General features: G+C 32.1%; 52 protein-coding genes (2 of these 52 cut by a window edge). 41 read left to right on the plus strand and 11 right to left on the minus strand.

Annotated features, from left to right (window positions below):
* The 5 genes from ACRHNM_RS08905 to ACRHNM_RS08925 all read left to right on the plus strand — a co-directional run.
* Positions 1–682, plus strand: partial view of a toxin-antitoxin system YwqK family antitoxin gene (locus ACRHNM_RS08905; RefSeq protein ID WP_431135750.1) — the 3' portion only. The gene continues 41 nt to the left of window position 1, outside the view; the window shows 682 of its 723 coding nt (coding positions 42–723); its start codon lies off the left edge, out of view; the stop codon is at positions 680–682.
* A 138-nt stretch (positions 683–820) separates the two neighbouring features.
* Positions 821–2,008 (plus strand): tRNA 2-thiouridine(34) synthase MnmA, encoded by a 1,188-nt coding sequence (mnmA, locus tag ACRHNM_RS08910; protein WP_431135752.1) that lies wholly within the window; start codon positions 821–823, stop codon positions 2,006–2,008.
* Between the two features lie 32 nt (positions 2,009–2,040).
* Positions 2,041–3,654 carry a S8 family serine peptidase gene (locus tag ACRHNM_RS08915; RefSeq protein ID WP_431135754.1) on the plus strand — a complete coding sequence of 538 codons (1,614 nt, stop codon included), beginning with the start codon at positions 2,041–2,043 and terminating at the stop codon, positions 3,652–3,654.
* A complete protein-coding gene (locus tag ACRHNM_RS08920) occupies positions 3,655–4,602 on the plus strand; it encodes an NAD(P)H-dependent flavin oxidoreductase (protein WP_431135756.1) in 948 nt (315 codons plus the stop codon).
* A gap of 44 nt (positions 4,603–4,646) precedes the next feature.
* Entirely contained in the window at positions 4,647–5,810 is a 1,164-nt protein-coding gene (locus ACRHNM_RS08925) for an ATP-grasp domain-containing protein (RefSeq protein ID WP_431135758.1), read from the plus strand.
* Here ACRHNM_RS08925 and ACRHNM_RS08930 read toward each other — a convergent pair.
* A complete protein-coding gene (locus tag ACRHNM_RS08930; protein WP_431135760.1) occupies positions 5,761–6,723 on the minus strand; it encodes a TolB family protein in 963 nt (320 codons plus the stop codon). The two genes, ACRHNM_RS08925 and ACRHNM_RS08930, sit on opposite strands and share 50 nt — an antisense overlap.
* A gap of 390 nt (positions 6,724–7,113) precedes the next feature.
* Between ACRHNM_RS08930 and ACRHNM_RS08935 the strand changes: the two genes are divergently transcribed.
* The 3 genes from ACRHNM_RS08935 to ACRHNM_RS08945 are packed head-to-tail and all read left to right on the plus strand — an operon-like array spanning position 7,114 to position 9,299.
* Complete coding sequence (locus ACRHNM_RS08935; RefSeq protein ID WP_431135761.1) at positions 7,114–8,490, plus strand: MATE family efflux transporter; 1,377 nt, start codon at positions 7,114–7,116, stop codon at positions 8,488–8,490.
* Between the two features lie 9 nt (positions 8,491–8,499).
* Entirely contained in the window at positions 8,500–8,727 is a 228-nt protein-coding gene (locus tag ACRHNM_RS08940; protein ID WP_431135763.1) for a hypothetical protein, read from the plus strand.
* The gene (locus tag ACRHNM_RS08945) at positions 8,727–9,299 is read left to right on the plus strand and encodes a phosphatase PAP2 family protein (protein ID WP_431135765.1); all 573 of its coding nucleotides are present in this window, start codon (positions 8,727–8,729) and stop codon (positions 9,297–9,299) included. The genes ACRHNM_RS08940 and ACRHNM_RS08945 overlap by 1 nt, the downstream gene beginning before the upstream one ends.
* A 3-nt stretch (positions 9,300–9,302) precedes the next feature.
* On the opposite strand, the gene ACRHNM_RS08950 is transcribed toward ACRHNM_RS08945, so the two are convergent.
* Positions 9,303–10,019, minus strand: coding sequence for a glycosyltransferase family 2 protein (locus ACRHNM_RS08950; RefSeq protein ID WP_431135767.1), 717 nt, complete (start codon positions 10,017–10,019; stop codon positions 9,303–9,305).
* 101 nt (positions 10,020–10,120) lie between these two features.
* Here ACRHNM_RS08950 and ACRHNM_RS08955 point away from each other — a divergent pair, with 101 nt between their 5' ends.
* Positions 10,121–11,065, plus strand: a complete 945-nt coding sequence (locus ACRHNM_RS08955; protein ID WP_431135769.1) for an NAD-dependent epimerase/dehydratase family protein — start codon at positions 10,121–10,123, stop codon at positions 11,063–11,065.
* Here the strand turns inward: ACRHNM_RS08955 and meaB are convergent.
* Positions 11,049–12,128, minus strand: coding sequence for a methylmalonyl Co-A mutase-associated GTPase MeaB (gene meaB / locus ACRHNM_RS08960; protein WP_431135771.1), 1,080 nt, complete (start codon positions 12,126–12,128; stop codon positions 11,049–11,051). The two genes, ACRHNM_RS08955 and meaB, sit on opposite strands and share 17 nt — an antisense overlap.
* Positions 12,129–12,134: 6 nt before the next feature.
* Entirely contained in the window at positions 12,135–12,710 is a 576-nt protein-coding gene (locus ACRHNM_RS08965) for a DUF2911 domain-containing protein (protein WP_431135773.1), read from the minus strand.
* Positions 12,711–12,924: 214 nt separating this feature from the next.
* Between ACRHNM_RS08965 and ACRHNM_RS08970 the strand changes: the two genes are divergently transcribed.
* The 5 genes from ACRHNM_RS08970 (at position 12,925) to ACRHNM_RS08990 (ending at position 18,961) form a co-directional block, all read left to right on the plus strand.
* The gene (locus ACRHNM_RS08970; RefSeq protein ID WP_431135775.1) at positions 12,925–13,476 is read left to right on the plus strand and encodes an RNA polymerase sigma factor; all 552 of its coding nucleotides are present in this window, start codon (positions 12,925–12,927) and stop codon (positions 13,474–13,476) included.
* Complete coding sequence (locus ACRHNM_RS08975; protein WP_431135777.1) at positions 13,460–14,044, plus strand: hypothetical protein; 585 nt, start codon at positions 13,460–13,462, stop codon at positions 14,042–14,044. Before ACRHNM_RS08970 ends, ACRHNM_RS08975 begins: the two co-directional genes overlap by 17 nt.
* Before the next feature lie 40 nt (positions 14,045–14,084).
* Positions 14,085–15,602, plus strand: coding sequence for a hypothetical protein (locus tag ACRHNM_RS08980; protein WP_431135779.1), 1,518 nt, complete (start codon positions 14,085–14,087; stop codon positions 15,600–15,602).
* Between the two features lie 94 nt (positions 15,603–15,696).
* Positions 15,697–16,386 (plus strand): peptidoglycan DD-metalloendopeptidase family protein, encoded by a 690-nt coding sequence (locus tag ACRHNM_RS08985; RefSeq protein WP_431135781.1) that lies wholly within the window; start codon positions 15,697–15,699, stop codon positions 16,384–16,386.
* Between the two features lie 88 nt (positions 16,387–16,474).
* Positions 16,475–18,961, plus strand: coding sequence for a DUF7619 domain-containing protein (locus ACRHNM_RS08990; RefSeq protein ID WP_431135782.1), 2,487 nt, complete (start codon positions 16,475–16,477; stop codon positions 18,959–18,961).
* Between the two features lie 13 nt (positions 18,962–18,974).
* Here ACRHNM_RS08990 and ACRHNM_RS08995 read toward each other — a convergent pair whose 3' ends face one another.
* The 7 genes from ACRHNM_RS08995 to abc-f form a co-directional block, all read right to left on the minus strand.
* The gene (locus tag ACRHNM_RS08995; RefSeq protein ID WP_431135784.1) at positions 18,975–19,382 is read right to left on the minus strand and encodes a hypothetical protein; all 408 of its coding nucleotides are present in this window, start codon (positions 19,380–19,382) and stop codon (positions 18,975–18,977) included.
* A gap of 177 nt (positions 19,383–19,559) precedes the next feature.
* Complete coding sequence (gene secA / locus ACRHNM_RS09000; RefSeq protein ID WP_431135786.1) at positions 19,560–22,913, minus strand: preprotein translocase subunit SecA; 3,354 nt, start codon at positions 22,911–22,913, stop codon at positions 19,560–19,562.
* Positions 22,914–23,141: 228 nt separating this feature from the next.
* Complete coding sequence (locus ACRHNM_RS09005; RefSeq protein WP_010177336.1) at positions 23,142–23,363, minus strand: DUF2795 domain-containing protein; 222 nt, start codon at positions 23,361–23,363, stop codon at positions 23,142–23,144.
* Between the two features lie 150 nt (positions 23,364–23,513).
* Complete coding sequence (locus tag ACRHNM_RS09010; RefSeq protein WP_431135787.1) at positions 23,514–24,089, minus strand: cob(I)yrinic acid a,c-diamide adenosyltransferase; 576 nt, start codon at positions 24,087–24,089, stop codon at positions 23,514–23,516.
* A 104-nt stretch (positions 24,090–24,193) separates the two neighbouring features.
* On the minus strand, positions 24,194–24,877 hold the full coding sequence (locus ACRHNM_RS09015; RefSeq protein ID WP_431135789.1) for an ABC transporter ATP-binding protein: 684 nt from the start codon (positions 24,875–24,877) through the stop codon (positions 24,194–24,196).
* A gap of 77 nt (positions 24,878–24,954) precedes the next feature.
* Complete coding sequence (locus ACRHNM_RS09020; RefSeq protein ID WP_431135790.1) at positions 24,955–25,725, minus strand: O-methyltransferase; 771 nt, start codon at positions 25,723–25,725, stop codon at positions 24,955–24,957.
* Between the two features lie 3 nt (positions 25,726–25,728).
* The gene (abc-f, locus tag ACRHNM_RS09025) at positions 25,729–27,597 is read right to left on the minus strand and encodes a ribosomal protection-like ABC-F family protein (protein ID WP_431135792.1); all 1,869 of its coding nucleotides are present in this window, start codon (positions 27,595–27,597) and stop codon (positions 25,729–25,731) included.
* A gap of 103 nt (positions 27,598–27,700) precedes the next feature.
* Between abc-f and ACRHNM_RS09030 the strand changes: the two genes are divergently transcribed.
* From ACRHNM_RS09030 to ACRHNM_RS09160, 27 genes are all read left to right on the plus strand, one after another.
* Positions 27,701–28,495, plus strand: a complete 795-nt coding sequence (locus ACRHNM_RS09030; protein WP_431135794.1) for a polysaccharide biosynthesis/export family protein — start codon at positions 27,701–27,703, stop codon at positions 28,493–28,495.
* A 1-nt stretch (position 28,496) separates the two neighbouring features.
* On the plus strand, positions 28,497–30,974 hold the full coding sequence (locus ACRHNM_RS09035) for a polysaccharide biosynthesis tyrosine autokinase (RefSeq protein WP_431135796.1): 2,478 nt from the start codon (positions 28,497–28,499) through the stop codon (positions 30,972–30,974).
* Positions 30,975–30,976: 2 nt separating this feature from the next.
* A complete protein-coding gene (locus tag ACRHNM_RS09040) occupies positions 30,977–31,564 on the plus strand; it encodes a sugar transferase (protein WP_431135798.1) in 588 nt (195 codons plus the stop codon).
* A gap of 3 nt (positions 31,565–31,567) precedes the next feature.
* On the plus strand, positions 31,568–32,860 hold the full coding sequence (locus ACRHNM_RS09045) for a nucleotide sugar dehydrogenase (RefSeq protein ID WP_431135800.1): 1,293 nt from the start codon (positions 31,568–31,570) through the stop codon (positions 32,858–32,860).
* A complete protein-coding gene (locus ACRHNM_RS09050; protein ID WP_431135802.1) occupies positions 32,860–33,840 on the plus strand; it encodes an SDR family oxidoreductase in 981 nt (326 codons plus the stop codon). The genes ACRHNM_RS09045 and ACRHNM_RS09050 overlap by 1 nt, the downstream gene beginning before the upstream one ends.
* 81 nt (positions 33,841–33,921) lie before the next feature.
* Positions 33,922–34,785 (plus strand): ABC transporter permease, encoded by an 864-nt coding sequence (locus ACRHNM_RS09055; protein WP_431135804.1) that lies wholly within the window; start codon positions 33,922–33,924, stop codon positions 34,783–34,785.
* Between the two features lie 131 nt (positions 34,786–34,916).
* A complete protein-coding gene (locus ACRHNM_RS09060; RefSeq protein WP_431135806.1) occupies positions 34,917–36,206 on the plus strand; it encodes an ABC transporter ATP-binding protein in 1,290 nt (429 codons plus the stop codon).
* Complete coding sequence (locus ACRHNM_RS09065; RefSeq protein ID WP_431135808.1) at positions 36,196–37,014, plus strand: sulfotransferase domain-containing protein; 819 nt, start codon at positions 36,196–36,198, stop codon at positions 37,012–37,014. The genes ACRHNM_RS09060 and ACRHNM_RS09065 overlap by 11 nt, the downstream gene beginning before the upstream one ends.
* A 183-nt stretch (positions 37,015–37,197) precedes the next feature.
* Positions 37,198–38,091, plus strand: coding sequence for a sulfotransferase family protein (locus ACRHNM_RS09070; protein WP_431135809.1), 894 nt, complete (start codon positions 37,198–37,200; stop codon positions 38,089–38,091).
* A gap of 96 nt (positions 38,092–38,187) precedes the next feature.
* Entirely contained in the window at positions 38,188–39,042 is an 855-nt protein-coding gene (locus ACRHNM_RS09075) for a methyltransferase domain-containing protein (RefSeq protein ID WP_431135811.1), read from the plus strand.
* A 2-nt stretch (positions 39,043–39,044) separates the two neighbouring features.
* The gene (locus tag ACRHNM_RS09080) at positions 39,045–39,902 is read left to right on the plus strand and encodes a class I SAM-dependent methyltransferase (RefSeq protein WP_431135813.1); all 858 of its coding nucleotides are present in this window, start codon (positions 39,045–39,047) and stop codon (positions 39,900–39,902) included.
* The gene (locus ACRHNM_RS09085; RefSeq protein ID WP_431135815.1) at positions 39,899–40,792 is read left to right on the plus strand and encodes an NAD-dependent epimerase/dehydratase family protein; all 894 of its coding nucleotides are present in this window, start codon (positions 39,899–39,901) and stop codon (positions 40,790–40,792) included. The genes ACRHNM_RS09080 and ACRHNM_RS09085 overlap by 4 nt, the downstream gene beginning before the upstream one ends.
* Complete coding sequence (locus ACRHNM_RS09090) at positions 40,771–41,928, plus strand: glycosyltransferase family 4 protein (RefSeq protein WP_431135817.1); 1,158 nt, start codon at positions 40,771–40,773, stop codon at positions 41,926–41,928. The genes ACRHNM_RS09085 and ACRHNM_RS09090 overlap by 22 nt, the downstream gene beginning before the upstream one ends.
* Before the next feature lie 205 nt (positions 41,929–42,133).
* Positions 42,134–42,877, plus strand: a complete 744-nt coding sequence (locus ACRHNM_RS09095) for a sulfotransferase family 2 domain-containing protein (protein WP_431135819.1) — start codon at positions 42,134–42,136, stop codon at positions 42,875–42,877.
* Between the two features lie 39 nt (positions 42,878–42,916).
* Complete coding sequence (locus ACRHNM_RS09100) at positions 42,917–43,732, plus strand: glycosyltransferase family 2 protein (protein ID WP_431135821.1); 816 nt, start codon at positions 42,917–42,919, stop codon at positions 43,730–43,732.
* An 86-nt stretch (positions 43,733–43,818) separates the two neighbouring features.
* Positions 43,819–44,841, plus strand: coding sequence for a hypothetical protein (locus ACRHNM_RS09105; RefSeq protein WP_431135823.1), 1,023 nt, complete (start codon positions 43,819–43,821; stop codon positions 44,839–44,841).
* Between the two features lie 60 nt (positions 44,842–44,901).
* On the plus strand, positions 44,902–45,654 hold the full coding sequence (locus ACRHNM_RS09110; RefSeq protein WP_431135824.1) for a class I SAM-dependent methyltransferase: 753 nt from the start codon (positions 44,902–44,904) through the stop codon (positions 45,652–45,654).
* 2 nt (positions 45,655–45,656) lie between these two features.
* Positions 45,657–47,510, plus strand: a complete 1,854-nt coding sequence (gene asnB / locus ACRHNM_RS09115; RefSeq protein WP_431135825.1) for an asparagine synthase (glutamine-hydrolyzing) — start codon at positions 45,657–45,659, stop codon at positions 47,508–47,510.
* A gap of 40 nt (positions 47,511–47,550) precedes the next feature.
* Positions 47,551–48,933: an asparagine synthase-related protein gene (locus tag ACRHNM_RS09120; protein WP_431135826.1), complete on the plus strand. Its 1,383-nt coding sequence runs from the start codon at positions 47,551–47,553 to the stop codon at positions 48,931–48,933.
* A gap of 3 nt (positions 48,934–48,936) precedes the next feature.
* Positions 48,937–50,793, plus strand: a complete 1,857-nt coding sequence (gene asnB / locus ACRHNM_RS09125; protein WP_431135827.1) for an asparagine synthase (glutamine-hydrolyzing) — start codon at positions 48,937–48,939, stop codon at positions 50,791–50,793.
* Complete coding sequence (locus ACRHNM_RS09130; RefSeq protein ID WP_431135829.1) at positions 50,769–51,905, plus strand: glycosyltransferase; 1,137 nt, start codon at positions 50,769–50,771, stop codon at positions 51,903–51,905. The genes asnB (ACRHNM_RS09125) and ACRHNM_RS09130 overlap by 25 nt, the downstream gene beginning before the upstream one ends.
* Positions 51,895–52,812, plus strand: coding sequence for a glycosyltransferase family 2 protein (locus tag ACRHNM_RS09135; protein ID WP_431135830.1), 918 nt, complete (start codon positions 51,895–51,897; stop codon positions 52,810–52,812). Before ACRHNM_RS09130 ends, ACRHNM_RS09135 begins: the two co-directional genes overlap by 11 nt.
* Positions 52,809–53,687 (plus strand): sulfotransferase domain-containing protein, encoded by an 879-nt coding sequence (locus tag ACRHNM_RS09140; RefSeq protein WP_431135832.1) that lies wholly within the window; start codon positions 52,809–52,811, stop codon positions 53,685–53,687. The genes ACRHNM_RS09135 and ACRHNM_RS09140 overlap by 4 nt, the downstream gene beginning before the upstream one ends.
* Positions 53,680–54,471 carry a glycosyltransferase family 2 protein gene (locus ACRHNM_RS09145; protein WP_431135833.1) on the plus strand — a complete coding sequence of 264 codons (792 nt, stop codon included), beginning with the start codon at positions 53,680–53,682 and terminating at the stop codon, positions 54,469–54,471. Before ACRHNM_RS09140 ends, ACRHNM_RS09145 begins: the two co-directional genes overlap by 8 nt.
* Before the next feature lie 212 nt (positions 54,472–54,683).
* Complete coding sequence (locus ACRHNM_RS09150) at positions 54,684–55,445, plus strand: polysaccharide pyruvyl transferase family protein (protein ID WP_431135835.1); 762 nt, start codon at positions 54,684–54,686, stop codon at positions 55,443–55,445.
* Positions 55,446–55,503: 58 nt separating this feature from the next.
* Positions 55,504–56,685, plus strand: a complete 1,182-nt coding sequence (locus ACRHNM_RS09155; protein ID WP_431135836.1) for a glycosyltransferase family 4 protein — start codon at positions 55,504–55,506, stop codon at positions 56,683–56,685.
* Positions 56,682–57,671: the 5' portion of a glycosyltransferase family 4 protein gene (locus tag ACRHNM_RS09160; RefSeq protein WP_431135837.1), read on the plus strand. It continues 195 nt past the right edge of the window; 990 of the gene's 1,185 nt are visible here — the first part of the coding sequence; its start codon is at positions 56,682–56,684; the stop codon falls past the right edge of the window. Before ACRHNM_RS09155 ends, ACRHNM_RS09160 begins: the two co-directional genes overlap by 4 nt.

Consider the following 57,671-nt stretch of genomic DNA (forward strand, 5'->3'; position numbering starts at 1 on the left):
TATTTTAACAATGGTTAGTTTTATTTCTTATGCTCAAGAAGTTGTTAATCAGTTTGATAATGATGGAAAACGCCATGGTGTCTGGAAAAAGTACTATGACAAAACAGATCAATTACGATATGAAGGAAAATTTAATCATGGTAAAGAAATAGATACGTTTAGGTTTTACACCTTAAACAATAAGAAAAGTGTACTAAGTGCTGTAAAAGTATTCAATCCTAAAAATAACAAAGCCTCTGTTAAATTTTTGTCTTCTAAAGGAAAATTGATTAGCGAAGGCAGTATGAACGGAAGAGCATACATTGGTAAATGGACCTTCTATCACAATAAATCCAATGCTGTATTGTCTACTGAAACGTACAATGATGATGGTAAATTAGAAGGAGAAAAAATCGTTTATTACGATAATGGTCAAATAGCAGAAAAATCTAATTATAAAAATGGTCAATTGGAAGGTGTCTCTAAATGGTATTCTGAACGAGGAGTGCTCTTAAAAGATTTATTGTATAAAAATGATGAGCTCCATGGAATGGCAAAGTTTTATGATGCTGATGGACTCTTACTTGCTGAAGGAGAATACCAATACGATCGGAAACACAACATCTGGAACTACTATGAGGACGGGAAACTCAAAGAATCTATAGATCATACCAGACGAAGTAAGAATCCCAAAAAACAATAGTCAAAAGTTATTTGCTAAATAGTCATATACAATAGCATCGTAAGTTACGTTGCTGTTTTTATTTATTAATTTTGCAAAATGAAACTTCTGAATTAAAAGAAGTTTCAGATAATCCTAAAATAACAACAGTAAATAGTAATGAAAAGAGTTGTAGTCGGACTTTCAGGTGGTGTAGATTCAAGTGTAGCTGCCTATCTATTAAAGGAACAAGGTTATGAAGTCATTGGCTTGTTTATGAAAAACTGGCATGACGATTCTGTGACTATTTCTGACGAATGTCCTTGGTTAGATGATAGTAATGATGCCATGTTAGTGGCAGATAAACTTGATATTCCATTTCAAACAGTAGATTTAAGTGAACAATATAAAGAGCGTATTGTAGATTATATGTTTGACGAATATCAAAAAGGAAGAACACCAAATCCAGATGTGCTTTGTAATCGAGAAATTAAATTTGATGTCTTTATGAAAATAGCACTTGATCTTGGTGCAGATTATGTTGCTACGGGTCATTACTGTAGAAAAGGCATGATTAATAAAGATGAAAAAAACATTTATCAACTGCTGGCAGGTGTTGATACAAATAAAGACCAGTCTTATTTTTTATGTCAATTGTCACAAGAGCAATTAGCTAAGGCATTGTTTCCGATTGGCGAATTAACCAAACCAGAAGTTCGTGAAATTGCTAAAAAGCTCGATTTAGTAACAGCAGATAAAAAAGATTCTCAGGGCTTGTGCTTCATTGGTAAAGTTCGTTTGCCTGAATTTCTTCAGCAAAAATTAAAGTCTAAAGAAGGTGTTATTGTTGAAATTCCTAAAGACCACGAGTTCTATCTAACTGAAACTCCTAAATTCAATTCAAAAGAAGAGGAACTACAATATTTTTCAAAAAACCTTCAGTATTCTATATCAGACGGAACAGTAGTTGGGAAGCATCAAGGCGCTCATTATTTCACTAAGGGTCAACGTAAAGGTTTAGCGGTTGGAGGAACAGTAGAGCCTTTGTTTGTTATTGAAACAGATGTCAATGAAAACGTAATTTATACTGGTCAGGGCAAAAATCATTTAGGTTTGCTCAAAACAACTTTGTTTGTTTCTAATGAAGAATTACATTGGATTCGCGAAGATCTGGCTTTAGCAAACGGTGAATCCATGAAAGTGAAAGCTAGGATACGCTATCGCCAAACTTTAGAAAATGCAACGATTTATAAAGTTGAAGATGGACTTTTTGTCGAGTTTGAAGACCATCAGTCTGCAATAACTGAAGGTCAATTTGTAGCTTGGTATTTAGGTGACGAATTAGTAGGTTCAGGAGTTATTTCTTAAATTGCAATAAAAATAACCCAAATAATTGCAAGATGAAAAAACGGTTACTCTTTAGTATTGTACTTTTTCAGTTCATGGCTTATGCTCAAGAAGAACATGCTTGGGTTTATCTTATAGATAAAGAAAATGTGGCAGCATCGATAGCTAATCCCATCTCAATTTTAACTCAAAATGCTATTGATAGAAAGGTGGCTAAAAACATTCCTATTGATGAACGCGATGTTCCTGTTAACGAAAACTACATCACACAGCTTAAAAATCAAACCGGAATTACAGTCATGGCCAAATCGAAATGGTTCAATGCTGTTTATGTTATAGGATTAGAAACAGATATTACTACTCTTGAAACCTTAGACTTTGTGGAGTTTATTGATTTTGCTGATAAATCCCTCAATTCCGAATCCAGAATTGCATTAGATAATAATAAATTTGAAATTGAAGAAAGTTTAATCAATTTTGACTACGGAAGTGCTCAAAATCAAGTTGAAATGATAGGTGTAGATCATTTACATGTATCAGATTATACAGGAGAAGGTATAGTTATAGCAGTATTAGATTCTGGGTTTCCAAACGTAGATACTATGGGAGCTTTTCAACGTTTACGAGATAATAGCGATTTACTAGGCGGTTATGATTTTGTAAATAGAAATAATAATGTCTTCGAATATACAGGCAACCAGCATGGAACGAATGTGTTAAGCGATATGGCTGGTTTTATTCAAGATGAATTTGTTGGTACTGCTCCAGATGCCTCTTATTATTTGTTTAGAACTGAAGATGCTTCGAGTGAGATGCCAGTTGAAGAAAGTTATTGGGTTGAAGCTGCCGAACGTGCTGATAGCTTGGGTGTTCATATCATTAATTCGTCTTTAGGATATCGAGTGTTTGATAATGAAAATTATAGTTATACACCTAACGATATGAATGGTAATACCGCTTTTATAACTAAAGGCGCAAACATAGCCAATGAAAAAGGAATTTTAGTGGTTAACTCTGCTGGAAATTCAGGTGCAACTTCATGGCAAACTGTTGGTGCTCCAGCAGATGGTTCGGGTGTTTTTAGTATTGGAGCAGTAGATGTTGAAGGTAATTATGCCTCGTTTAGTTCTCAAGGAAATTTGACACAACCCACTCAGAAACCAGATGTAGTTGCTCAAGGCTCTGGGTCACTCGTTATAAACTCAAATAATGAGATCGTTAACAATAACGGAACCTCATTTAGTTCTCCCATTTTGGCTGGAGCAATGGCTTCATTAAAACAAGCTTTACCAGACGCTTCAAATGAAGAGCTTAAACAATTCGTGAGAATGTCTGCGTCACAATTCAGTACTCCAGATTTTCTTCTGGGTTATGGGATTCCTAATTTTGAATTAGCTCTAGATATTGGTTTGTCGCTTTCTGAAGAAGAATTTGTACGTTTTAAAATATTTCCAAATCCAGTCATCAATAGCCTTAACATTCAAATTCCGGTAAGTACTGAAGCCACAAATTTGAAAATATATAATGTGTTAGGAAAACTTATCTTGGAAAAAGATTTAATGCAATCTGAAACCAATTTAGATGTGTCTTCCATGGCATCAGGTATATATATGATGTCTTTTCAATCTAGCAAAGGCTTAAAAACATTTAAACTTATAAAATCTTAAATGACAAATAGAATTACGAAACTTTTCAATATTAAATATCCAATAATTCAGGCAGGAATGATATGGGCTAGTGGCTGGAAGTTAGCCTCTGCTGCAAGTAATGCTGGAGCACTTGGTTTAATAGGTGCAGGTTCGATGTATCCAGATGTATTGCGAGAGCACATTCAGAAATGTAAAAAAGCTACTGATCAACCTTTTGGAGTAAATGTTCCAATGTTGTATCCAAACATAGAAGAAATCATGGATATTATTGTTGAAGAAGGTGTTAAAATTGTCTTTACTTCAGCAGGAAACCCTAAAACATGGACACCTTGGCTTAAAGAAAGAGGGATTACAGTTGTTCATGTTGTTAGTAGTGTAAAGTTTGCTTTAAAAGCTCAAGAAGCAGGAGTTGATGCAGTTGTAGCAGAAGGTTTTGAAGCAGGAGGACATAATGGTCGTGAGGAAACAACAACATTAACTTTAATTCCAATGGTAAAGGAGCAATTGGACATTCCTTTAATTGCTGCAGGTGGAATTGCAACAGGAACAACAATGTTAGCAGTAATGATATTAGGAGCAGATGCTGTTCAGGTTGGAAGCAGATTCGTTGCCAGTGAAGAAGCATCTTCTCATCAAGCGTTTAAAAACACTGTCGTAGATGCCAAAGAAGGCGATACACAACTTACTTTAAAAGAACTGGCTCCTGTTCGACTTGTCAAAAATAAGTTTTTCAATGAGCTACAAGAACTTTATAAAAAAGGAGCCTCTGTCGATGAGTTGAAAACACATCTTGGCAGAGCAAGAGCTAAACGTGGTATGTTTGAAGGTGACCTTGATGATGGTGAACTTGAAATCGGACAAATAGCTGGATTAATCCATGATATTAAACCTGCTGCTCAAATTGTTAAAGATATGGTTGCTGAATTTAAAGAAGCACAGCAAAAATCTATTCAGCCGTTTTATTAAATAAACTATATTTGAGAAACATAAACGACTAATATTTCAAACAATTGATAAATTCTAAGTGTCATGTTTTAATTCCAGATGGTAATAGCACTTGGGCTTTAACCGTAATGAATTGTTTGTCTTATAATCCCGATTATAAACTTTTTGTGCTTTCTGATAAGAAACGAACCGCAACTAAGTTTTCAAAACATACATCGTATTACAAATACTATAAAAGACCTTCAGATAAAGATTGGGCAGATATTATCGTTAGGGAAGTTGTAACTCAAAATATTACTGTTATCATTCCTATAGCAGAAGCGGAAATTAAATTTTTTATAACGAATTCTCATCATTTACCAGACTCAGTTAAAGTCATTCTACTTCCAGAAATCAATAGTTTTGAAACAGCTATAAATAAACATAAGCTCAGTGTTTTTTTAAATGAGCATAATTTGCCACACCCAAAATATAAGTACTTAAATACTTCTGAATCGCATTCAAATCATGATTTTGGATTACAATTTCCTGTTTTAATAAAACCATTACACCAAAAAGGAGGTGATGGCATATTGAAATTTGATACTCTAAAAAAATTAAAAAGATATGTAGATAAGCATTCAGATTATAACGAACTATTTATACAAGAATATATTGAAGGTTATGATATAGATTGTAGTGTGCTGTGTGTTGAAGGAGAAGTTTTGGTGCATACAATTCAAAAAGGATACTTGAGAGGTCATAACGCTTTTGCACCACAGTTGGGTTTTAAGTTTTTAAAGAACGAACGAGTCTTAGATATTGTAACTAAACTAATGAAAGCTTTAAATTGGTCTGGAGTTGCCCATATTGATTTACGTTATGATTCAAAGGCTGATGATTATAAAATTATTGAAATAAATGCACGTTTTTGGGGAAGTGTTGAAGGGTCTAAATTTGCTGGAATAAATTTTCCGGATTTAGTAATTCAACTGGCTGTGAATCAAAAAATTGAAGACACAGAATATAAGGAAGTTGACTACATGCGTTTCAAAGGGGTTTTAAAATCAATCAAACGTAAACCGTCTTTTCTACTTAACAAAAACTATCTCATAAATAATTCTGAAACGAAATCCTTTCTTAAAGATCCTATTCCAACATGTTACAAGTTTATAGAGTGGTTAGGAAGACAAATTAATATTATTCTCTTGCTTTTAGGTCAGGAATTGACATTTTATACAATCTGCTAGACCCATTTTTATAGCTATCAAAAATATTTATTAATTCTTCCATCGTTAATTTAGAATTAAAATTTTGACTTGTAGTATTGCGTTTACTTGTGAAGTATAATGTTTTAGAATTCATATCGTAAAATGGGCAGTAATCCATTTTTTTGGAATTTATGGTATGACCCATATTTTTAGCTTCACTCCATTGATTGGTGTCGTCTTTGTAGCTAATGTACAAGTCACCACTTCCATGACCATCTGTTCTATTGTAGCACGTGTAAATCATTAACGATTCGTCAGGTGCTATAAACGCATTAAATTCATACCCTTCCGTGTTAATTGTGTTTTCTAAAGGTCTTGGAGTAGTGTAAGCTCCGTTTTTGAATACGCTCACATAAATATCATCTTTAGTGTTTAAGGATGGATTGTTAAGTGTAAAATATATGTTTTTTGAATCAGTAATCACAGGGTAAAACTCATCCATTTCAGTATTTACTGGAGCGCCTAAGTTTAAAGGTTCAGACCATTTTTCGAAAACATTAGACCTAGTTACAAACCAAATATCGAAATCTTTAGGCTCTGAAGAGGTATTATTTAAAGGTCTGTTTGAAACAAAATATAATGTAAGTCCGTCACTTGAAAAGTAAGGCTCAATGTCAAAATATTGACCTGAAAAAGATAATATTTTTGGAGTTGACCAACCGTTTTCATTTTTTCTAACATATACTAATGCAGAGATATCTTCCATCACACTTTGAGCGGAAAAGACAGCTTCACTTTCGTTTGAAGTTAAGGCAATATCTCTAACATTAGGAAACTGAGTAACTACATCTTCCAAAAATGGAAGAGGTTCATTATATTGATGTTGTGAATACGCCAAAGACACAAAACACAAAGGCACTAAACAAAAGTAGAAGAGGATAATAGGTTTCAAAATAGATGTTTTAAGGCATAATTTACAAAACCTTGTAATTCATCATTTAAAAGTTATGTTAAAAAACATTCTGCTATAAACAACAAAAAGAGGAAAATTTCCTCTTTTTGTCTGAAACGTTTTTTAACAACAAAATTTTTAAATCCCTCTAAAATAATAGCTAAAAAAGTTTCTACCCCAAATACCTAACCTACTAAAATAAGGTATTTATACAGTAAAAATAATGCTTTCATATGTTCTAGTTAAACAAATAGAATTCAACTTATTAACAATTTGAGTTCATAACATTATAATTCCCAATCTATTGTATTTTGAATCTTTATAAAAATGAGGTTAGAGGCTTTTGATACTCAACAAACACTTACCTTTGAAAATTTAAAATTATAAGCATTGATTTTATCAAATTACACAAAAGAATTTAAACGTAACTGGCAATTGGCTGCACCAGTCATGTTAGGTATGCTAGGACATACATTTGTGCAGTTTATTGATAATATAATGGTTGGTCAATTAGGAACAGCCGAATTAGCAGCTGTGTCTTTAGGAAATAGCTTTATGTTTATCGCTATGTCTATTGGTATTGGATTTTCTACTGCCATTACACCTCTTGTTGCCGAAGCTGATGCTGCTCGTAATTTCAAAGAAGGCAAGTCGTCTTTTAAACACGGATTGTTTTTATGTACAATATTAGGTGTTTTGTTATTTCTATCTGTTTTTTTAGCAAAGCCTTTACTGCATTTTATGAAGCAACCTGCTGAAGTTGTAGAACTCGCTTTACCATATCTTAATCTTGTAGCATTTTCATTAATTCCATTAATCATTTTTCAAGCGTTTAAGCAATTTAGTGACGGACTTTCAATGACAAGATTTCCAATGTATGCAACTATTTTGGGTAACGTAGTTAATGTGATATTAAACTATGTGCTCATATTTGGAAAATTTGGATTCCCTGAAATGGGTATCGTGGGAGCAGCTTATGGAACTTTAGCGTCTAGGGTTATTATGGTCATTTACCTCTGGTGGCTCCTCATTAAAAAGGAAAAATCGAGGGCTTACGTTACACATATAAAACTCTTTGTACTAGATAAATTAATGCTTAAAAAGGTGATAAGTTTAGGGTATCCAAGTGCCATGCAAATGTTTTTTGAGGTCGCTATATTCACAGCTGCAATATGGTTGAGCGGTTTATTGGGTAAGAATCCACAAGCTGCAAATCAAATCGCTTTAAACTTATCATCCATGACGTTTATGGTTGCTATGGGATTGAGTGTTGCTTCTATGATAAGAGTGGGAAATCAAAAGGGATTGCATCACTATTTTGAGTTGCGTCGCATTGCATTTTCAATTTTTTTATTGACTACTATGTTGTCGGTTTGCTTCGGAATCATTTTTTATGTGTTTCATGATCAACTTCCCAAGTTATATGTAGATTATAATGACGCAAAAAATTTAATCGATAATACTGAAGTGGTTAGTATCGCGTCAAAACTGATGATTGCTGCTGCTATTTTTCAAGTAAGTGATGGTATACAAGTGGTTGTTTTAGGAGCTTTAAGAGGATTACAAGACGTAAAAATACCAACAGTGATTACGTTTGTATCTTATTGGGTTATTGGATTCCCAATTAGTTACTTTTTAGGTAAAGAGGACGCTTATGGAAGTTTCGGAATTTGGCTAGGGCTGTTAGCAGGATTAACAGTAGCAGCTATTTTATTATTTATAAGGTTTAATTATCTTACAAAAAAGTTAATTTTGTCTAACAACTAAAAACTACATATGGAACTTCCAAAATTCATACTAGGTGATAATACAGATCATCCCAATGCAATTTATGTTATTCATACTGAATTTCCTCGATTTATAATTAATCTTGAAGATGATGAAGTAGAATGGTTTGAAGAGTTTGATGAGCATGATCAAAGAGAAATTGAAGCAGAAGCTGAAAATCTTATTCAATCTGCTACCGATTTTTACGATAGAGAAATTTCCAGATACGACGATTAATGTTAGAACAATTAGTAGAATACGATCAAGAATTATTTTTATATCTCAACGGGTTAGGTAATACATTTTGGGACCCTTTCTGGCTAGCCTATACCTATAAGTTAAATTGGGTGCCTTTTTATGCTTTATTAGCGTATTTAATGTACAAAAAGCTTAATACCAAAATGTTTGTATTAACCTTGGTGGTTATCGCACTAATGATTTCATTTACCGATCAGGTTACTAATTTGTTTAAACATGGTGTTGAACGATTTAGACCTTGTCATGAAGACGGTATTTCACAACTAATGCGATTAGTTAGAAGTAGTTGTGGAGGAAGATTTGGCTATTTTTCTGGTCACTCATCTAATTCAATGGCTGTGGCAGTTTTTACAAGTTTAATGTTAAGATCAAGGCATAAGTATCTCCCGTATATTTTAATCATTTGGGCTGTTACAATGGGTTACAGTAGAATTTATGTTGGTGCACATTATCCATTAGATGTTTTAAGCGGTTTTATATTTGGCGGATTATCAGGATTTATGTTTTATAAATTAGATAAATATTTACAATCGAGATTTCAACTTAAATAAATATTATAAATTCTTCTTAATCACTTGATAATTAATGTTCCTTTTCTTCATCCACAAGTAAACAAAGCAATCTCTCAATGGTGCGAATAGGCGATTATGTATTCCAAATTTAGATGTACCAGCAACTCTTGGGAAATGTTTAATAGGAATTTGTTTAATCTTTCCGCCTTGTAGCATTATCATTGCTGGTATAAATCGATGTAAACCTTTAAACATTGGGATGCGTTTAGCATATTCGGTTTTTATAAGCTTTAAAGGGCAACCTGTATCCTCAATGCCATCTTTTGTAAACGCTCGACGAATACGATTTGCAATATTTGATGTTATCTTTTTTATCAGAGAATCACAACGGTTTGTTCGAATACCTGTTACCAAATCATAATCATTTATATGGTTTAAAAGTAAATTGAAATCTTTTGGAGAGGTTTGTAAATCGGCATCAATATATCCAACAAGCTCAGTGTCTGTATAATCAAATCCTGCTTTTAAAGCTGTACTCAATCCATAGTTTTTATCAAATGAAATGAAATGATAACCAGTGTTTCTATTGCAAATAGTTTCAATATGAGTCTGACTTAAATCTGTTGATCCATCATTTATAAACAGAACTTTTGTTACTGTTTTTGATGTTAGCGTAAACGCTAATAATTCTTCTTCAAGACGTAACAGGTTTGCGTCTTCATTATAAACAGGAATAAGTATAGTAAGTTTAAATTGCATTGACATGGATGATATCTTACAAAAATATTCTTTTTTATAACCTAGTTATTGATTTGGTTTGTTTTAAAAATTGTTAATTTGTCAAAAAAATAATTGTATAAATGAAAATAGTGGTTACAGGAGCTGTTGGATTCATAGGTTCGCATGTTGCAGAACGTTTGCATAGTCTAGGTCACGATGTGATAGGATTAGATAATTTTAATGATTACTATAATTTAGATTTAAAGAAACTGAATGCTAAGGTTTTAACTGAAAAAGGAATGCGTATCGTAAAAAAAGATTTGCGTGATTCTAATTTTAATGACGACTTACCGAAAGATGTTGATTACATTTTTCATTTTGCTGCACAACCAGGTATTTCTCAAACGTCAACTTTTGAAGACTATTTTACAAACAATATAATAGCTACTAAAAATTTAATTGATTACGCATATTCATGTGAAAATTTAAAACTATTTGTAAATATTGGCACCTCTTCTATATATGGAATGGAAGCTACATTTACAGAAGATATTGCACCTAAACCTGCATCACATTATGGCGTAACAAAACTTGCAGCCGAACAGTTAGTACTTCAAAAAAGCAGAGAAAAACAGATGAAAGCTTGTTCATTGCGACTTTATTCTGTTATTGGTCCACGTGAACGACCAGAAAAAATGTACACTAAGTTAATCACGCTAGGCTTACGTGATAAACCGTTTCCTTTATTTGAAGGTAGTGATAAGCATTTACGAAGTTTTACATATGTAGGAGATATTGTAGATGGTGTTGTAAGTGTAATAGGAAATGAAACTAAAGTGGATGGAGAAATTATTAATCTTGGAACTGAAGTCGAACACACAACAAAAGAAGGGATAGAAGCCGTAGAAAAAGTATTAGGAAAAACAATCCAGCTTCATATAATTCCGAAACGTCCAGGTGACCAGTTACGCACTAAGGCTAATATTGATAAAGCAAGAAAATTATTGAATTACAACCCAAAAACAACCTTGCTGGAAGCCGTAGAAAAACAGGTGGAATGGTATAAAGCTAATTTTTCAAACTAAGCAAATACTCTGCAGCTACAAAAGGCGTCGTTTTACCATCTTCAATGAGTTGTAATTGAGTTTTTAAAGCCTCTTTTATTTCAGGATGATTAAAAAACCTTGATTTTAATCGATCTTCAATAGTTTGTATTAGCCAAAATTTGCTTTGTTCTTTTCGATTATAATCAAAATAGTGGTTGGCTTTTGAATGTGCTACATAAGATTGAATCATAACCCATATATCCTCAATACCTTCATGTTTTAAAGCACTGCACAGCATGACTTTTGGTTGCCATTCTGAATCTTTTAAAGGATATAAATGTAAGGCTCTGTTAAATTCAACTTTAGCCAGTTTTGCAGCTTTAAGGTTGTCGCCATCTGCTTTGTTGATAGCAATAGCATCAGCCATTTCAATAATACCACGTTTTATACCTTGTAATTCATCTCCAGCTCCAGCCAATTTTAACAGCAAAAAGAAATCTACCATACTATGTACCGCAGTTTCACTTTGTCCGACTCCTACAGTTTCAATTAATATAGTATCAAAACCAGCAGCTTCACAGAGCATAATCGTTTCTCGTGTTTTACGAGCCACACCACCTAATGAAGTTCCCGAAGGTGAAGGTCTGATGAACGCATTCTCATTTTTTACCAGATCTTCCATTCTGGTTTTATCTCCTAAAATACTTCCTTTACTTAAACTACTACTTGGATCAACAGCTAAAACAGCTACTTTTTTTCCAATAGAAGTCAGGTGCATTCCGAAAGCTTCAATAAACGTACTTTTACCAACACCAGGAACTCCTGTAATTCCTATTCTTACCGAAGCATTGGTATGCTGAAGACACCCTTTTATAATATCGCTGGCTTGTTGTAAATGTTTAGAATTAGAACTTTCAATTAAAGTTATAGCTCTGCTTAACGCAGTAATGTTGCCTTTGAGAATCTGAGCGATTAATTCTTGAGTAGAAGGTTTAGCCTTACGCTTTTGTTGAATTTTGGTAATAGAGGATGCATTGGTAATTTCAGATTGCGAAACACCTTCTATGTTATGTAATGCAGAAGATTTTGATTTTTTGGTCAAATGCCTTTATTCCTTTTTATCTTTTAACACCACTAAAGGTACTGCAATTTTTGTTTTGTCCCAAGCCATTGTAAGTTTAAGGTCATCGGTAGAATTGTCAAATGCAATTGTGAATTGCTCTACAACTTTATCTAAATTTTCAGTAGCAACATCAATCTCTAAAATATCATAATTTGGATCCCATAACGGTTGCATTTGTTCATCAACACCCCAAGGATATTGTTTGGTATTTAGCATTACTTTCCAAACACTATCATTAGGAACCGTCCAAATTGAATATTTTCCAGAAGGAACATAAATGCCGTCAATCATCAAATTCTTGTTGGTTTCAAAGGTTGTCGCTTCATTAGCTCCTGTTCGCCAAACTTTATCGTAAGGTACTAAAGCACCAAATATTTCACGTCCTTTTTTAGAGGGTCTGTTGTAAAAGACTTCTAATTCTAAGTCGTTAAGTTTAAATTCTACAGTGTCTTTGGGACTTAAACGTTTAGAAAAAATATTTTCCACAAAATAAGAGTAAAGAAAAAGTCCAACAGCTACAATGAACAGAAAAATGAGAAGTCGTTTTAAAAACGTATTCATAAAAAAAATCAATTTCAAAATGGATTATAAAGATAATAGTAAATCGATAACATCCCAATATTACTTAACGTACTTTTAGGATATCTATTATATTTTAAAAAAAAGTAAACCAATTTTGCAACACTCTGTTTTTTGTGTCGTCTTTAAAGTGAACCAATACCTAAAAAACTTTTTCAAGTTGTGAGGTATGTAACCAAACCAAAAGCAATTTTAGATGTTAGAATCTAATATTATTGAAAAATGTAGGCAAAATAATCGCATTGCACAACTGCAGTTGTACAAACAGTATTGTGATGGTATGTATATTGTTGCTATGCGCTTTATGAAAGATACTATGGAAGCTGAAGATATCGTACAAGAAGCTTTTATAAAGGCGTTTTCAAAATTAGATCAATTTAAAGCTGAAGTGACTTTTGGAGCTTGGTTAAAACGTATCGTTGTTAATACATGTATTGACTGTTTAAAATCTAAGAAGCAACATTTGCAAGAATTAGAGGAGGTGCACCTGAAAGTAGTCGATTCAAATTATGACAACGAATGGTTAGTAGATGATACAATAAGTCTAAATGACGTTAAAGATGCTATTGAAAGGTTACCTGATAAATATCAATATGTTGTCATGTTGTATTTAATGGAAGGTTACGACCATCAGGAGATTTCTGAAATCTTAAACATTACAGAAATAGCATCTAGAACTCAATTATCCAGAGGAAAATTAAAATTAAAAGCACTTTTAACACCTATTAAAAATGGCACGAGATCTTAGACAATTATTTGAAAATGAAAAGAATGATTCGCAGTTAAAAATGAGCGAAGGTCATGAAGCACGCTTTATTAAAAAGCTAGACAACGCTTTGCCTGTAGATACATCAATCAAAAAACGTTTCAGTATTTTAAAAATAGCGGCAAGTATAGTTGTGTTAATCGGGTTGGCTTTTACAGCGTATAAGTTCTCGCAACAACCAAAATCTATAGAGAATACAGTTGTAGAAAATGAACCTAAAATTAAAGAAAATCAGCTTAAATCACTTGGAGACATTTCACCAGATTTGAAAAAGGTTGAAGATTATTATTTGGCTCATATAAATCTGGAATTGTCTAAAATTAAACAAACCACAGAAAACAAAGAACTTTTTGATGGTTATGTGATTAGACTTGCCGAATTAAATCAAGAGTACAAACGTTTGTCGGTAGAACTTACTGAAAATGGTCCAAATGAGTTAACCGTTAGTGCTTTGATTGATAATTTAAAATTGCGTCTTAATTTATTGAATCGCTTAAAAGAACAATTACATGATTTAAATGCTTCTGATGAAGTGAAATTAAACACTTAAGATTTTATTGAAATAGGATTTCAAAACAAAAACAAACACCATGAAAACAAAATATATAACCTTAATACTATTGCTTTTCTGCTTTACAATTTATGTTTCAGCACAAGAGAAATTAACAAAACTATCAAAGAAAATAGATGTTACTAAAGACGTCGTTATTGATTTAAATACAAGCTATGTTCAAATAGAAATTGATACATGGAACAAGAACACTTTGGAAATTGAAGCCTATATTGAAGGTGAAAAGCTCTCTAAAGAAGAATTGCAAGAAGCCCTTAAAGTTTGGAACCTTAAAGTAGATGGATCGGGAGATTATGTAAAAATTAGTTCAGAAGGTTCTTACTCTTCTTGGAACAATCTTCATGTCTTAGATCTTAATTTAGAAGACTTAAATTTAGATTTACAGGATTTGCACATCAACCTTGCAGAAATGCCAGAACTACCTGAAATGCCTGAGCTTCCAGAACTACCTGAAACGGCTCGTGTTAAGCTGCCAAAAATGCCTAAAATACCAGAATTACCAAAAGGGGTAACCAACGTAAGTTTTGATACTGAAGCATATGATAAAGAAGGTGAAGCCTACTTAAATAAATGGAGCAAAGAGTTTGGAGAAAAATATGGAGAAGCATACGAAGAAAAGATGAAAGCTTGGGGAAGAGAGATGGCTAAAGTAGATTTTACAAGTTATGAAAAAGAGATAGAAAAATGGGGCGAACGCTTTGGTGAAGGTTATGGGAAAAAAATGGAAGCTTGGGGAAAAGAATATGAACTAAGATTTAATGACAAATGGGCCGAAAAGATGGAAGCTTGGGGAGAAAAATATGGCAAAGAAATGGAAGAACGCGCTATTGCAATGGAAAAACGTATGAAAGCAAAAGAAAAAAGTATGGAAGCCAGAGCTAAAGCTATGGAAAAACGTCAAGAAGCACTTATGAATCATAAAAACAGTCATGCTAGAAGCTTACACTTAGGAAGTGAAAACGTTAAGAAGACTATAAAAATTAAAATGCCAAAAAAAGCCAAATTGAATATGAATGTAAGACATGGTGAATTGAAAATGTCTTCTGTAATAAACAATTTAAAAGCAGATATATCTCATGGTGTATTTGTAGCAAATCACATTGATGGAAACGAAACTTCCATCAATGTGTCTTATTCTCCAATTAATATCAACACTTGGAGTTTAGGTGAGCTCAACCTTAAATATGTTGAAGATGCGCACATACAAACCGTTGAAAGTTTGATGCTAAATAGTGTTTCGTCTGATATTGTTTTGAGTAACTTACTAAGTAATGCTATTATTGATGGAAGTTTCGGAGATTTAACCATTGCAAATATTGCTGATTCTTTTTCCAATTTGAATATTATTTTAGAGAATAGTGACGCATTAATCGTATTGCCTAAAAATGAGTACAGTGTTTTCTTTAAAGGTAATCGTTCTAAACTGAACAACGAGATGACCAGCCAGAAAACCATTGAAAACTATCCTAATGGTAAAACTATGATAAAATCAATAGTTTTAAATGCCAAGTATAGTGATGTTATCTTAAGAAATTAATTGCTGTCTTATGTCATTCCGACGAAAGGAGGAATCTCATAATTAATACTCAAAAAAATCTTCCTTTATTGTACTTTTGAGAAAAAATATACGCATGACTCCCAAAGCGTTTTCTCAATTTTTATCCAATTTAAGCAATCCACCGCTTCATGTTTTAGAGCCTTCAATGTCTAAGTCAGATTATGTGCATTTAGATTTGTCTGTGTCTAATAAATCACTTGAAAGGGTTGATGTGTCATCTTCTGAAAAGCTAGAATTGTATATTCATAATCACAAGATTTCAAACAAAGCTAAAGTCGCTTTTGGTGGTTATCTCGAAACACGTAATATTTACCAACGTAGTACCTATTTTAAGACTTCAAACCCTGAAACCGAACGTAATATTCACTTAGGTTTAGACTTGTGGATTGCAGCTAAATCTCCCGTTTACACTCCTTTAGATGGTGTAGTGCACAGTTTTAAAAACAATACTAATTTTGGCGATTATGGTCAGACAATCATCCTTGAACATAATATTAAAGGAGTTTGCTTTTACACCTTATATGGGCATTTAAGTTTAGGGTCTATTGAAAATCTAAAAGTAGGAGAGAAGGTTAAACAAGGAGATCAAATAGCGACTTTAGGAGATGCTACTGTTAATGGTGATTATCCACCACATTTACATTTTCAGATTATAAAAGACATGCAGAATTATGTTGGTGATTATCCTGGTGTTTGCTCACAACAGGATTTAGAGTTTTATAGTAATAATTGTCCTGATCCAAATTTGATGTTTAGATTATAATGCCCTTTTCATTTATCTAGCACAATGCAACTAAAATAGCCTGATAAACAGAAATTTATCTTATTATTGTAATGTATAAACTATAATTATGAAGCATTACTACACACTTTTACTTTTATTATTTTCTAATTTCTTAATTCAAGCTCAAATTGTTAATATACCTGATGCTAATTTTAAAAACACATTAGTTAATACCAATTGTGTTGTGACCTTTATCAATGGCTCTGTTCCTACTGAAGATGTCGATACAAATGATGATGGTGAAATACAAGTCAGCGAAGCTCTTGCAGTTCAAGTACTTTTTATACCTGGAGATAATATTAGTGATTTAACTGGAATTGAAGCTTTTACAAATTTAGAACGTTTCAATTGTGATGAAAATAATCTTACTACATTAGATTTTAGTGCAAATACCAACCTAAGAACGTTGACTGTTAACGAGAATAATATTCAAGCCATAGATCTTTCTGCAAACATAAATTTAGAAGTTTTTCAATGTTCAAATAATCAAATTCAGAATTTAACGTTTCCTGCCAATAATGCCTTAGAGTTTTTAATTACTTCTAATAATCCCATTACAAATTTAGATCTATCAAATTGTAGTAATTTACTCAGTTTACAATGTGTTAATAATGATTTGTCAGATTTAGATTTAAGCCAAAATACACTTTTGTATGAGCTATATTGTCTTAATAATAATATTACAAATTTAAACCTTTCAAATAATACATTACTTACAGATATAAACTGTTATGGTAATTTATTAACTTCTTTAGACTTAAGTAATAACCAGATCTTGGAGCAATTATATTGTGCGAATAATCAGTTAGTTTCATTGATTACCAATAGTCCTTTTTTAGATTCGATACGTTGTGAAGATAATATGATTGAAACTCTTGATGTTAGTAATAATTCTAATTTAAGACTGCTTAGTTGTTCAAATAATGCTTTGACATCGATTGATATTTCAGAAAATACCATGGTAGAAACTCTGGTTGCAGATAATAATGATTTGATACATATGTTTCTCAAAAATGAGACCTGTTTTCTCGGAGGGTTGGGATTTGATAATAATCCAAATTTGAGTTTTATTTGTATAGATATTGGTTTGCAAAGTGGTTGTTCAGATCAATATCAGGTATATCAACGATTACAGGATTATGGCTATTTTAATGTTGTTGTGAATTCATATTGTTCATTTGTTCCAGGAGGAGAGTATGGTTTGGTTACTGGTAATATTAGAAATGATATGAATAACACAGGATGTGATACTAATGATTCTGTAAATCCTTATTTTAAATTGAATGTGGATAATGGGTTTGCTGCTGATTTGTTTTATGCTAATTCTAATGGAGATTACAGTATTCCTTTACAAGATGGTACATATACTATTACTCCTCAACTAGAAAATTTAGAATATTACACTGTAAGCCCTTCGTCTATAACAGTTAATTTTCCAACAGATTCAAGTCTAATTACTCAAGATTTTTGTATTGTTCCAGATGGAGAACACAATGATCTTGAAATAACTATTCTTCCTGTTGTACAAGCTAGACCTGGATTTGATACTCCATATAAACTAATCTACAAAAATAAAGGGAATACAACATTGTCAGGTGTAATTAGTCTTGATTTTGATGATGATTTTATGAGCAATGTATCCTCTAACCCAACAGCCGATGATGTGTCTGTTGGTCATTTAGGTTGGAATTATATTGATTTAGAACCATTCGAAGTAAGAGAGATTGATTTTACGATGAACCTCAACACACCAACAGATCCAAACTTTCCTTTAAATGTTGATGATGTCTTAGTTTTTGAGACAACTATAAACCCTGTGGTGAATGATGAAACTCCTAATGATAATACATTTACATTAGATCAAACTATTGTCAATTCTTTTGATCCCAATGATAAAACCTGTTTAGAAGGCGAAACCATTACACCAGAATTAATTGGAGACTATGTGCATTACATGATTCGTTTTGAAAATACAGGAACAGCCAATGCGATTAATGTGGTTGTTAAAGATGAAATAGATACAAGTAAATTTGATATTCATACACTAATTCCATTGCATTCTAGTCATAACTTTATAGCTAGAATTCAAAACACGAATGAAGTAGAATTTATCTTTGAAAATATCAATTTACCTTTTGATGATGCTAACAATGATGGTTTTGTTGTGTTTAAAATTAAAACGCTGAACACTTTAGTATTAGACGATACCTTTAGCAATGAAGCTGAAATTTATTTCGATTATAACTTTCCTATTGTTACAAATGATTACATAACCACTGTTGCAGAAGACAATCTTTCGATTGAAGGGTTTGTATTAAATAACTCTGTTAAACTATTTCCCAATCCTGTAAACGAAGTATTGCATATTTCAAGCGAGATAAACCTGAAGTCTATTAGTGTATCAGATATCAATGGTCGTGTGCTAAAAGCGATTGCTGTTATTGGGAATAAAAACGAAAAAGCGATTGATTTAGAAAGCCTTTCCAAGGGTGTTTATTTTGTAACTGTCAAAACAGAAAGCGGACAACTTACTGATAAAATCATAAAGAATTAAACACTATAATTGTTTATATTTTGGAAGTTTGTTTTTTGGCTAAACTAGTTCCAATAAAGAATCCAATAAAAGCTAGAGCACCATCAGCAATTGTAAACCATACTTCTTTTGGTAACATAAAAATATTAAATAATGTTGCAGCTACCATCAATCCACCTACAATATAAGCTGGAATTATACTCGTTTTAGAAATCAGTCCTGCAATGAACATACCTGTAATAACACCAACAAAGTGGGCAATAACGACAAATATTTTTGAGCCTGTTGGAATCTGATCCATATTGTTTTTTATCCATTCCATATCCATAGGCTTTGCACCTTCAGGAAGTGGAAATAAGTTATGCCCAATAAGGGTTTCAAAAATATAAACGGTTACAGAAGCAACGATAAAACCAACAATGGTTGCTAGAATATTTTTCATGATAATTTTGATTAGTTAGTGGTTTCAAGGTAATAAAAAAACCTGAACGTTTAAGTTCAGGATTTTTTGAGATTTATCTCTCTGTATAGAATTATAATTCATTATAAGTAAGACACTTCGACTGCGCTCAGTGTGACATTGCGATTAAATTTCGATAATCAAACGTCGCTTAGCGACTTAGTCCTCAATCAAAACCCATTCGCCTTTGGCAATTAAAGGTTCAGCCTGTTTGTACTTGACCGTTTTGTTTTCACCACTCATCACATGTTTAATGGTCACACGATCATTACGACCAATTTTTGGTTTGTCACGTACTATAGTTTCTACAACTTCTGGCTGACGTTGTGTGTTTCCTGCAGCTCTACTTTGTGCAGCACGTTCATCCATATTAGGAATTTCGTCTTTTTGTGTTTGTAGTTTTTCTTCTTTACGAGCTTTAGCTTCCTGAATGTTATTTTGAGTTTCAGTTGGTAATTCGCCTTTAAATAAAAATGAAATCACATCTTTATTCACCTGATCTATCATTTCTTTAAACAATTCAAACGCTTCAAACTTATAGATTAATAATGGATCTTTTTGTTCATGAACTGCTAATTGAACCGATTGCTTTAACTCATCCATTTTACGTAAATGTGTTTTCCACGCATCATCAACAATGGCTAGCGTAATGTTCTTTTCAAAATCATTAATTAATTGCGTTCCTTTGGTTTCATAAGCTTTTTCTAGGTCTGTAACCACTTGTAAATTTTTAACGCCATCTGTAAAAGGAACCACAATACGTTTGTATTTATCACGCTGATTTAAATATACGTTCTCAATCACTGGAAATGCTAATTCTGCATTACGTTGCATCTTTTGTCTGTAGTGTTCAAAAGCAGCTTTGTAAACTTTTCCAGCAATATCCTGTACAGAAAGCTTGCCAAATTCAGCTTCAGAAATAGGAGAGCTCATAGAGAAGTATCTAATTAACTCAAATTCGAAGTTTTTAAAATCTTCTGCAGTTTTATTAGTTTCAGCAATCCCTTCCGAAGTGTCATAAATCATATTTGCCAAATCCACACGAAGACGTTCTCCATGCAGTGCGTGACGACGACGTTTGTAGACCACTTCACGCTGTGCATTCATCACATCGTCATATTCTAGTAAACGTTTACGAACACCAAATTGGTTTTCCTCAACTTTCTTCTGAGCACGTTCAATAGATTTTGAAATCATAGAATGCTGAATCACTTCACCTTCTTCCAATCCCATTTTATCCATCATTTTAGCAATTCGTTCACTACCAAATAAACGCATTAAATTATCTTCTAAGGACACATAAAATTGTGAACTTCCAGGATCTCCCTGACGTCCAGCACGACCACGTAATTGTCTGTCGACACGACGAGAATCATGACGTTCTGTACCAACAATGGCTAAACCACCAGCTTCTTTTACAGCTTCAGATAGTTTAATATCTGTACCACGACCAGCCATATTGGTAGCAATGGTTACCTGACCAGGTTGTCCAGCTTCAGCAACAATATCTGCTTCCTTTTTATGGAGTTTCGCATTTAAGACATTATGAGGCACTTTTCGTTGTGCCAGAATTTTTCCTAATAACTCAGAAATGTCTACAGAAGTTGTACCAATTAATACTGGTCTTCCAGCTTGTGATAATTTAGTCACTTCATCAACAACAGCATTGTATTTTTCACGCTTAGTTTTATATACTAAATCTTGTCTGTCATCACGAGCAATCGGTCTGTTGGTTGGAATTTCGACCACATCTAATTTATAGATTTCCCAGAATTCTCCAGCTTCAGTAACAGCAGTACCTGTCATACCAGATAATTTGCGGTACATTCTGAAGTAGTTTTGAAGCGTTACTGTTGCAAAGGTTTGCGTTGCATCTTCAATTTTTACATTTTCTTTAGCTTCAATCGCTTGATGTAAACCGTCACTATATCGACGTCCATCCATAATACGACCTGTTTGCTCATCGACAATCATGACTTTGTTATCCATCACCACATACTGAATATCCTTTTCGAATAAAGCATACGCTTTCAGTAATTGATTGAGTGTGTGGATACGTTCAGATTTAATCCCGAAGTCTCTGAAAAGTTCTTCTTTTTCAGCAGCTTCTTCTTCTTTAGAAAGTCCTTTTGCTTCAATTTTAGAGATTTCCATACCGATTTCTGGCATGACGAAGAAATCTGGATTGTCTTTTCCAGAAAGATATTCAACACCTTTATCGGTTAATTCTACCTGGTTGTTTTTTTCTTCGATAACGTAGTAGAGCTCTGCATCAACTTTTGGCATTTCTCTGTTATTATCTTGCATGTAGAAGTTTTCAGTTTTCTGAAGCAATTGCTTGATACCTTCTTCACTTAAAAATTTAATTAAAGCTTTGTTTTTAGGAATACCTCTGTAAGCTCTTAATAACAGAAAGCCACCTTCTTTGGTATCTCCTTCAGCAATTAGCTTTTTAGCTTCAGCCAAAACGCTAACCAGTTCTTTTCTTTGAATACTAACAATATCGTCGACCTTTGGTTTTAGTTCGGTAAACTCATGACGATCACCTTGCGGAATTGGTCCAGAAATGATTAAAGGTGTACGTGCATCATCGATTAATACTGAATCAACCTCATCAACGATGGCATAATGATGTGGACGTTGCACTAAATCCTCTGGCGAATGTGCCATGTTATCTCTCAGGTAGTCAAATCCGAATTCATTATTGGTTCCGTAAGTAATATCTGCACGATAGGCTTTACGTCTTGCTTCAGAATTTGGCTGATGGTAATCAATACAATCTACACTTAAACCATGAAACTCAAAAATAGGAGCCATCCAGGCGCTATCACGTTTTGCTAAGTAATCATTTACGGTTACCAGATGAACACCTCTACCAGACAAAGCATTTAGATATACAGGAAGTGTTGCTACCAGTGTTTTACCTTCTCCGGTTTGCATTTCTGCAATTTTACCTTGATGCATTGCTGCTCCACCAATAAGCTGAACATCGTAATGAATCATGTCCCAAGTAATAGGCTTGCCAGCTGCATCCCAAGAGTTAGACCAAACAGCTTGATCACCTTGTAAGGCTACATAATCTTTATCACCAGAGACCAAACGATCAAATTCGTTGGCTTGTACAGAGATTTCGGTATTGTTAACAAAACGTTTAGCGGTTTCTTTAACAACAGCGAAAGCTTCAGGCATAATGTCGTTTAAAACACCTTCGGTCACTTCGTAGATGTCGTCTTTGATTTTATCAATTGATTCGTAGATATCTTCTCTTTTGTCAATATCTTCTGTGTTTTCAGCGTCTATAAGTAGCTGATCTATTTCGTCTTGAAGTGGTTGACGAGCTTCTGTAATTTTTGTTTTGAATTCTGCTGTTTTAGCTCTTAATTCATCATGTGATAATTGCTCAAGTGCACTTTCAAATGCTTTAACTTGCTCTACAATAGGAGTAAGTGCCTTAACATCTTGTTTGGCTTTATCTCCTACAAATACTTTTAATACTGAATCTAAAAAACTCATTAGTGTTTATTTATTTAATGAAATTATCTTAAAACATATGAGAACCTGAAATGAGATTAGGTTGACGTTAATTACATGTTTATAGATAACCTCTTATCTTCAAAATTGTTAGACCTCAAAGATATGATTTGTGTTAGTTATTTTGAAAGATTAAGGCACAAAAAAAGTCTCTAAATGAGACTTTTTAACTTTTATTTTACGTTAAATGCAATTTGAATTTCAAATTACTTAGTATTCATCTTCGTTCCAAAGATAATCTTCGTCAGTTGGATAATCTGACCAGATTTCTTCGATGGAATCATAAGAGTCGCCTTCATCTTCTATCGCCTGTAGGTTTTCAACAACTTCCAGAGGAGCTCCTGTTCTAATAGCGTAGTCAATTAATTCGTCTTTTGTTGCTGGCCAAGGCGCATCACTTAAATAAGATGCTAATTCTAATGTCCAATACATTTGTTATGCTTTTTAATTTTCTGCAAAAATAAAATTATAGTTCAGAAAGTCAAGAAAAAAGTGAATTAATTAAATAAAAATTTTAAAGAACTTATATTTTCAATCGTTTAAGCCTTGTAGAACTAATACGTTATAATGCAAAGTGGTACTTTAAGATTCTTTTTGCGGAATCCATTTTATTTCTTCGGCTTGTAAGTCATAAGACAACTTTCGTGCCAACACAAAAAGGTAGTCAGAAAGTCGGTTCAGGTACTTTAAACTTTCTGGTTGAAAGGGTTCCATGTCATTGAGTTCACTGGCTAATCGTTCGGCTCTTCTGCATACACATCGTGCTATGTGACAGAATGACACAGTTTGATGTCCTCCAGGTAAAACAAAGTGCGTCATGGGAGGCAAAGCTTCGTTCATGGCATCCATTTCATGTTCAAGTTTAGAAATATGAGTTTCTGATATCTTAGGAATATTTAAGCGTTCTTTGCCACTTTTTAAAACTGCTTTATCAGGATCTGTTGCTAAAATTGCTCCAACCGTAAATAATTTATCTTGAATATCCATCAGCACTTCTTTGTAATGCTGGTTGATATCTTGATCTCTTAGAAGTCCTAAATGAGAATTGAGTTCATCAACAGTTCCGTAACTGTCAATTCTGATATGATGTTTAGGAACACGTGTGCCTCCAAAAAGGGCAGTCGTTCCTTTATCTCCTGTTTTTGTGTAGATTTTCATAGATGCAAGTTAACGAGTAATGACAGAAAAGGCAAGTGTTTTATGTGTTTTATGAAGTGCGTAAAGTGAATGTTTTTACAACTAACCACTAAAACCGTTAACCGTTAATTTCGAGTGTCACTTTCAATTACACCATCTCTTAAACGAATGATACGATTGGCGTGAGCAGCAATATCTTCTTCATGTGTGACCATAATGACTGTGTTTCCGGCTTTATGGATGTCATCGAAGAGATTCATTATTTCATAACCTGTTTTAGAATCTAAGTTTCCTGTAGGCTCATCTGCTAAAATAATAGAAGGTTTGTTGACCAATGCGCGACCAACAGCCACACGTTGACGTTGACCACCCGAAAGTTGATTAGGTTTGTGGTCCATTCGATCTGCAAGACCAACATCTACTAAAACCTCACTAGCACGTTTATTACGCTCAGATTTAGATGCTCCAGCATAAACCATTGGTAAGGCAACGTTATCTAATGCAGTTGTTCTAGGTAATAAATTAAAGGTCTGGAATACGAAACCAATTTCGGTGTTTCTTATGTCGGCCAATTCATCATCGCTCATTTGACTTACATCTTTTCCGTTAAGAATATATGATCCTGAAGTTGGAGTGTCTAAGCATCCTAATAAATTCATTAATGTTGATTTGCCAGAACCTGAAGGTCCCATGATGGCAACATAATCACCAATTTCAATATCTAAGTCAATACCTTTTAAAACATGAACAGTTTCTTGACCGAGTTGAAAATCACGGATAATGTTTCTAATTTCAATGACGTTACTCATTACAAAGTTGGTTTTTTTAATTGATGCTTCTGCAAGATACAGATTTCACTTCATATGACGCAATACGCTAACCTATGTTACAATCTGATTGTGAAATTTTCTTTGGCTTGTTCTTTTCTAAAAAAAATCATTCCCCAAAAAAAAGTATCGATGCTTACAGTAACTTTTGAATGTGTTTTTATAATTTGCCAGGCTTCAGCCATCTCTTTTGACCAGTAAATGTCGTCAAAAATAAAGATAGAATCATTATGTGCTTTATCAATAAGCATGTTAAAATACTCTAAAGTGGCTTCTCTATTGTGATTGCCATCAAAGAAAACAAGATCGTAATTGTTGTTTTGTAACTCTGAAAGAGCTTTATCAAATTTTTTGTTTATAAGATGTATGTTGTTGATGTTAAAGCGATTAAATTGTTGTGTTGTAAAGTCAGAAATATTTTTACAACCTTCAATAGTTGTTACGTGGTTTTCAGAATAACCTAAGGCTAAAGCTTGAGTAGCAATACCTAACGATGTTCCTAACTCTAAAGTGTGTTGAGGTTTGAAATACTGAACAATTCTAAAGAGTAATTTCGTTCTTTTTAGAGTAGAGCCCGAATTTTTAGCCATTACATTGATCGCTCTTAAATTAGAATTGAAAACTCTAGAGCCTGCGCCAAAGTCGCTAATTTCAATTTGCTTTTTAGTGTTAAGCAGCGATTTTCGGTATTCTGAAAGGCTAGAGTAAACGTCATATTTTGTGTCATCATAAAAGCACTTAGTCACGAAATCATAGACAAAAGGAGAATGCACGCCATGTTGATTGGTAGATCTTAATAAAAATTTTATATATTCAATAATTTGAAACATGATTTAAGATTCAAATTTTTCGGATAATTCAAACCAGCGCATCTCTTTATCTTCAATGTCATCTATTATGTTTTGAAGTTGAAGTGAGAGCTCATTAATTTTTTCTTGAGTAAGACTTTCATCTAAGAATTTTTTTTCTATGGCTTTTTTATCTAACTCTAGAGAGCGGATCTTGCTTTCAAGATTTTTATATTCTTTTTGCTCGTTATAAGATAACTTTTGTGCTTTGTTTTGGTCTTCTTTTTGTTCTGAAACAGAATTCGCTTTAACGTCTGACTTTATTTCAGAGGGCTTTGAGGATTCATATTCGCGATAATCAGAATAATTACCCGGAAAATCCTGAACTTCGCCATCGCCTTTAAATACGAAAAGATGATCTACAATCTTATCCATAAAGTATCTGTCGTGAGATACCACAAGGAGACAGCCAGGAAAATCTAATAAGAATTCTTCGAGAATGTTGAGTGTAACAATATCCAGATCATTAGTAGGTTCATCAAGAATTAAAAAGTTAGGATTTTGAATTAATACGGTACATAAATAGAGACGTTTTTGTTCACCACCACTCAGCTTTTCAACAAAATCGTGTTGTTTTTTACCGTCAAAAAGAAAACGTTCCAGTAATTGTTTAGCACTAATTTGTCTGCCTTTTGATAATGGAATATACTCGCCAAATGCTTTAATAACATCAATAACCTTTTGGTCTGGTTTAACTTCAATTCCGCCTTGAGTATAATAACCAAATTTCACGGTGTCCCCAATAATGATTTTTCCAGTATCAGGTTGAAGGGTTTGCGTTAACATATTAAGAAATGTCGATTTTCCTGTTCCGTTTTTTCCAATGATGCCTATACGTTCACCACGTTTGAATACGTATTCAAATCCGTCAAGAATGACTTTGTCTTTAAATGATTTTGAAACTTTATGAAACTCTACAACCTTACTGCCTAAGCGTTCCATATTAATTTCAAGTTCTACTTTGTGGTCTTTTCTACGTTGATGCGCACGTTTCTTTATGTCTGAAAAATCATCAATTCTTGATTTAGATTTGGTGGTTCGAGCTTTAGGTTGGCATCGCATCCATTCTAATTCTTTTTTGAATAATTGTTTCGCTTTTCCTGTTTCAACTTGCTCGAGTTGAATTCGTGCTTCTTTGTTTTCAAGATAATAGGAGTAGTTTCCTTTATATGTATATAATTTTCCGTGATCAAGTTCAATGATTTCATTACAAACACGTTCTAAAAAATAGCGATCGTGAGTAACCATAAATAAAGTAAACTGAGATTTTGCAAAGTATTGTTCCAGCCATTCTATCATTTCTAAATCGAGATGATTGGTAGGTTCATCTAAAACAAGTACATCGGGATTGCTTATTAATGCTTGGGCTAAGGCAAGACGTTTTATTTGTCCGCCAGACATTGTATTTATCTTTTGATTGAGATCATCCAGCTTAAGTTGTGACAGTATTTGTTTGAATTGAAGTTCAAACTCCCAAGCGTTATGAATTTCCATTTGCTCAAAAGCTTTTTGATAAGTTTCAGTGTCTTCGGGATTTAACAGCGCTTTTTCATAATTTTCAATAATTTTCAGTTGAGGAGAATCTGAATTAAAAATAGTATCATTAATAGTAAGACTATCCTCAAAATGAGGAGACTGTGATAGAAATGAAACACGCAATCCATTTCGCATTACTACTTGTCCGCTATCTGGACTATCGTCACCAGAAAGAATATTTAATATGGACGTTTTTCCGCTTCCGTTTTTGGCAACAAAAGCTATTTTATCATCTTTATGAATACTAAATGAGAGATTAGAAAAAAGTTCTAATTCGCCATAAGATTTCGATATATTTTCAACAGTTATATAATTCAAAACAATTTTTTTACAAAGAAAGCGATATTACTCAAAAATACTGTTAATAGTTTTGATATTAATAGTGATAAGTTATATTTGTCAAGCAACAAGCAAATTTAAAATGAACAGACTATTATTGCTTACAGGATTGTTACTTTGTGTCTTGTCAACATCATGTATACCACATAAAGATATTATATATCTTCAGGAAAAAGATACACCTTCAGACTCAACACAAGTCATGGTTGAGCAGCAAAAACCTTACAGGATTCAGATTAATGATATTTTAAACATTCGTATTAAGGTTTTAGATCAAGACAATGTGACTATTTTTAATCCAGTAGGTGAAGGTAGTTTAAATGCTTCAAGTACAGAAAAAGCCTATTTTGATGGGTTTATGGTTGATCTTCATGGAAATATTCGGATTCCAGAACTTGGAAAAATTAATGTTTTAGGATACACAACTGAAGCTATTGAAGAATTAATAAAGGAAAAGCTGTTAGAGGACCAATTTAAAGAAACTGCTAATATTTTTGTGACCGTTAAATTGGCAGGCTTACGATTTACTGTTAATGGAGAGGTAGGAAAACCAGGTACGATTACGTTGTTTCTTGAACGCATTAATATTTTTGAAGCTATTGCAAATGCAGGAGAAATACCCGTAACAGGTAACAGAAGGGAAGTACAGATTATAAGACAATATCCACAAGGGCAAAAAATACATACTTTAGATTTAACAGATGTTAATGTTATGAAATCTCCCTATTATTTCATACAGCCAAATGACCTCATTTATGTCAAGCCATTGAAACAAAAAACATGGGGAACAGGTACAACAGGTAGAGAGACATTAGGTGCTATAATATCTATTTTAGGTATCCTTACGACTACCATTTTGATAATTAATAGAACTTAGTATGTCAAATCAAGATTATTTAGATACTGAAGAAACAGGTCGTGTAAGTTTTGACTTTAGAGGTTACTTATTTAAAGTTTTGAATCTTTGGAAATTTGTGTTATTGTGTATTGGTACAGCACTTCTAATAGGGTATCTGATAAATGTAAGAAAACAAAATGTCTATAAATTAGATTCTTTAATTTCAGTAGAGAATGATCAAAACCCATTTTTTACAGCTAATACAAGTATATCTTTTAATTGGGGAGGTGTTTCGGGCAAAGTTGGTAAAGTAATGACATCTATAAAAACAAGAAGTCACAATGAAAAAGTAGTGGATTCTTTACAGTTATATATGCAATACCTTGTTGAAGGTAAGTATAGAAAAGAAGATGTGTATAAGCGAGTACCTTTTGATTTTAAACAGGATAAGTCTAAGCCGCAAGTTCTGGGTTATCCTGTAGGAATACGTTTTTTAAATGATAATGAATTTGAGGTGTTTACAGAGTTTGAAGAGTCTAATAAGAGTGCTCAAAAATATGATGATAAATCAACACATAAAATTACTGTTCAAACAGGTCTATTTACAAAAACATATAAAAATGGGGAGTTGATAGACTTACCATTTCTTAACGGACACCTTTTATTTAAACCTTCAGAACGTATAAAAGCTGGTTCAGAATTTTTTATTAAATTTTCTGGTTTTGATGGAATAGTGAATAATTACAAAAACAGGATAATTATAGGTCCGTTTGCAAAGTCTTCTCCTTCCGTTTTACAATTGGAGTTGGCTGGAACTAATAAAGCAAAAATTGTTGATTATTTAAACACAACATCGGTAATTTTAAGTGAATCTGAGTTAGAAAATAAAAACCTATATGCAACTAATACTATTAAGTTTATTGATAGTAGCCTTGCAGTTGTGAATTCTAATCTTAAAGATGTAACTGATGAAATGAATAATTTCAGAAAACAGAATAAGATATTTAACGTCACCGAAGAAATCTCACAAATTTCAAATCAATTAAGAGTGTATGACTTAACTAAAGAAAAAGAAATATTAAAATTAAACTATTTAGATAATTTAGAAACGTACCTCAGAACAAAAACAGATTATACACAAATAGCAGCGCCAACCAGTGTTGGTATTGACGAAAATAATATACTGAGCAGTGTATCTAAAATAATATCAATGGCTTCAGAGCGACAAAATTTAGAATATACAACTAAAGAAAGTTCTGGTCTGATAAAAGAAATAGATAAGCAAATTGATTCAGAAAAAAACGTTCTATTAGAAATTATAAACTCTACTAAGAAAACGATAAACATTCAGTTATCAACCATAAATAGAAGCATAGCAAATTTAGAGGCAAAATTAAGTGGTTTGCCTGAAGATCAACAACAGTATTTAAAAATACAGCGAAAACTGGATATTAGTCAGGAATCTTATGACCTTTATATGACTAAACGAAGTGAAGCAGCAATTGTAAAAGCCGCAAATATCTCAGATATTACTATTATTGATGAAGCTAAAGATATTGGAGGTGGATTAATAGGTCCAAATAAGTCACTTAATTATATGATGGCATTAATGTTGGGCTTTTTTATTCCAATGTTTTTAATATTTGTTGTTTTTCTACTCGACAATACCATTCATGGATCTGATGAAATTGAACAGCTATCTAAAATCCCTATTTTAGGTTTAATAGGAAAGTACAATTATAAAAACAACTTAGTTGTATTCGAAAAACCAAAATCTGCAGTTTCAGAATCCTTTAGAGCAATTCGATCTAGCTTACAATTTATCTATAAAAAACAACAAGTTAAAGACGAAGGAAAAACCCTAATGATTACCTCTTCAGTTAGTGGAGAAGGAAAGACATTTTGTTCGATTAATATTGCAACGGTTTATGCTTTGTCAGGAAAGAAAACCATTCTATTGGGTCTTGATTTACGTAAACCTAAAATATTTGGAGATTTTAATATTGAAAATGATTTAGGAGTCGTGAACTATCTTATAGACGAAAACACATTTGATGAAGTCAAATACACAACTCATATTGAAAATTTAGATATTGTACCATCTGGTCCTGTGCCACCAAATCCCTCAGAACTATTAATGTCTGATAAAATGCGTGAGCTTATAGCGAATCTTAGAAAAGATTATGACATGATTGTTTTGGATACACCACCTCTTGGATTAGTAACTGATGCGCTTGAATTAACACAATATGCAGATGCTACTATTTTTATGATTCGATTAGATTATACAAAAAAAGGGATGTTGTCTCTCATAAATGCTAAATATAAAACCGGAGAAGTAAAAAATATTAGTTTTGTTCTCAATTTTTACAAACATAAAACCAACCATAATTATGGCTATGGTTATGGTTACGGTTATGGCTATGGTTATGGCTATGGAGTTTACGGAAATGCCTATCATGAGAAAGATAAAAAATCAATTTTGAAACGTATAAAAAAGTTATTTAGCCGCTCATAATTGTGATATCAAAAACGCAACTTAGAGTAAAACGCTCTTTTGATTTAGTGCTTTCTATAGTATTAATTCCTGTGTTAATTATTCCCATACTATTATTTGTGATAATAGCAACAATAAGCACAGGCCAGTTTGGCTTGTTTATGCAAAAAAGAGTCGGTCAACATGGAAAACTGTTTCATATTTACAAAATTAGAACCTTACGAAAAGAAAAACATGTCTTAGGTCATTTAGACTTAAGTGCAACAAACTTCGGAAAGTTTTTAAGACAATATAAATTAGATGAGTTGCCACAAATATTTAATGTACTTATCGGAAACATGGGGTTTGTTGGTCCACGTCCTGATGTTCCGGGTTTTGCAGATGAATTAGAAAATGAAGATAGAATAATTTTAAAGGTTAAACCAGGTATAACGGGTCCAGCAACTTTAAAATATAAAGATGAAGAAAGCATCTTGTCACAACAACTTGACCCTGAAACCTACAATAGAACGATTATTTGGCCTGATAAAGTCAAAATAAACAAAAAATACATTGAGAATTATAGTTTTTATTTAGATTTGAACTTTATTTTGAAATCGATATTAAATTAAAAGATGAATAATACACACAAAATAACAATTCTTGGACTTGGTTATGTTGGTCTGCCACTTGCAGTTGAATTTGCAAAAAAGTACTTTGTAGTTGGTTTTGATATCAACGAGAAACGTATTAACGAACTAAAAAGTGGCGTTGATAAAACTTTGGAAGTAGAAGATGATTATCTGAAATCTGTTTTAACAACAGATAGTAATGCACAAACAGGCTTATTTATCTCTAATAACCTTGATGATATAAAGACGTCTAACATATACATCATTACTGTGCCAACACCAACTGATGAACTTAAAAGGCCTGTGTTTACACCTCTAGTAAAAGCCAGCGAAAGTGTTGGAAAAGTATTAGGTAAAAATGATATTGTTATTTATGAGTCTACAGTATATCCTGGTGTTACTGAAGATATTTGTGTGCCTATATTAGAAGAAAAATCTGGTCTTAAATTTAATACTGATTTCTACGCTGGTTATTCTCCAGAACGAATTAATCCAGGTGATAAAAAGCATACAGTAACAAAAATACTTAAGGTAACTTCTGGTTCAACTCCAGAGATTGCTAAAATTGTTGATGATTTGTACAAAACAATCATCACAGCTGGAACCCATTGCGCACCATCAATTAAGGTTGCTGAAGCAGCTAAAGTGATTGAAAATTCGCAACGCGATATCAATATCGCATTTGTTAATGAGTTATCTAAAATTTTCAGATTATTAGATATTGACACTAAAGCGGTTCTTGAAGCAGCAGGTACAAAATGGAATTTTATAAAATTCAGTCCAGGTCTTGTTGGAGGTCATTGTATTGGTGTTGATCCATATTACTTAGCTCAAAAAGCTATCGAGTCTGGTTATAATCCTGAAATTATTCTTGCTGGTCGTAAAATGAATGATAGTATGGGAGCTTATGTTGCTCAGGAAACTGTAAAAATGATGATTAAAAAAGGAGCTAGAATTAAAGACTCTAATGTTTTAGTTTTAGGAATTACTTTTAAAGAGAACTGTCCAGATATTAGAAATTCAAGAGTGATAGATATTATTGAAGAGTTTGAAACTTACAATACCAATGTAGATGTATTTGATCCTTGGGCATCCAAAGAAGAAGTTAAACATGAATATGGTTTCGATTTGTTAGATGATGCTTCTAAATTGCGTTCAGATTATGATGCCATAGTGCTCGCTGTATCTCATAATGAATTTTTAAAATTAGATTTACAAAAAATGAAATCAGATATAGGTGTGATTTTCGATGTAAAATCATTACTCCCTAAACACACAGTAGACGCAAGATTATAATGTACGAACACAAATACCATTCAGAAGATTTAAGTCAGTTATCATTCCTCGTAACAGGAGGAGGAGGTTTCATAGGTTCCAATATTGTTGAGTATCTTTTAAAATATGGAGCTAAAAAAGTACGTGTGCTTGATGATTTCTCAAATGGTCATCGTGAAAATTTATCAGAATTCAAAAACAACCCTTCTTTTGAACTAATTGAAGGTGATATTCGCGATTTGCAAACTTGTAAAGATGCTATGAATGGTATCGATTATGTGACTCATCAAGCTGCTTTAGGCTCAGTGCCACGTTCCATTAACGATCCTGCTACCACAAATGCAGTAAATATATCTGGATTTTTAAATATGATGATTGCTTTAAAAGATTCATCTTCTGTAAAACGAATGATTTATGCAGCATCAAGTTCAACTTATGGAGATAGTCTTGAACTTCCTAAAGTTGAAGATCATATTGGTAAGCCTTTATCACCTTATGCAGTTACTAAGTACGTCAATGAATTGTATGCCGATGTGTTTGGTAAAACATATAATACTGATGTGATTGGTCTAAGATATTTTAATGTTTTTGGACCAAAGCAAAGTCCAGATGGTGCTTATGCTGCTGTAATTCCTCTTTTTATGCAAGCATTGAAAGATGAGAGTGCTCCTAAAATAAACGGAGATGGAGAGCAAACACGTGATTTTACATTTGTTGATAATGCTGTGCAAGCAAATATTAGAGGTTTCTTTGCTTCTCAAGCTGCTAAAAATCAGGTTTTTAATGTCGCTTGCGGTGAACGAATTAGTGTAAATTATTTGTGGAATTCACTCAAAGAATCTGCAAATTCAAGTGTAGATGCTATTTATGGTCCACCTAGACTTGGCGATGTGAGAGATTCTTTAGCTAACATTTCTAAAGCAGAAAGCTTATTAGGTTACAAACCTCAATTTACAGTAAAAGAAGGGCTCCAAATTACTTGGGATTATTTTAAAAAATAGCCTGTAAAATATAAGTTTCTAAAATTTCATACTCTTCAAGCATTTAGTATATTAGCCGAAACTTAATCTAATAATCAAATTTTGAACACCAATCAAAAGGACGAATGGCTTTATACAATTTCTTCAAAACAGAAGCTGATTGATTTTAATTTTAAGGAAATTTGGAGCTACCGTGATTTGCTTATTTTATTCGTTAAACGAGATTTAGTTACAGTTTATAAACAGACTATTCTCGGTCCACTATGGTATTTAATTCAGCCTTTGTTTACTGCATTAACTTTTACACTTATTTTTAATAAAGTTGCAGATATAGAAACAGGCACTGTCCCAAATTTTTTATTTAATTTAGCAGGTATCTCTATTTGGAATTATTTTAGCAGTTGTTTGTCTGCTACCAGTGATACTTTTAAAAGCAATGCAGCAATATTTGGGAAGGTATATTTTCCGAGAATAATTGTGCCATTATCTATTATTATTTCTAACCTTTTGAAATTTGGTATTCAACTACTCATTTTTATAATATTTTACATTTATTATTACTTTAATGGTGCTGTTATTCATGTGAATAGTAGTGTTGTTTTCTTCCCGTTTATTGTAATGCTCATGGGTTTATTAGGATTGGGTTTCGGGATGCTAATAAGTAGTACAGTTACTAAATATCGCGATTTGAAATTTTTAGTAGGTTTTGGCGTTCAATTACTTATGTATGTTTCTGCAGTGATGTATCCTTTGTCTTTAATGCGTGAGAAATTACCACAAATAGCTTGGGTTGTTGAATATAATCCGTTAGCTTACATTATAGAAACTGCACGTTACATGTTACTGGGAACAGGCACGTTTAGCTGGTTCGGTATTTTTTATACGATTGGTTTTACTATTGTGATAATGATATTTGGAATCATCATCTTTAACAGAACAGAAAAAACCTTCATCGATACAGTGTAGTAGTCAATAATAAGTAATGAGAAATGAAGTAATGTAATGTGTTGAAAGTATGAAATTGTAAAAAGTATTTCTTTTTACAATCCGTCTTTGATGAAAACCTAGATTCACATACAAAAAGATTTAAAGAATGCATGATTATACTTAAGGCAACAAACATAAGTAAACAATACCGCTTAGGTTTAGTAGGAACAGGTACTATAAGCCACGATTTAAATCGATGGTGGGCGAGTGTGCGTGGTAAAGAAGATCCTTATTTAAAGGTAGGAGCTGTTAATGACAGGAGTCTAAAGGCAGAAAGTAATTATGTTTGGGCTATACAAGACATAAATTTTGAAGTCCGAAAAGGTGAGGTGTTAGGTATTATTGGTAAAAACGGAGCAGGAAAAAGTACCTTATTAAAAATATTATCACGAGTAACAGCACCTACAACAGGTGAGATAAAAACCAAAGGACGTATTGCCAGTTTGCTGGAAGTAGGAACAGGGTTTCATCCAGAATTAACAGGACGAGAAAACATTTATCTCAATGGTGCAATTTTAGGAATGACCAAGGCTGAAATTCGTTCCAAAGAACAAGAAATTATAGATTTTAGTGGCTGTCAAATGTACGTAGATACACCAGTAAAGCGCTATAGTTCAGGTATGAGAGTTCGTCTGGCATTTGCTGTAGCAGCATTTTTAGAACCTGATATTTTAGTAATTGATGAGGTCTTGGCTGTAGGTGATGCTGAATTCCAGAAAAAGGCAATTGGTAAAATGCAAGATATTAGTAGAGGAGATGGACGTACGGTTTTGTTTGTGAGTCACAATATGGTCGCTGTTCGAGATTTATGCACAAGAGCTATAGTATTAGAGCATGGTAAAACCGTATTTGAAGGTACCGCTGAAGAATCTGTAGAATACTATTTGCATACTGAAAACAGAAAACTAACTAACACAGGAATTTATTATCCTGATAATTCAAAACATGAAGATTCAGAGTTTTTACTTAACTCAGTGTCTTTACACAATGAAAAAGATGAGCAAGCTGCACTGTTTCTTTCAGAACAGAAAATTAAAGTGAAATTTTCTTATAAATTAACGAAAGAAATGAAAGACCTTCGTGTAAATTTAACCGTTTTAACCAATGACGAATCTATAGTTTTTGTCACAAGCTCACATGATGCTGATACAACTAATAAATCACCTGGAACTTACACGTCTTCAGTAATGCTACCTTCTCACTTTTTTAATAAAGGTCATTACAGAATTCGTATCAATGCAGGAATACCTAATGTAAAGGTGTTATTGAAACCAGTAGTGGCTCTTGAATTTGAAATAGAAAAGTTAACGGCAAGCGGCTCCAGAGTCACAGAGGTTTTTCCTGGGATAACGGCTCCAAACTTCAATTGGCAAGTAAGTAAAATAAGTGATGAAACGTAAAATTAAAAAAGCATTATTAAATTGTCTTTTGACTTCCAGAGAGTTGGAAAAAATACAATCTCCTAAAATTGAATTTCCTGGAGGAATAATGCCTATTAATAACACTCACGAAGATGATGTATTTATTGTGGGTTATCCAAAATCTGGAAATACCTTAATGCAACATTTGATTTCTCATTTGGTGTATGGGTTTAACCAAGAAGCCAGTAGAACCATGGTTAATTTAATCGTTCCAGATATTTATGCCAATAGCTATTATTTTAGATTTAATGAGCGATGTTACTTTAAATCGCATGATTTACCTAAACCAGAATACAAGAAAGTAATTTACATTATGCGTGATGGTCGTGATGCGTTATTATCGTTTTATCATATGAGAAAAAATATGGGTAAACCCTTACATATAGATGACTTGTATAGCGGAAAAGTAAAGTTCCGAAATGCCACTTGGAGTGAACATATTGAACATTGGGAGAAAAATCCATTTGAAGCAGACATACTATGGATTAAATTTGAAAATTTAAAGACTAATAAAAAAGAGGAGTTGAAACGAATATGTGAATTTTTAAATATTAGTAGAAGCGAAACTGATTTGGAAGATGTTATGAAATTTACTTCTTTAGAACATATGAGGGCTTTAGAGAAAAGAAAAGATTGGGCCAGAATGAAAAAAGTAACCAATTTTAATGATGGGTCTTTTGTTGGTAAAGGAAAAATAAAATCTTATACTGAAGAAGTTTCTCAGGACGCTATTAAATCTTTTGAATTCATATCGGAAAAAATGTTGAAAAAACATTATCACCTATAGAAAATAATACGATTAACACGATTAGTATTGTTAGATTAGAAAAAGAGTTAGATAAAAATAAGACATTAAAAAGTAAAGATAATGTTGTTGAGTAAAAGGTCTGGGTTGTCATGAAAACAATACAGATTGATGCCTTGGAAATGCAATTTCGAATTGTCTTTGACAACTGAAACTATTAAAAAAATGAGAAAACCTGATTTTTTTGTTGTAGGAGCTGCTAAATCCGGAACAACGGCATTATGGAAGTATTTTCAACAACATCCTGAAATTTTTGTCACAGATTTAATTGGCAATAAGGAATTAGGATATTATTCAAATCAATATGGTATAGATTCTGAAGAAAGATATCTTTCTCATTTTCTTTCAGCAAAACCGCATCAATTAATTGGAGAAGTATGCCATGTGTATCTCACATCTGAAGAAAGTGCAAAATGGATAAAAAAGGAAGTCTCCAATGCAAAAATCATCATCATACTTAGACATCCTGTAGAAAGGGCTTATTCGCTGTATAATTGGATGACTATGCATGGTTACGAATATGCAACAACCTTTGCTAAGGCTTTAAAAAAGGAAACAAAAATTATCAATAATACTTATGATAAAACGAAGCTAACTCATGATTTCGAAAAGAACTATCATTATTTTAATTCAGGCTTTTATTATAATCAGGTTAAAAGGTTTTTGGATACCTTTGGAGAACAAAATGTTTTAATTCTTGAATATGAAGAATTTCTAAATCATGAAAAACAGGTGTTAAATTCCATATTCAATTTTCTGGGAGTAAGTACAGATATTCAAATTGTCAAAGGAAAAACAAATAAATCTAAGAAAGTAATGTCAGTGCCACTCCAGTATTGGCTTAAAACCTATTTGAACAAAACGCGAGGGATGGGGTTTAAGAGAAAGCAGCTTATTCAAAGAGCCATAAAATGGAATATTATTGATAAAAAACCAAGTGCGATTTCGGCTAAACTAAAACATCAATTAGAAGAAGGTTATGCAAAAGATGTAAAGTTGCTAAGTGAGCTGTGTGGTATTGATTTTATTGAAAAATGGAACATAAAGACAAGTAAATAGCTGCGAAGCACATTAAAAAACAACACCAAACCTTTTCTTTTTATCATGACTAATACCTTAAGGTTTGTTTTATTCACTAATTAATAGCTGAACTAAATGTTTAAAAAAATTATAAAAAAATTAAAGCGTAAAAATCAAAACAATACGTTTCTTAACAATGGTAAAATCCCGTGGTCTGAAGGGTATCATAGATATAAAAGAGATTTAATCACGAAGAATATTAATGACAAAGAGGTTTTAGATGGTTTCTCAAAAAGACATATTCCCTCAGATTTTGGACATAGAGTCGATGAGCGCATTGTAGAATATCCTTGGATATTTGCTAACCTCACAAATGCCGAGGAACGTCTTCTGGATGCAGGTTCAACATTTAATTTTGATTTTATTATTAATCATGATCTAATAAAAAAGAAAAATTTAACCATATATACGTTTTCGCCAGAAAAGAATTGTTTTAATAACAAGGGAGTGTCTTATGTATATGGAGATTTAAGAAAAACACCTTTTAAAGACGCTTGGTTCGATACTATTGTCTCGCAATCTACAATTGAGCATATCGATATGGATAATTCCATTTATGGTTATGATATTCCTCATAATAAAGAAGTCAGTAAAAAGTCATATGAGTATATAGAAGCTGTAAAAGAAATGCTAAGGGTTTTAAAAAGCAAAGGCACACTATTAATAACATTTCCTTATGGGAAATTTGAAAATCATGGTTTTTTTCAGCAATTTGATGAAGAAATGCTTAATAGGTTATTAGAACAATTTGATGGTATTGGTCAATATGAGTGTACTTTTTTTAGATATGCTATGGAAGGCTGGAAATTTTGTGAAAAAGATGAATTAAAAGAGGTCGTTTCATATAATCCTCATACAGGTAAAGGGAAGCAGGATGACAATGCAGCTCACTGTAGAAGTGTGGTTTGTATTAATTTTACAAAGTTCTAAAAATGACGTGGGAAGAAACCATAGAATACATAAGAAAAGACCCTGAATATACAGCACTGGTTGAACATGCATATTTCGACGAAAACCTGGAATTAAACGTGTCACGTTTTGAATCAAGTTTAGAGTTTGTTGAAACTTTAAATCTCATAAAAACGCATGCTCCTAATGCCAAAACTATTTTGGATATTGGTTGTGGAAATGGTATAAGTACAATTAGTTTTGCAAAAAAAGGATATCAGGTTACAGCTGTAGAACCAGATCCTAGTAAAACAGTTGGTGCTGGTGCTATACAGCTGTTAAAAGATAAATTTGCCTTAAAAAACGTAGACATACATGTAGATTTTGCTGAGAATATAAATTTTCCAGATGATAGTTTCGATGTGGTGTATGTGAGGCAAGCGATGCACCATGCTAACAACCTTAATAAGTTTGTAGAAGAATGTATACGTGTTTTAAAACCTAATGGTTTATTACTTACTATTCGTGATCACGTCATTATTAACGATAAGGATAAAGCGTGGTTTTTAAAAGCTCATCCGTTGCATAAATTCTATGGAGGTGAAAATGCATATACTTCACAAGAGTATAGACAAGCCATCAAAAATGGAGGAGCAACCATTTTTAAAGAACTTAAGTTTTATGATAGTGTTATTAATTATTTCCCTAAAACAGATCAAGAAATAGCTCAAGAGCAAGAAAAAAAAATAGCTAAGAGAAAAAAACAAATCACAAAAAAAATAGGACTAATAGGTAATATTCCCTTATTTTGGTGGATGTATAAACGAATTAAAGACTATAATCCACTTGATGAAAATGAAGTGCCAGGAAGAATGTATTCTTACATAGCTATTAAAAAATGAAAATATTAATCATCGGTTCTAAAGGTTTTATAGGATCTCATTGTGTTAGCTACTTTTCAGCTAATCACGATGTTTGGCAATGTGATATTGAGGTAGATTATACAACATCTAATTACTTTCAGGTTGATGCAACTAATGCCGATTACAGTGACGTATTTCAACAGCAGACTTTTGATGTTTGTATCAATTGTTCTGGAGCTGCAAGTGTACCTGATTCTATTAAAAATCCACAGCGTGATTTTATGTTAAATACGGTTAATGTGTTTAGGCAATTAGATGCGATTAGAAAATACAGTCCGAATTGTAAATACATCCATATGTCAAGTGCTGCAGTTTATGGAAATCCTAAATATTTGCCTATTGATGAAAATCATCCATTAAGTCCAATTTCACCCTATGGAATTCATAAAAAAATAGCAGAAGAAATTTGTCAGTCATTTTACGACAATTACCATTTAAAAACCTGCTCACTACGTGTTTTTTCAGCTTATGGTGAAGGTTTAAAAAAACAGCTTTTTTGGGATTTATATAAAAAAGCCCAAACCAACAATACCGTTTCCCTTTATGGTACAGGAAACGAAACACGAGATTTTATTTGTGTTTCAGATGTGGTGTATGCGATTGATGGAGTAATTAAAAAATCGAATTTTAAACATGACATCTATAATATAGCAAATGGCGAAGAGCTTAAAATAAAAGACGTAGCTCAAACTTTTTTTGATATTTATAAGCCAGAAGTAGTTATTGAATTTCAAAATCAAGAGCGAAAAGGCGATCCTATCAATTGGGTTGCTGATACCAAAAAAATTAAAAATTTAGATTTCATAAGTCATATTAGTCTAAAAGAAGGTTTAACAAAATATGTGAAATGGTTGAAAGAAGACGTATAGGACTTGTTTATTCTTATAATGAAAATTGGATTGCTGGTACTTATTACATTTTAAACATTATACATGCCTTAAATACCGTTAAAGACGAGAATAAACCCGTATTAATTATCTTGACCGAATCAATAGAAAATTTCAATACGTTAAAGTCTGAAACAGGTTACTCTTATTTAGAATATTCAAAATTTCCATACCAAACGCATTATAATCTTTTAGAACGTAGTATTAATAAGTTAAGTCGCTTGATGACTAATAAAAATGTTATAAATAAAAAGCCAGAGTTTCCTGAGTTAGATTTTATTTATCCAAAGCAAATAAATAAGGTGTCAACCGCATCTAAAAAAGTAAATTGGATACCAGACTTTCAAGAAGATCATTTACCACATTTTTTTTCAAAAGAAGAAGTATTAAGAAGAAAAAACTATCAGAGTTCTGTTGTTGCCAATGGAGATGTTGTCGTGTTAAGTAGTGAAGATTCAAGAGCTGATTTTATTCGGTTGTATCCTAATGCCAAGGCTAAATCATTCGTTTTGCCTTTTGCAGTAACTCATCCTGACTTTGAAGATGAGAACATTGAAAAATTGCTAAAGAAATATAACTTACCTAAAGCCTATTTTTTTGCACCAAACCAATTCTGGGCACATAAAAATCACATTGTAGTTTTTAAAGCTGTTACACATTTAAAACGTAAAGGAATATCAATTACTGTGGCAATGTCAGGTAAAGAAAATGACCACAGAAATAAAGAGAACTTTAAACAATTAAAAGATTACATTGCTGCACACAACTTAGAAACTAATATTAAATTCGTAGGGTTTTTGCCACGCAAAGAACAGTTGTGCTTATTTAAACATTCAATAGCTATTATTCAGCCTTCGCTGTTTGAAGGTTGGAGTACAGTCGTTGAGGATGCTAAGGCATTAGGTAAGTACTTGGTGTTATCAGATTTAAAGGTACATAAAGAACAGATTAAAGACAGAGCCTCTTTTTTTAACCCAAATGACGACATCGAATTAGCTCATGTTTTAGAAAAACAGATCAATGAAAATCCGAAGCAGGCTCAAACAGATTATCAAAAAAATGTTGAAGATTTTGGTGCTAAAATTATTGATTTAATAGAGTTTACATTGTCTCATTAAACAATAGAATTTTATATTCGCGGAATGGTGCTTTTCTAAAAGCCTAAAAAAAAGCCGAAAAACCTTTACTCGGTTCTTATTTTGTGATAATTTTGTATGGAATCTTTAGATGTGTTTCATTACGATTAGTAAATATAAACCGTTGAAATTAAATACTATAAGTTTTAGAGCTATAAAAACAGATTACTACTAGTCATATCAAATAATGAAATATATATTTTTACACATACCTAAAAATGGTGGTACTACGCTAGACCATATACTGGATTCTCAGTATAACAAACACCAGGTGTTTAATATTATTGAACATAAAAAGAAAGACAAATTATTAGAATTAAAAAGAAAAAATAAGATTTCAAAACGTTTAATTAAGGTCGTAAAAGGAGGTCATTTTCCATATGGTATTCATGAGTATTTTAATAACCCTCAAAACATCAAGTACTACACAATTTTAAGAAATCCTCTCCATCGAACACTATCCTACTATTATTTTGCAAAAGCACAACCAAATCACTATTTACATCAATTAATCAATAATGTGTCTTTAGAAGAGTTTTTAGATCGTGAGGATTTAAATTTTGAAGTTTGTAATGGGCAAACTAAACTTATCGCTGGTTTGTATCAAAAACAAGAATCCAATGATGCTGTATTTGAAGATGCAAAACAACACCTTGAAAACGACTTTTTTCAGGTTGGTATTCTAGAACATTATTTGGAATCACTATTCTTTTTAAAGGAACATTTAAATTGGAAAAAACCTATAAAATATAATATCCTAAATGTAAACAAGCATAAAGATTTAGACATAACTGATGCTGTGAAAGAGAAAATAATAAGTCTAAATAGTTTTGATATGGAAATTTATAATACCTACTTACAAATTTTGGAAGAACGTATTGAAAATATGGATCTAAAAAGTTACGAAACATTTAAAAGCCAATTAATTTAAGTGTTTATACTCAATACTTAATAGTACAATATATAGCGCGTGTTAATATCTATAATAACAATTAATTACAATGATCTTGAAGGCATAAAAAAAACGGTTAATAGTGTTTTTAATCAGTCTTATAAAGCCATCGAATATATTATTATAGATGGAGGTTCTACAGATGGGAGTGAAACATTCATAAAAGAACATACCTCACAATTTAGTTATGCTGTTAGCGAAAAAGACGAAGGTGTATATCATGCGATGAACAAAGGAATAGATCAGGCTAATGGCGATTACTTATTGTTTTTAAACTCTGGAGATTATCTTGTGAATCAAGATGTCATTAAGATGTTTGTTGAAAAAAATCCTAAAGCACAAATAGTCTACGGAGATGTCTATAAGAAAATTGGTGATAAAATGGTGTTGTTTAAAATGCCGGAAATTGACGGTTTAGTTTCTGCTTTAAGAAATTCTTTGATTCATCAAGCTGTGTTTTTTTCTAAATCATTATTTAATAATAATAACAGATATGATATTTCCTATAAAATTGCAGCAGATTGGGTGTTTATTAATAATGCATTTATATTTCAAAAATGTACAACCAAACATATAGACTTAGTTATTGTTTGCTATGATACAAATGGTATAAGTAGTGATAAGTCTTTAAGATTAAAAGATAGAACACGATATTTACAAAGTACTTTTGATGAGAATTTTATCGTATTATTAAATGCATATAACACCTTAAGTCACAATCATACCTTTTTAAAAAAACAATTGCTCGTAAAGACTCATTTCAGGTTTTTGACTTTAAAAGCAAAAATGAAAGACTTGTTCAAACCAAATCATGGCACTAAAAAAGATAAATAATTTACTTTACGCTCTCATATTATAAAGATGGCTAATAATTCCTATTGAAGACGAATCTAAACTAATTTTAAATACTTGTTAGTCAAATGACAAAGCAAAAGGTGCGAAAAATATATTACATAAACAGATACGATTCGAATAAGCGAAAACAGGTTAGGGAAAATACGGGTTATGAGCAAATTATTAAATACTCGAAAGTATTCGTTAAGGTTACACCAAATAAACTTATAAGCAAATTGTTATTAAAGCTATTTCGCAAAAAAGTACCTGCAGATTATATCGGATTAACAATAGGAGAAGAACTGGTATTATTTTTTAAGGCCTTAATTACAGGAGAACCCGTTTTCTATTTATATGCAGATAAGGATGCATTTTTATTACCCTTATTAAAAAAGAAATTTAATTTAAAACGAATTAAACTTTACGGAACATTGCATTGGCCAAAAGAAATAAGTCATAACTTTTCTTTTTATAAATACAATTTAGCGTCAACTTTTAACGGTATAATTACGCTTTCGTCTTCCTTATCTAAATTGTCTTTTAACAATGTAGAAGTCATACCACATGGTATAAATAATGAGTATTGGTTTAATGATAATCATAGTGATTTTGATAATTATTATCTAATTATTGGTGTTAGTAACAGAGATCATAAGAAGCAAATAGATATAATAAACAAAATTATAGATATAGATCCTTTAGCAAGGTTCAAAGTGGTAATAAGTCATAAAACAATTAGGGAAGCATACAGAGAATTACCTCATACAGAAATTTTTGAAACAAGAATCGGAGATAAGGATTTGAAATATTTATATTTAAGGGCTAAAGCAGTAATTCTATTTCAAAATTATTGCTTAGCTTCAAATGTTGTTTTAGAGTCTTTAGCAATGGGTGTTCCTGTTTTAACTAATAATGTTGGTGATATAAGTGAGTATTTAGGAACAGAATATCCGTTATATATTGATAATGAAAGTGATTCTAATAAATTAAATATGATAACTTCATCGGGTAGTTTTAGATCTAAAACTGTTAATCATTTACTTTCACGAAGAAATCAATTTGGTTGGTCTAATATTGCAGCAAAAACCGAAGCATTTATAGTACAGTAGTCACTATTAAAGAGAATATAATACTAAATAATCAACATAAATAAGAAAATCATAATCATTGTGAGTGATAAGTTAACAGATAAGAAGTATTGGGAAAATTACTATAAAGGTGGACGTAGAGAAAAAAAACATATTGTGAATGTTTGCTCTTATTATGACGAGTTTTGGGACATGTTATTTGCGCATGATGGCGATTCGCAAAAAACTTTGATTGAGATTGGAGGTTATCCAGGAAGGTATCTTGCTTATTTAGCAAATAAGTACAATGTGATTCCTACATGCTTAGATTTTAACTCTGATGATTTACAGGTTAAAAAGTCATTTGAAATTATGGACGTTCAAAAGTATTCAATTCTTGAAGAAGACTTTACAACTTTTAAAACGCCAACGACATATGATTATGTTATTTCAAATGGTTTTATAGAGCATTTTAAAGATTTTGATGCTATAATGGATAAGCACATGCAATATCTGTCTGAAAAAGGGAAATTGCTTATTATGATACCTAATATGAAAGGCTATATAAAATTTTATAAATACCTTGTCGATTGGGATAATTTAAAAATGCACAACTTAAAATGTATGAATTTAAAGGTGTTTGAAGAATTCTCAGCTAGAAACAATTTAAAAGTGAATCACTTAAATTATTATGGAGGATTTCCCGTTGGAGTACATCAAAAATTAAATTTTATTCAGAAACTCATCTTTAATGTACATCGTTTATTTTTTAAAAAAATAGGAAACCCTTACCTTATGAAAAACCCTTCTCGCTTTTTCTCTAGTTCAATAATCGCAGTTTTTGAAAAAGAATAAATATGTGTGGTTTTTTAGGAGAGTTTTGTTACAAAAAGGAAAAACAGTTAACACCATCAACTGCTTTTAGTCAACTTTTAGAACTATCAAAGCATCGTGGACCTGACGCATCAGGTGTTACAAAAGGAGAAAACTATCAACTGGGATTTAATCGCTTAGCAATTTTAGACCTTTCAGCTCTTGGAAATCAACCAAAACAAAGTCCTTCTGGAAGATATCAGGTTGTCTTTAATGGTGAAATTTATAATTATAAACATCTAGCAGAATTACACCATTTTCAGAACCTAAAATCATCTTCAGATACAGAAGTGCTTATACACTTATTAGATGAGATTGGTGTTGAAGCAACCATAAAAAGTTTAAATGGTATGTTTGCCATTGCCATTGTAGACATTAATGAAAACCAATTACATCTTACTCGGGATTTTGCAGGAATCAAACCCTTATTTTATGGCACAGCTGCTAAAGGGACTGTGTTTGCTTCACAATTTGATCAGGTATTTAAACATTCGTGGTTTAAAGATACTTTAAAATTACGTCCGGAAATAATGAAAGAGTATTTTGGGTTTGGTTACATGCAAGCACCAAATACGGTTTATAAACAAATTTTTCAAGTGCAGCCAGGAGCATTAGTAACTTGGGACAACAATGGAGAGTTTACTAAAAAGCAGCTTGTAGAATTTAAAAAAAATCCGAAAAATCAAGTCAAAGAGAATGAGCAAACGTCAAATGAGTATAACAAATTATTAGATGTTATTTTAAAACGACAGCTTGTAAGTGATGTGCCTATTGCTAGTTTTTTGAGTGGAGGTATTGATAGTCCGTTAATAGCCGCACATGCAAAAAATAACAAAATTGATATTGAAGCGTTTACTTTAGAAGTTGCAGATGAAAAAATAAATGAAAGTGAAATAGCGAAAGAGTATGCTAGTGCATTATCCATACATCAAAAAATCATTAAGGCTGAAGCTTCAGACGTTTTAAACTGTATGGATGATTATTTTGATAAGTGTTCAGAGCCCTTTGGAGATTATTCCTCATTACCAACGTATTTGCTTTCTATGCATGCCACTAAGCGTCACAAAGTTATGCTTTCTGGAGATGGAGGAGATGAATTATTTTATGGCTATCCCAGATTTAAGCATGTTTTAGATAATATGTATTGGTTTAAAGTTCCGTTTAAAATAAGAAAGCCAATAGTTCGGTTTTTCAATAAATATAACATAAACAGTACGCCAGCTCCTTATTATTACAAAACGCTTTCTGAATGGCTTATAGCTAAACATTTACAAATTTTCCCTCATATTTTAGATAAAATGTTCCCTAAAGTTACTTTTTCTAAGTCATTTATTGAACTTTATGATTTAGAAGGAATAAACTCTAAAAAACGACTAATGGAAGCTTTAAAACATAATGAGTTTTATGCGCATTTACAACGAGTACTTGTTAAAGTTGATCGTGCTAGCATGGCAAACAGTCTTGAAGTGCGCGTACCATTTTTAGATAAAGAAAGTGTTGATTTTTCATGGAGGTTAGACTCTAAATTTTTAAAACATAAAATCTTAAAGAAAACTTTGAAAGATTCATTACAAGAATTTATTCCAGAAAGACTTTTAAATAAAAAGAAGATGGGATTTTCGGTACCTTTAGATGGTTGGTTGCGTAATGAATTAAAAAAAGATGTCATGTATCATGTTTTTGAAATTCCGTTTTATGGTGCAGAATATTTAAATTTAGAAAGAATACAAACCGCTGTAACAGATTTTTATAATTATAAAGGTGTAAGTGCTTGGGGAATATGGCATATATATGCTTGGCAAAAATGGGCAGTAAAACATGTAACATCACACAACTAAATGAGTGTTAATTATTTTTAAATAGAAACTCATACTTTATATGACAACCTTGACAACATCTATAATACCAGACAAACAAACCTTTGTTAAATTAAACAAGACACATACATTAAACCATAAAGCAATTTGTGTGTTTGTTGCTACAGGGTTTTTTCTGGATCAGGATTCGTACTGGGAAGACGAAATATGCTTGCAGCCAGCTTCAAAACACGAGATAGATGATAATGGTTTCTTTTTAAACAGTAAACCTTGGTTTGAATGGCATTATAGTCCGAGAGATTTAACATTTGATCAAGTACTAGAAGAATATGTTACGTTATTAACAGACATTATTCATGAACAAGTAAAAGATAATCCTGTGGTGTTACCTCTTTCTGGTGGATTAGACAGTAGAAGCCAAGCCTTAGTACTATCTAAAATGAATAATCCAGTTTCAGCTTATAGTTATTCCTTTCAAAATGGCTATCCTGAACATAAAATAAGTAAAAATATTGCAGAAATTTGTGGGTTTAATTTTCAAGAATTTTTCATCTCAAAAGGTTATTTGTGGGACGTCATTGAAGATTTAGGAACCATAAATAAATGTTATTCAGAATTTACTCATGCCAGACAAATGGCTGTTTTTAAACAGTTGTCTAACATGCAAGGTGTAATGTCATTGGGACATTGGGGAGATGTGTTATTCGATAAAGGAGCTCCTGATACTATTACAGAAAATTCCATTGTGTCTTTTTTGCTAAAAAAAATGGTAAAAGCGAAGGGCGTTGAACTTGCTGAAAAATTATGGAAAACATGGGGACTTGAAGGTGATTTTAATGAATATTTGGTAACTCGTGTAGAAGACGCAGTTTCAAAAATAAAAATAGATAATATAAGTGCTAAAGTACGAGCTTTTAAAACTTCGCAATGGGCACATAGATGGACGACTACAAATTTAAGCGTGTTTGAGGCTGCCAAACCCATTACATTACCTTATTATGATAACCGTATGTGTAAGTTTATATGTACTGTTCCTGAAAAATATTTGGCAGATAGACAATTGCAAATAGCTCACATTAAGCAACATAAAGCCTTGGCAAGAGTCACCTGGCATGCCAATAAGCCATTTAATTTATTGAATTATAATTACAATAAATCACCTTATAATCTGCCCTCTAGAGTTGCTAATAAAGTTTCGAGAGAAATTTCCAGTATAATGGGGAAACCATTGATACAGCGTAACTGGGAATTACAATTTTTAGGAAAAGAGAATGACAATCAATTGCGAACATTTTTATTTTCTGATAGCTTTGCATCTTTTGTTCCTGAGGAAGTTACGTCATATTTTTATAGTCAGTTTAAAAATGATAATCCTATTGTTTATGCACATCCTTTAAGTATGTTACTAACTTTAGCCTTGTTTCAAAAACAAAATAACCTGTAAAGTATGTGTGGTATATACGGAGAGTTTTTTAAAAAATCCAAATTGTCACCTAAATCGGCATTTTTAAAGCAGAATGACTTAAATAGTTCACGAGGTCCTGATATGTCTGGGTATTGGACAAACGATACCGATTGTCAGTTGGGTTTTAGAAGATTGTCTATTCTCGACTTGTCTGAAAGAGGCAATCAGCCCATGTTGTCTTATGATGAAAAACATGTTATTGTATTTAATGGCGAGATTTATAATTTTCAAGAACTAAAAACTGATTTATTAAAGAAAAATATTCCTTTTCATACAGAAACAGATTCAGAAGTTTTAGTAAATACAATAGCTTATTACGGTTTAACAGATACCTTAAACAAACTGGATGGTATGTACGCTTTTGCGGTTTACGATATTACAAAAAAGCAAGTAGATTTAGTAAGAGATTTTGCAGGTATAAAGCCTTTGTTTTATAGTTTTGATGATGGAGACCTAGTTTTTGGGAGTCGTTATGATCAAGTGAGTAAGCACGATTTAAACAAAAATAATGGAATTGATAATGCTGTTTTGCGCTTGTATTTAAAACGACATTACATGCCAGCTCCTTACGGAATTATAAATAAAACATTTCAGCTTCGACCAGGAGAAATAGTAAGTTTTTTGTCAGATGGTTCTGTGCATAAACGTTTGTATTGGGAACTCCCAGATTTGAATGATACAACTTTAATAACAAGTGAAAATACTGCTATCAATCACATAGAAAAAGAATTAACAGCTTCGGTACATGCGCAAATGGTTTCCGATGTACAATTAGGTACCTTTCTGTCTGGAGGTATAGATTCTCCTTTGATAACGTATTTAGCTAAACAAAAGGATGAAGATATACAATCTTATTCCATAGGTAGTGATAGCAGTAAACATGATGAATCGGAGATTGCCACAGCTTATGCAAAAAAAATTGGTTGTAAGTTTCGACTTGATAAAATGAATGCTACATCTGCTATGGATGTTTTAGAAGATAGCATGGAACATTTAAAAGAGCCTTTTGCCGACTTTTCTTTAATTCCTACCTATTTGCTATGTCATAATGCAAAAAAAATGGGAACAGTGATGTTGTCTGGTGATGGAGGTGATGAGCTGTTTTTTGGTTATCAAAGATTTGAATCCGTTTCTAAAAACAAAAAATGGTTTAAACTGCCTAAATCTTTACGTTATCTGGCTTATGGGCTTGATAAGATTTTGTTTCATAAAAAGCATATTAATGAGGTACTGTTACAAGAAGATTTAGCTCAGGCGCATCAAGGTTTACATTCTAGATTTAGTGATGAACACTTAAATGCTTTGTTTCCAAATTTAAAATCTATTCCAAATATAAATTTACCATATTATAATTATAAAAATGAGTTATCTGATAAAGAATTATTACATGCTATGCGTAAAGCAGAGTATTACGATATGATGCAAAAAACACTTATTAAAGTAGACAGGATGAGTATGGCAAATGCCATGGAAGTTCGAGTACCTTTTTTAAAAAAGTCTATGATTGAAGCAGCATTAAAAATTGATCCTGAACTAGCTTTTAAAAATAATGAAAAGAAATTAGTATTAAAGCGCTTATTAGGTAAGTTAATACCAGGAACACCTATAAGTCATGTTAAAAAAGGATTTTCTATTCCATTAACTGCCTGGCTTAGAAAAGACCTTAAAGAACCCGTTAAACAGTGCTTGTTTGATAAAAATTTTATCGATACCTTTCAGCTTTCAGAAACAGAATTAAATCGTATCTGGAATATGCATCAAACTGGAAAAAGAGACTGTAAGTGGGAGTTGTTTACCCTGTATTCCTTAGCAAAATGGCATCAACAACAAATCGAATAAAAATACTATATACCATACCTAATTTTGATACAGCTGGAAGTGGTAAAGCACTGTTACATGTTGCAAAACGATTAAACCCTGAGCAATTTGAAGTTCATATTGCTTGTTTTCACAATAGAGGTTCTTTTTTCAAAGTAGTTGAAAATAGCGGTATTCCCGTACATATATTGCAATATACAACTACAATGAAACCTTATTACAGAGGATTATTAAATTGTTATGCAATAAGTAGAATGCTTAAAAAAATTCAGCCAGATATCATTCATAGTTTTCATTATGCAGCAGATTATTCTGAAGCATTATCAGCTAAAATGGCAGGAATAAAGTGGATATATACAAAAAAAAATATGAGTTGGGGAGGTTCTTCTAAGAATTCATGGAATTTAAGAACACGCTTGGCTGATGCGATATCAGTTCAAAATACAGACATGATGCGTCAGTTTTTCAATCATAGTAAAAAAGCAACTTTAATTCCGAGAGGTGTAGATACCACAATATTCAAACCTTTACCCGCAAATGAGCTTATTAGAAAACAATGGAATATTTTACCTGAAGACAGAGTGTTCATGTGTGTTGCCAATATGGTTCCTGTGAAAGGAATAGAAATTCTTTTAAAGGCTTTTGCAAAAACCGTTACGAAACATCCTAATTGGAAATTGCTACTCGTTGGAGATTATAACAATGACTACGGAAAGAAAATGGTAGAACTCCAAAAACAATTAAACTTAAATAAAGAAGTTATATTCTGCGGAAAACAAGAACATATTGTAGATTATTTAAGTATAGCAGAAATGGTAGTATTGCCAACTCTAAATGAAGGTAGAAAAGAAGGGTCACCTGTGTCGCTTTTAGAAGCTATGGCAGCAGGTAAAAATGTATTAGCTTCAAATGTTTCAGGTATTAATGATCAACTCGCTCATTTTAAAAAACATTTAGTAGAAGCAGGAAACACAGACGTTTGGGCATCTGCTTTAAATGCTAATTTTGATCTGTCAAAAGCACAACACAGTAGTATTGGAGAAGAATTTAGAACACATGTATTAAAAAATTACCCAATAGAATTAGAGGTTAAACGTTGTGAACAACTATATTTAAAATTATATGAATCCTGAATCTATTGAGGTAAGTGTCGTTATTCCCATTTATAATGGTGAAAAAACCCTTAAAGTAACTTTAGAAAGTTTAGCAAAACAAACTTTCCAAAACTTTGAGGTCATTGCTTGTATCGACGGAACTTTTGATGGATCTGAAGCACTTATAAATGCTTTTGAAAGTAAGTTTAAACAACTAACGCTTCTTAAAAACCCAATAAATAGAGGTTTAGGTCCTACGATGAACCGGTTAGTGTTTGCATCTCAAGGAGATTTTATAGCTATTGCCGAGCAAGATGATTATTACTATCCAAATCGATTACAAACTCAAGTAGAAATTTTGAAATCACGAATAGATGTTGGTATGGTTTCAGGAATAGCAGAGTTTTACGATGGCGAAAATATAACCAAGTTTCCAGGTCTTTTAATTAATGGAGAGCAATATCCTGAAGGTGAAGATATGTTTTTATTAAACTACAGAAAACAAATTAAAGTTGTAAATAGTTGTTTGATGTTTAGAAAACAGGTTCATGTAAGTAACGGCTTATATTTTTCGCAGCATTATCCTAGTGTAAGTGTGGACTGGTCTTATATTTTAAGATTTTCTCTGGTGTCTAAAATATATGGTATGCATGAAGTTCTGGTGAGAATCGATAGAACAGCTAATCGAAATTCAGTAACTTCAAACAAAAAGAAACAGTTTAATGCGGCTAATGAATTGATTAGATCTTTTTATTATGAATTTCCAAATATTGTTAAAAAGGAAGATTACTTTTACGCCAAGCAAACACAAAAACTATTAGAACTATCTAATTCTTATGGTATTGTTTTTTATGTGAAAGCGATTATGATGTCTCTTTGGTATTGGAATGATAAGAGGTTTATAAAGAAGCTTTTTTATCGCTTACGTAAAAAGATAAAAAAATGAAAACCAACCTTTTTATAGCAGGAGCTTGTAAGTCAGGAACAACGTACCTACATGATTTTTTATCCCAACAAGAAGACATTTTTGGTTCAAATCCCAAAGAGCCCTATTTTTTTGAATTACCTCAAGAATTAAGAGATGAAGCCTCTTATCAGTCTAAATATTTTAAAGGTTACAACAATCAAAAATACCAGTTAGACTCCAGACATCGAACCATGTTTTTTTCATGGATCCCTAAAGCTTTATATGATTACAACTCTGATGCAAAATTGATCTTCATTTTAAGAAATCCCATAGATAGAGCTTATTCTCATTGGTGGATGTGGTATTCTCGAGGTGTTATTAAAACCTCATTTACCAAGTCTATTAATAACGAATTGAAATCCATTAAAAAAGAAGGAAGTTTTATGGATATATCCTCTGAAGCATATTATGCATTCGTTCAAAAAAAATCGTACCAAAGTCGCATGGCTTATGCAGATGCTCATACCATTTTAGAATCAGGTTATTATTATGAACAAATAAAGAGATTTGCAAAGTATTTTGATTCAAAAAATATATTGATTTTAGATTTCAAACAATTATCAAATAAAGTAGAACTGGGTATTGTTTTAAGTAGATTTTTAAATGTGAAAATATCTAATTTTGAAAGTGATATTAAAAAAAATAAGGCTAAGAACTATAAAAAGAAAAGTTCTTTTCTTTCAGCATATATTCCAAAATTCATCAAATTAAAATTAAAAGAAATATTTTTACGAAAACCTGACATAACTAGGAAAGAATATACAATGTTGAAACATCATTACGAGGCACACAATGAAAAGCTGATTAATGCATTTAAATTAAACTTTGTAAAACAATGGCAAGAGAATGAGTAATATGTTAAGCATTCTAGTAACTCACTACAACAGACCTGAAGCATTAGCCATTTGTATTTCAGCTATTCAAAGCTTAAAGTTTCCTCTGCCTGTAGAATTGGTGGTAAGTGATGATTGCAGTACTCCAGACAATTTAAAACAACTTCAAAAGTTGCCAATAAATACATTAGTTACTGCTCCAGTAAATCAAGGTTTAGCTTCAAATTTAAATAAAGGAATTAAAGCCTGTCAAGGAGATTACATTTTGTATGTTCAAGAAGACTTTATCATCAGGCCAGAGTTTTTAAATCTGTTACCTGAGAGTATAGAATTGTTAAATTCTGGAGCATTAGATATGATAAGATTTCGTGCTAATTATGTGTTTAATCATTTAATTCCAATAACGACACATATCTTTGAAATCCCGAAGTTTTCATTTAAAAACTTTAACATCAATACCTTTCAATACAGTGATAATCCCTTTTTGACAACTCCAGCTTTTTTTGAAAAACATAATTATTATTTAGAAAATACCAGTGGTCCTTATGGAGAAACTGAGTTTGCAATTAGAGTTTTAAAAAGCACCTCTAAAATTGGTATTGCAGATAGGAATTATTTTGATGCCAATAATGATTCTTCTTCAGTTATGGTCACAAAACCTGTTAAGCAAAAGCTTGGTTTAAAACGAAAATTTTGGAGATTTGCGAGAGCTTTGCGTCAACATCTAGAATGGATCTTATATCAACCTAACAATAGGAAGCTATGCACTTATAAAAACACTTATAAAAATAAGAGAAAGTCTTAATTGTAAATGTTAAGTGTTTTGCTATTTAGAGACACTTTTCGAAATAAAAATACTATTTTTACCTTCAATTAAAGCTAGAACTCCATTTATACTTACTTATGGGCTTACGCCAACAATTACGCGGAATTACTTTTTTGAGAATAGCTTATCGAAAGCTTCGTAATAGCATCCTGATAATCGGTGATAAAGTAGTAAAATATTATTACAAGCTTTTGAATATTCCTTTTATAGAATCGCATTATGCTCGAGTTCATAATTTCGGAGATCTTTTTAGTTCTGATTTATTGAATTTTTTAGGCTATAAATTAGTGTATGTCGATGATTACAAAAAAAGTAGTATGTCTTTAACGGGATCTATTTTGCAAATGTATCATCAAGATTTTTCAGGATTTGTCATGGGTAGTGGGTTTATTCATGAGCGCTTTAATCGATCTGGTAGTAATTGGAAAGTTAAAATCATTAGAGGTCCGTTAAGTAAAGCGCAATGTGGTTATACAGAAAAATGTCTTTTTGGTGATCCAGGGATTTTAGCATCTGTTGTTTTTCCTAAAAGAGTAAATAAAAAATACAGGTTAGGAATTTTACCTCATTGTGTAGATTATGAAGATGTTAAAAAGCTTAACTTCGAAGGGCAAGTGAAAATTATTAGCGCAAGACAATCTGCTAAGGATGTTGCACTAGAGATTCAAGAATGTGACTACATAGCATCTTCATCTTTACACGGACTTATATTTGCAGATTCGTATGGCATCCCAAACATACATATACGCTTTGGTGATAAGTTGATAGGAGGAAATCATAAGTTTAAAGATTATTATTTAGGTATGGATTCAAATCACGAGTTTATAAGTTATAGTAATCAATCAGTAAACGATATCGTTGCTCAATGTAAATTGAGGTTTAATGCGTCATATGTTCAAAAAAAACAAAATGAAATGTTGAGTGTGTATAAAAATGTGCTATCTAAACTTTAATTTTGCATACTTGTCATACGCTTACTTTAAGCAACATTAGTTAATATTTATTACACCATTGAAAACAAAAACCAAAATAGCTGTTTACTCAGGGAGCATCCCAAGTACTACATTTATTGAGCGGCTTATTTTAGGTTTGTCAACCAAAGGATATCAAATTTATCTTTTTGGGTTTCGTAAACATAATGTAAAATATAACGCATTTGTAAAAGTAGTCTCATACAAAAACACTAAGTTTTATAAGAGTTTACATCTTTTAAAATACAGTTTGCTTTTAGTCTTATTCAAACCAAAGGAGAAGCAAAAATTAGATGCTATACTAAGATCAAAATCTCAAAATGCCTTATTAGATAAAACGAAATGCTATCCTGTTTTGTGGTATAAGCCAGATATTTTTCACATTCAATGGGCAAAAAATCTTGAGTATTGGTCGTGGGTCCAAGAGTTTAATATCAAACTAATATTGAGTTTGAGAGGTGCTCATATTAATTATTCACCAATAGCAGATAGAGGTCTTGCAAATTTATATCGTAACTATTTTCCTAAAGTTGATGGCTTTCATGCAGTTTCAAAAGCTATTGCATATGAGGCTGAAAAATATAAAGCTCAACCTGAGAAAATAAAAGTCGTTTACAGTGGATTAAATTTAAAAACCTTTGATTTTTCTTCTAAAAGAAACGAATCAAATTTTAATATTGTTTCTATCGGAAGACCACATTGGAAAAAAGGCTATAACTATGCGTTAGACGCTTGTAGCATACTTAAAAAAAGTAATATACCTTTTACCTATACAATTGTAGGAGCCAAAGGATATTTAGAACTCTTATATCAAATAAAAGACCTTGGCTTAGAAAAAGATGTGATTTTATTAGGTTCACAATCACTCGACGAAGTCAAAAGAATATTAAAAGAAGCAAGCGTGTTTTTATTACCTAGTGTTGAAGAAGGTATTGCTAATGTGGTATTAGAAGCAATGGCTTCAGGAACTTTAGTGCTAACGACCAATTGTGGTGGTATGGAAGAAGTTGTGGAAAATAAAATAAATGGTTTTGTATGTTCTATCCGTAACCCAAATTCTATTGCTGAACAAATTAAGAGCATTATAAATCTGCCAGAGGAACATAAAAACCAGATACTAAATCGTGCAAAAGAAACCATTACAAAGCAACATACTGAAGAACAAATGATAAACGGAATGCTTGAAATGTATAGTGACACATTAAAAGGCGATATGAGATGAGAAAAAAGCGTTTAGGGTTAGTATTGTCTGATGTGCCTGGTTATTCGGAAACTTTTTTCAGGAATAAAATTAAAGGATTGCAAGAAAGTGGTTTTGAAGTCATACTATTTGTAGATCAAAATCAAACTAAAAATATTGAATTTCCTTGTGAGATTGTTACTGGACCTAACTTTAACAGAGGGTTAATCCTAAAATTAAAACAAACAATACACTCTTTTTTAAAAGCAGTTTTTATAAATTCCAAGGCGAGCTATTCATTATACAAATTGGATCAAAAAGACGGAGTGCCTTTGAAAAAACGAATTAAACATCTGCTTCTAAATCAGTTTTTGCTTTCAAATAAACTAGATTGGTTACATTATGGCTTTGGTATGTTAGCTGTAAATAGAGAAAATATAGCTCAGGCAATAGGTGCCAAAATGGCTGTAAGTTTTAGAGGTTTTGATTTGTACTTGTCTCCATTAAAGCATAAAGCGTGTTATGAACTTTTATTCACAAAAAAAGTATATTATCATGTGTTGTCTAATCAAATGAAAAACATGCTTAATCAAAAAGGGATAACTAATTCTAAGATAAAAGTTATTACTCCAGCTATAGATGTAAGTTTTTTCCAGCCTAAAGAAAACACACCCATTAATCAAAGAGTTGAAATACTGACAATTGCCAGATTACATTGGGTAAAGGGATTAGAATATACCTTAGAAGCGCTGTCTTTGCTAAAAAAAGAAGGTTTAGATTTTAAATACACCATTATAGGCGAAGGAGAAGAATATGAAAGGTTGATTTTTGCAGCACATCAATTAGCGATTAAAGATCAGGTTGTTTTTAAAGGAAAAACTTCACCAGAAAACGTCAAAAAAGAGTTACAACAAGCAGATATTTACATTCAATATAGTATTCAGGAAGGATTTGGAAATGCTGTTTTAGAAGCTCAAGCCTCAGGATTGCTATGTGTAGTATCTGATGCTGGTGGACTTAGGGAAAAT

Source organism: Psychroserpens mesophilus (assembly GCF_050617655.1).
In the GTDB taxonomy this organism is placed as follows: Bacteria; Bacteroidota; Bacteroidia; order Flavobacteriales; family Flavobacteriaceae; genus Psychroserpens; species Psychroserpens mesophilus_A.

Coding starts and splice junctions, on each gene's coding strand:
- mnmA (WP_431135752.1), top strand. CDS start 821: ATGAAAAGAGTTGTAGTCGGACTTTCAGGTGGTGTAGATTCAAGTGTA.
- ACRHNM_RS08915 (WP_431135754.1), top strand. CDS start 2,041: ATGAAAAAACGGTTACTCTTTAGTATTGTACTTTTTCAGTTCATGGCT.
- ACRHNM_RS08920 (WP_431135756.1), top strand. CDS start 3,655: ATGACAAATAGAATTACGAAACTTTTCAATATTAAATATCCAATAATT.
- ACRHNM_RS08940 (WP_431135763.1), top strand. CDS start 8,500: ATGGAACTTCCAAAATTCATACTAGGTGATAATACAGATCATCCCAAT.
- ACRHNM_RS08945 (WP_431135765.1), top strand. CDS start 8,727: ATGTTAGAACAATTAGTAGAATACGATCAAGAATTATTTTTATATCTC.
- ACRHNM_RS08950 (WP_431135767.1), bottom strand. CDS start 10,019: ATGCAATTTAAACTTACTATACTTATTCCTGTTTATAATGAAGACGCA.
- ACRHNM_RS08955 (WP_431135769.1), top strand. CDS start 10,121: ATGAAAATAGTGGTTACAGGAGCTGTTGGATTCATAGGTTCGCATGTT.
- ACRHNM_RS08965 (WP_431135773.1), bottom strand. CDS start 12,710: ATGAATACGTTTTTAAAACGACTTCTCATTTTTCTGTTCATTGTAGCT.
- ACRHNM_RS08970 (WP_431135775.1), top strand. CDS start 12,925: ATGTTAGAATCTAATATTATTGAAAAATGTAGGCAAAATAATCGCATT.
- ACRHNM_RS08975 (WP_431135777.1), top strand. CDS start 13,460: ATGGCACGAGATCTTAGACAATTATTTGAAAATGAAAAGAATGATTCG.
- ACRHNM_RS08980 (WP_431135779.1), top strand. CDS start 14,085: ATGAAAACAAAATATATAACCTTAATACTATTGCTTTTCTGCTTTACA.
- ACRHNM_RS08985 (WP_431135781.1), top strand. CDS start 15,697: ATGACTCCCAAAGCGTTTTCTCAATTTTTATCCAATTTAAGCAATCCA.
- ACRHNM_RS08990 (WP_431135782.1), top strand. CDS start 16,475: ATGAAGCATTACTACACACTTTTACTTTTATTATTTTCTAATTTCTTA.
- ACRHNM_RS08995 (WP_431135784.1), bottom strand. CDS start 19,382: ATGAAAAATATTCTAGCAACCATTGTTGGTTTTATCGTTGCTTCTGTA.
- secA (WP_431135786.1), bottom strand. CDS start 22,913: ATGAGTTTTTTAGATTCAGTATTAAAAGTATTTGTAGGAGATAAAGCC.
- ACRHNM_RS09005 (WP_010177336.1), bottom strand. CDS start 23,363: ATGTATTGGACATTAGAATTAGCATCTTATTTAAGTGATGCGCCTTGG.
- ACRHNM_RS09010 (WP_431135787.1), bottom strand. CDS start 24,089: ATGAAAATCTACACAAAAACAGGAGATAAAGGAACGACTGCCCTTTTT.
- ACRHNM_RS09015 (WP_431135789.1), bottom strand. CDS start 24,877: ATGAGTAACGTCATTGAAATTAGAAACATTATCCGTGATTTTCAACTC.
- ACRHNM_RS09020 (WP_431135790.1), bottom strand. CDS start 25,725: ATGTTTCAAATTATTGAATATATAAAATTTTTATTAAGATCTACCAAT.
- ACRHNM_RS09030 (WP_431135794.1), top strand. CDS start 27,701: ATGAACAGACTATTATTGCTTACAGGATTGTTACTTTGTGTCTTGTCA.
- ACRHNM_RS09035 (WP_431135796.1), top strand. CDS start 28,497: ATGTCAAATCAAGATTATTTAGATACTGAAGAAACAGGTCGTGTAAGT.
- ACRHNM_RS09045 (WP_431135800.1), top strand. CDS start 31,568: ATGAATAATACACACAAAATAACAATTCTTGGACTTGGTTATGTTGGT.
- ACRHNM_RS09050 (WP_431135802.1), top strand. CDS start 32,860: ATGTACGAACACAAATACCATTCAGAAGATTTAAGTCAGTTATCATTC.
- ACRHNM_RS09060 (WP_431135806.1), top strand. CDS start 34,917: ATGATTATACTTAAGGCAACAAACATAAGTAAACAATACCGCTTAGGT.
- ACRHNM_RS09065 (WP_431135808.1), top strand. CDS start 36,196: ATGAAACGTAAAATTAAAAAAGCATTATTAAATTGTCTTTTGACTTCC.
- ACRHNM_RS09070 (WP_431135809.1), top strand. CDS start 37,198: ATGAGAAAACCTGATTTTTTTGTTGTAGGAGCTGCTAAATCCGGAACA.
- ACRHNM_RS09075 (WP_431135811.1), top strand. CDS start 38,188: ATGTTTAAAAAAATTATAAAAAAATTAAAGCGTAAAAATCAAAACAAT.
- ACRHNM_RS09080 (WP_431135813.1), top strand. CDS start 39,045: ATGACGTGGGAAGAAACCATAGAATACATAAGAAAAGACCCTGAATAT.
- ACRHNM_RS09085 (WP_431135815.1), top strand. CDS start 39,899: ATGAAAATATTAATCATCGGTTCTAAAGGTTTTATAGGATCTCATTGT.
- ACRHNM_RS09090 (WP_431135817.1), top strand. CDS start 40,771: ATGGTTGAAAGAAGACGTATAGGACTTGTTTATTCTTATAATGAAAAT.
- ACRHNM_RS09095 (WP_431135819.1), top strand. CDS start 42,134: ATGAAATATATATTTTTACACATACCTAAAAATGGTGGTACTACGCTA.
- ACRHNM_RS09105 (WP_431135823.1), top strand. CDS start 43,819: ATGACAAAGCAAAAGGTGCGAAAAATATATTACATAAACAGATACGAT.
- asnB (WP_431135825.1), top strand. CDS start 45,657: ATGTGTGGTTTTTTAGGAGAGTTTTGTTACAAAAAGGAAAAACAGTTA.
- ACRHNM_RS09120 (WP_431135826.1), top strand. CDS start 47,551: ATGACAACCTTGACAACATCTATAATACCAGACAAACAAACCTTTGTT.
- asnB (WP_431135827.1), top strand. CDS start 48,937: ATGTGTGGTATATACGGAGAGTTTTTTAAAAAATCCAAATTGTCACCT.
- ACRHNM_RS09130 (WP_431135829.1), top strand. CDS start 50,769: ATGGCATCAACAACAAATCGAATAAAAATACTATATACCATACCTAAT.
- ACRHNM_RS09135 (WP_431135830.1), top strand. CDS start 51,895: ATGAATCCTGAATCTATTGAGGTAAGTGTCGTTATTCCCATTTATAAT.
- ACRHNM_RS09140 (WP_431135832.1), top strand. CDS start 52,809: ATGAAAACCAACCTTTTTATAGCAGGAGCTTGTAAGTCAGGAACAACG.
- ACRHNM_RS09145 (WP_431135833.1), top strand. CDS start 53,680: ATGAGTAATATGTTAAGCATTCTAGTAACTCACTACAACAGACCTGAA.